Genomic DNA, 57,671 nt, shown 5'->3' on the forward strand with positions numbered 1-57,671 from the left:
CGCGAACGGCACGCCCGCCATACCCGTCACACCGCTCGACAAACGGGGTCCCTTTTGGACGCCGATAGGGGGTCCTTTTTGGACGCCGATTGACAGGCCGGTTCCCAGACCGCGTTGATCCCGAACGACGCGCAATGAGCGAAGAGAGCCGCCTGATCATCGGCGTTGAATGCGATGAGGACATCCCACAATTCGGCGGGCTGATCGGGGAGACGCTCGGACCAGCCTTCATGCCGCTCGTCGATCGCACGCGCCGGCGCGCCGTCGTTCAGCCCCGGCGCGTGGACCCCAAGACTGCCGCCCCGGACCGAAATGCCCACACAGCTTTCCGCCGAGGAATAGCTGTAGAAGGTCTCGAGCGTGAGCGCGTGCAGAACGGCGGCGAAGGCGACCTGCGGGCTGCGCGCCACCGCGTTGCGGAGCGCGAGCGTGCGATAGGTGGTCAGCTCGGTCACGAGGCGGTCGGCGAGCGGACGCAGCATGTCGTCCTGGTCATCCTCATCATCACCAGTTTCGGTGCTGACCGCGCCGCCGACCGAGACGACTGCGGCGCCCGAATTGCCGCCATCATCCCGCTGGGTCGGGTCGGTGAACGCATCTGTGCCCTCGTCGTCACTCCCGGTCGACTCCTCGACGGGTTCGTCCTCGGGCCGGACATAGCCGCGCTCGACATAGTGCGAGCCATCGACGTCGATGCTGACGAACACACCGGCGCGGGCCATCTCGGTCGGCTGATAGACCAGCGGGCGCGAGACGATCGCGCTGATCTCCTCGTCGATCGCGGTGACACGCGCATCGACCTCGTCCGGCACGTCCCCTGCGCCCGACCATTCTTCCTCGAGTGCCTCGGCCTCCTCGCGAAGCGACGTGAGCCTGGCCTCGTCGGCATCGGTCATCTCGGGCTGGTCGCCGTCGATGACGCGCATGCCGTCATCATAATCGTAGGGAAAGTCGACCGCGACCACGACCCATTTCCAGCCCTCTTCCCCGATGCGGGCGCCTTCGGCCTTCAACTTCTCGTCGACCATTCGATCGAGCAGGGTCACATCCTGCAGCCAGCCGCCCTGATCCTCCTCGAACAGGTCGCGCAGCACATAGCCGCCCGCGGCGACATAGGCGTCGAGCCCGACGAAGCGGACCCTCTTGTCCGTCGCGCGCACGGACTGCTCGGTGAGCTTGGAGCGGATCATGTAGGGCTGCTGGTTATAGCTGGACTGAAGCAACTCCCAGACCTGCTCCTGGCGCTCATGGTCTTCGGAGACCGAGAAGGCCATCAGCTGCTCGAGGGTCATGCCGTCCTCGGCATAGATCTCGTGCAGCTTCGGCGAGACGGACGCGAGGCGCAGCCGCTGCTTCACGACGGCGGGGGTCGTCATGAAGGTGGCGGCGACGGTCTCGATGTCGGTGCCCTGCGTCACGAGCTGCTGCATCGCGCGGAACTGGTCGAGCGGATGCAAGGCCTCGCGATGGACGTTCTCGGCGAGCGAATCCTCCTCGGCCGAGATTTGATCATCGTCGCGCACGATGCAGGGCACCGGCTCGGTCTTGGCCATCCGGCGCTGCTTCACCAGCTTTTCGAGCGCACGGAAGCGGCGCCCGCCAGCCGGCACCTCGAACAGGCCGGTCTCGGCGCCTTCCGCATCGCGCTGGGCGCGGACGGTGAGGCTCTGCAAGGGGCCGCGCCGGGCGATGTCGGCGGCAAGCGCGTCGATCGAGACGCCCGCCTTTACGCGGCGGACGTTGGCCTGGCTCAGCACCAGCTGATTGAACGGAATGTCCCGCGAACCGCTCAGGACGATCTTCACATGCTTGGTCATGGGTCTTCTCCATGACGGGCGGCCGGGAGACTCTCTCTCGACCCTCAACCCGTCATGGAGCCGGCGCAGCCCTCTCCCTCTAAGAGGGTGAGAGCCGCGCCGACAGGTGAGATCCGCGCCATCAGTCTCCCGGCAGTTCGCCAGGTGGTGACCGCCGGAACAGGGTCTCGGTCCAGAGGATCGAGCCTATTCGGCGGGACCATGTCGCCCAAACCGACAGAGGGACGTCCGACTTGAAAGCGGCCTCAATCTCGATACCCATGCCGAACGGCAGACGGATCGCAGACAGCTCGCTCAGCGACCAGGGGCCGATCTCCGGGCAACCAAAACCAAGGTCAGCCAATCCCCAGAGCACATCGCCATCCTCGGCGAGCTCGGTGGCGAGCCAGGTTTGGGCCCCCAGCGGATTGAAGAACTTGATCAGAGGTGCCGGGTCGGGCTCTGACATTTCGCGCTCGGCCGCCGCCCGGCGATTTATATGATTGGCCCGCAGCGCGTAGCGGACGATCGGTGGCAGAACGATCATGAGACCGCTCCTTTCGGTAGGGAGGTGGAGTTCGCCGATCAGGCTGCGGTGAGGAGCTTGGCGGCTTTGCCCTCAAGCTCGAGGCGGGTGTCCTGGTGCGGCTTGTCGCGCGCCACCGCGGTGATGCCCTGGACGAAGTCGAAGATCGACGCCGGGGGATGGCCTTCCTCGTCGAGCACCGTGGCGATGATCCGGTCGGTATCGCCTTTCGAGAAGCCGCGCTTGCGCAGGAAGGCTTGCCGATCCTCGTCGGTGCGGGCGACCAGCCGTTCGCGCGAGGCTTTGATGCCGGCCATGAACGGCAAGGGAGACGAGGTCGCGAAACTCTCCAGCGCAGGCGCCGCCTCATGCGCGAAGCGGTTGGCAGCGAACTTGCTGTGCCGGATGCTGATCTCCTCGAAGCCTTCGGCGCCCCAGATGTTGCGGTTCATGCAGACCGCCCGGAGATAGAAAGAGGCGATGCCGAGCGTTTTCGAGCCCACCTCGCTGTTCCACGCGTAAAAGCCGCGAAAGAACAGGTCAGGATCGCCGTTGGGCAGACGGCCCGCCTCGATCGGGTGCGCGTCGTCGACCAGGAAGAGGAAGACGTCGCGGTCGCTCGCATAGAGCGTCGTGGTATCCTTGGTCACCTCGACGAACGGGTTGTGGGTCATGGTGGACCAGTCGAGCAGCCCGGGCACCTTCCAGCGCGTGTCGCCGGTGCCGTCGCCCGCGATCTTCATGACCGCCGCGACCAGTTCATGATCCCAGATGCGGCCGTAGTCGGGACCGGTGACGGCGCGCAACTCGATGCGGCCATCATCGGTCTCGAGGGTCTTCATCAATTCGGCGCGGTGCGAGAGCAGACCATGTTGCATGTTGATGCCCGCGAGGGATGCGGGCAGCTGGCGGAGATAGCCCGCCGGAGCGCCCACAAGACTGCAGAGCTGCCCGAACGACCAGTGGGTCGGCATGACCGGCTCGTCGCGGCCGGGCACAAGCAGCGTCAAGCGCTCGGCATCGTCGCGGCTGGCTTCCACCTTAACGTCTCGGGTCTCGACGGTACGCGCCGTAGCGCGCTCGGCGCGGGATTTGACGGCGGCGTGGAGCGAGGAAAGCGAAAGGAAGCGCTCGTCGTCCGGCCGCGAGAACCATTCGGATGAAACGCGGCCGATGCGCTGGCCGCGCGAGATGTCGACCTTGTAACTTGCCGAGACCGGCCGGGACTTGTCGGATTGCGTGAGGATCGTCGCCATGGGAAATCTCCGCGACGGGCGCCGAGAGCCTCTCTCTCAGCCCTTACCCGTCACGGAATTTTCAGCTTTACTCTCACTCTCGGGGGGCGTTGCGGGGGGCTGAGCCACCCGCAGATGGGGTCCGACGCGACGTCGGCGCGGCGGCAGGGGAAGGCCTTCCCCTCTCGGCGACCTCCGAATTAGCGTCGTGGCGGTCCCTCGATAAGCTGCTCCAGGCTGCGATAGAGAATGAGACGGCGGCGGCCGATGCTGGTCGTCTCAAGTGTGCCGTCGGCGATCAGTTCGAAGAGTTTGGTCTTGCCAATGCCGGTCAGACGTGTGGCATCCGACACGCGCACTGCGAGTGGGCGCGGAGTTGGTGCCATTGGAGACGAGGACGTGGTCTGCATGCCGTTATAGTGTGCCCGTGCAGGGGCTCGAGCAAGGGATCGCCCGGAGCTTTCGCGCTCCCGGTTAGGTACGCTCCTGATTGACGCGCAATCGGATAGCAACGAGGGTATTTAGACCTGCCGACTGCGTCGAATTCGGTCTCCGCAGGGCCGACCCGCGTTGTGATTTCGAGAGGCTTATGATAGACTTCGTTCACGATGTCGGAGTAATCGAATGTCTCGACCAAACATCGTTCAATCGTTCGCGGTAGTTCGTAGCTAACCGCTGCGAAGATTGGGAACAGAATTGGGAATATGATAGCGCAATAGGGTCAAACGGCATGGAAACTGGACTGTTGGGCGGACTCCCGCTCCGCCATATTTTCGAATACATCTTTAAGCTTAGTGGCTTCGTCCAGGTCGGATGGGCAGCTCAACCTTAGAACCCACATACCATTCTCGGTTTTCGTGAAAGTCTAATGCCGGGCTTTGCGAATCTATCTGTCATCGCCCAGGCTCCCTTTTCCGGTCTGCAGGCCATAGGATGTGTCACTCACCGCGGTGGATCGCGGCGTGCGGGCGGGGTTGCGAGAGATGTGATGCAACATTGGGCATTTTCGCGCGGATTGGGCGGTATCCTGGTGCTGATCGATTTCGCGAGACGGCATGGCATGTCGCTGAGCGACACGCTGGCGGAGAGCGGGATCACGCAGGCGCAGCTTCGCCAGCCGAACGCGGACGTGGCGGCCACCCAGGAATTGCGCGTCATCGCCAATATCGTCCAGCGCCTCGGCGATCCCGTACGCCTGGGATTGGACATGGGGCTGAGCTTTCATTTCGCGACCTATGGCATCTGGGGGTTGGCCCTGATCAGCAGCGCGACCGGTCGGGACGCGATGCAATTCGCCTTGCGGTCGCTGCCGCTGACCCACGCCTTTACGACGATCGACTATGAGGAAACCGAGCACCACGCCGCATTGGTCTTCGGTGAGCCGGGCCTGCCGGCCGATCTGGAGGCCTTCCTGATCGCACGGGACATGGCCGCGGCCTCGCTTCTGCAGCGTGAGGTCATGGGGCCGGACTTTGTCCTCAGGCGCTTCACCCTCGCGATGTCGCGACCGTGCGAGGACACGGCAGCGCTGCCCGACATCCTGGGTGCCGAGGTGGAACTGGGCGCGGGGTGCAATCGGATCGTCTTCGACCGTGTGTTTCTGGAACGACCGCTGCCGCAAGCCAATGCCGCGACCGCCGCGATGTGCCAGACCCTGTGTCGGCATCAGCTGGACCGGCAGCCTGCCAGCCCGCCGATCGCCGGATTCGCATCCCACTATCGCAACGCTGCGCCAGCGAGCGCGCCGGTCCGGCTGACGGAACTCGCACGGATGACCAACGTCAGCGAGCGAACGCTCAAGCGCCGGCTAAAGGCGGAGGGCACGTCCTTCCGCGCCTTGTTCGCCGAAAGCCGGCGCGCACGGGCGGAAACCCTGTTGGCAGCCAATCGCCTGTCGATCGGCGACATTGCCGCGGAGCTGGGTTTCAGCGACCTGTCGAGCTTTTCGCAGGCGTTCAAGCGATGGACAGGCGTGGCGCCCAGCGCCTACCGTCGGCAGGCGTTGGGAGGAGAGACCTCAGGCGACTGACCGATGGTCCGCCGCATAGGCGTTCGAGCCGAGGATCAGGTCCGCCGCCTTTTCGCCGATCATCGCAGTCGGCGCCTGCGTATTGCCGCTGACGAGATGGGGCATGATCGAGGCGTCCGCGATGCGCAGCCCGGTGACGCCGCGAACGCGCAACTGCGGGTCGACGACGGAGGCGGCATCGCTGCCCATGCGGCACGTACCGACGGGGTGATAGATCGTGTCGGCATGGTCGCGGATGAGGTGGCGCAACGTGTCGTCGTCGTCCTGGCCGGTGCCATAGATCGGGCGTCCCTTCAGCCGCGCGAGCGCAGGGGCCGCGATGATCCTCTGCGAGATACGCGCGCCCGCCAGCAGCGTATCCATGTCGCGCGGATCGGACAGAAAGCGGGGATCGATGACCGGGGCATCGCGCATGTCGGCGCTGCGCAGCCGTAGCTCGCCGCGGCTGTAGGGGCGTAGCGCGCAGACATGGAGCGAATAGCCGCGACCGAGGTGGATCTTGCGATTGTGGTCGTCGACGACACCCAGGCAGAAATGAAGCTGAAGGTCGGGGCGGGACAGATTCGGATCGCTTTTCACGAATCCGCCCGCTTCGGCGACATTGGTGGTCAGCATGCCGCGGCCCTTGCGCATCCAGGGATACAGGTCGCGTATGCCGCCGATCGCGGTGGCACCGCTGACGCCGAACAGCCCGGATGCGGCCGAACGCGCGCTGATCGTATAATCGATATGATCCTGTAGATTCTGGCCGACCCCCAAGAGGTCGTGGACGACGGGAATGCCGTGGCGCGCCAGTTCGGCCGCGGGGCCGACGCCGGACGTCATCAACAGTTGCGGGGTGCCGAACGCCCCCGCGGCGAGAATGACCTCCTGCCGCGCGGCAAGTCGGTGCTCCGCGCCGCCGCGCCGATAGCGGACGCCGGCCGCGCGCAGGCCATCGAAGGTGATGCCGGTGCAGAGCGCATCGGCGATGACGACCAGGTTCTGGTGGCCGGCCACCATACCCAGATAGGCGGCGGCGGCGTTGAACCGGCGTCCGGCCTTCTGGAACACCTGATACGCGCCGATGCCTTCCTGCTCGGGGCCGTTGAAGTCGCCGTTATGCGAATAGCCGCATTGACGCGCGGCTTCGATGAAGGCCGCGGTCGCGGGATTGGGCTCGCGCAGATCCTCGACGCGCAGCGGCCCGCCCGTGCCGTGGAGCGCATCGGCGCCGCGGGCATTGTCTTCGGCGCGCCGGAAATAGGGGAGGACATCATGCCATCCCCATCCCGAACATCCCTCGGCGGCCCAGCCGTCGAAATCCTGCGGCTGTCCCCGGATGTAGATCATCGCATTGATGAGGCTCGACCCCCCAAGGCCGCGCCCGCGGGGCTGATAGCCACGCCGTCCGCCGAGCGCAGGCTGCGGTTCGGTCTGATAGGCATAATTGTGGCGGCCTCGAAAAGCGACGAGGCCGGCAATGCCAAGCGGGATATCGGAGAGTATGGACGCGCGTGCCGGTCCGGTTTCCAGCAGCGCGACCGTGCGGTCGGGACGGGCGGCGGCAAGGCGTGCGGCGACCGCGCAACCGCCGGGGCCTGCTCCCACCACGATATAGTCTGCCGTCTCGATCATCATCCTGCTCCTCTCGATGCCCGCTCTTGCGGCGGGGCCGTCCTGTCCTTCGTGGGATCGTCAGCTGGTCTGGCTCATCATCCTGCGGACGAGCCGGTCGGGCGCAAGGTCGACGAGCCGCCGCATCAGGCCCGTCATCCTGCCCACAGGCCAATGCACCTTGCCCGGATCGTTCCTCGCCGTGGCCGCCGCATGGACGGTGCGTGCGACGTCGGACGGTGTCAGCCTGGCGCCCATGCGGTCGAAGCTGCGCGCGGTCATCCCCTGAACCATGTCGGTGCGGACGAACAACGGCATGACATCGACGACGCGGATACCATCCGCTTGCCATTCGATGTTGAGGGCCTCGGTCAGCCCCCGGATCGCGAACTTGCTGGCCGAATAGGTGGCGAGTTCGGGCTGGCCGTAGATCGCCGATGCGGACGACATGTTGACGATGCAGGCTCCAGGCCGGCCCGCCAGATAGGGGCGGGCGCTATGGCACCCCAGGATCGTGCCGATGACGTTGATCCCGATCAGCGACAGGTGACGTTCGATGGGCTGATCCTGGAAGGGGCCCGAGATCAGGATACCGGCATTGTTCACGAGCAGGTCGAGGCCGCCGGCATGGGCCACGAAGCGACGGAGCGCCGCGATCCAGGCCGTCTGGTCGGCCACATCCAGATGAAGCGCGATCGCCCGCCCGCCCAGTGCCGCGGCCACGACGGCACATTCGGCGGCATCGATATCGGCAACGCCGACCGTCCAGCCTTGCCCGGCGAACAGCTCTGCGGTCGCGCGGCCGATGCCGCGCGCCGCGCCGGTGATGATGACGCCGCCACGGCTCATGATGCCCGCTCCTCGGCAAGAGCCCGGCGACAGACCGCGGAATCGGCCGTGTCGATGGTGGGCGTGACGCGTGCGCGTGCAAATTCCGCAACGGTGCGCAGCGCCCGGCGGGCGGATTGGAGATATGCCGCCTGAAGGTGGAAGACATGCCACCGCTGCGCATGGATTTCGAGCCGGGTCTCGACCCCGCAGCGGCGCGCATGGGCTGCCAGCCGGACGGCATCCGACAGCAGGATTTCCTGATCGCCCGCCTGGATCAGCATGGGGGGAAGACCCGTCAGCGGGGTCCGCAACGGTCGGGCGGTGGCATCGTTGGCGGGCAGGCGATACCAGCCCAGCGCCTGTCGCAGCCATCTGCGCCGGATCATCGGATCGGCGACGCCAGAGCCGTTGCCCGGCAAGGATCCCGACAGGCTCGGATCGGTCACCGGCGACAGCAGCGCTAGGCCGGCGGGAAGGTCGTCCCCGTCGTCGCGCAGCGACAGGGTAAGCGCCAATGCGAGTGCACCCCCCGCGGAATCGCCGGCAACGACGATCCGTTCGGCCGGGTAACCGGCATCCCGCATCGCCCGCCAGCAGGATCGCGCGTCCTGCAATCCGGCGGGATGGGGATGTTCCGGTGCAAGCCGATATTCGGGCACCCAGACCGGCAGTCCCGCCGCTGCCGCCAGTCGCGTCGTGACGGAGCGGTGCGACCGCGCGTTGCCGAGGCAGAAGGCGCCGCCGTGGAGGTACAGGATCGCACCCTCGTGCAGCACGCTCATTGTATCGCGCTCCGCTCGCGCGGTGCGATTACCTCGATCCGCAAACCGTTCACGTCCGCGCTGCGTCGCGTCACGCCCTTCACCCCCGGCATCAGGCCCGACAGCAGTGCCACGACGCCACGCTGGACCGCGATGGGGAAGGGCGGGCCGATCAGCGGCCGGAACGCAGCTCTCAAGAACAGACGGAGCGACTGCGCCGTCGTCCGCTCGACGATCCCCGACGGCGGCAACAGGGTCACCGCGCCCGACCGGGCCGACCGGTTCTGGAACGTATAGGCATCCAGGCTGCGGCGCCGCGTCAGCGCGCGATACGACAGGGTAAAGCCCGGCCAGTTGGTCGTGTTGCGCCCGCGCGCGTCGACGTACCAACTCTTGCACCCCGCCCAGACGGTGCGCGCGAGCCGATCCTGCACATGGCTGTCGTGGCGCCGGAACGCATCGCCCGCGACCTCGATCGTGTCGGCACCGGTGGCTTGCATGCGCGTGCGGCACCGCAGGACATGCGCGATCTGCGATTCGATCATGTAGACGATCGAGTTGTGGCCCAGATTGGTGTTGGGGCCGTAGAGCATGAAGAAGTTGGGGAAGCCGGGCACCGCCATGCCCAGATAGGCGCTGGCGCCGTCGCGCCAGGCATCGTTCAGCGCGATGCCTTGCCGGCCCCGGATCGTCATCGGCGACAGGAATTCGGTCGCGGCGAAGCCGGTGCCGTAGATCAGCACGTCGACATCGTGCGATCGTCCATCGACCGTCTCGACGCCGGTGGCGGTCAGGCGAGCGATGCGATCGGTGACCAGATCGACATTGGGTCGCGCCATCGTCGCGAGATAGTCGTCCGAGAGGAGCAGCCGCTTGCATCCCACCGGATAGTCGGGCCTCAGCTTGTCGCGCGTCAGCGGGTCCGCCACCTCCCGCGCGAGCATCCGGCGGAACGGCCGCGCGGCGGCGATCTCCATCAACCCCTTGAAGCGCGTGAACGCCAGCGCGCGCGATTCATAGCGCAGGTAGATGCCCAGCCGGTGCAGCCGCATCACCGACGGCACCGTGCGAAACCGGCGTTTCTCCCGCTCCGTGTACGGACGATCGGGTTTCGGCATGATGTAGGCGGCGGAGCGCTGGAAGACGCTGACCTTGCCCGCATCGGCGGCGATCTTCGGCACGAACTGGATGGCCGAGGCGCCGGTGCCGATCACTCCGATCCGTTTGCCCAGCAGCGGGATGGAGTGATCCCAATGCGCGGAATGGAAGGCGGGGATGCGCAGATCCTCCTGCCCCTTTAGCACGGGTATGGCGGGGCGGCTCAATTGCCCGACGGCGCTGATCAGCAGGTCGGCAGTGAAGACGCCGCCATCCGCGGTCCGGACGGTCCAGCACGCCTCGGCCGCATCGAAGTCCGCGCCCAGCACCTCCGTCCCGAACCGGACATGGCGGCGCACGTCCAGATCGTCGGCGCAGCGTTCGAGATAGGCGTGGATCTCGGCCTGGGTGGCAAAGGCCCGCGTCCAATCCGGATTGGGGGCGAAGGAAAAGGAATAGAGGTGCGACGGGACGTCGCAGGCCGCGCCGGGATAGGTGTTGTCGCGCCAGACGCCGCCCACGGTGTCGGCCTTTTCCAGCACGACGAAGTCCTCGACGCCCTGGCGCTTCAGCCCCGCCGCCATGCCGATGCCGGCAAAGCCCGTGCCGATGATGATGGCGGACCATCGGCGGCCGGCGCCACGCTGTTCCTCGCCTGCTGCCGGGCGCGCCTGCGGCGGTGGCCTGCGCACCATCGTGTCTGCCGTGTCGATCGACATGCACCTCTCCCGTTGCCGATCACGCCGGCTGTGCAGGACAGGGTGGAACCTTGCGCGTCAGCGGGGAAGAGCGGGGAAGGCCATCACTTTATCGAATGGGCCAAACATGGCGTCGCTCGGATGGGATCGCTTGATATGGCAAGCGCCCCAACCAGCGCTCGCGCTCAGCCGCCATAGCGGCGGCGCCATTTTGCATAGGCGGCGGCGACGTTCGCGCCGGTGGTGTTGAACCAGGCATAGCCGTTGCGGCGTTCCAGACTGATGGCGTTGACGTCGTCGTGGATCGACCGGTCGCGGTCGCCGAAGACCGGGCGTTCGGTGGCCGGGTCATAGAAGCGCGCCCATAACGTTTTCGCGCCGGGCTGGTCGATCAAACGCCTGCCACCCGGTGCGGTGGCGTCCGTCCATGCATGGTTTTCGATGCCATGGGCGGCGAACCAGGCGGCGCCGGCGGTGATCGCCGCGCGCATCGCCGGCGATGGGTCGGGTTCCGCCATCAGAAAGCGCAGGACCGCGGCGCTTTCGGCGGTGGCGAGCGCGATCGGTTCGAAATTGCGGGCGCCGACCGGGCGGAGCGTGAGCGGGTCATATTGCTGCGCCCAGATCGTGCGCCGGCCGTCCACGACCACCTGCGTCGCGAGCAGCGTCGCCAGCGCGCGCGCCGCAGCCTCTCGCGCGGCGGTGCGCAACGCGGGGGGCACGAAGCCATAGTCACTGGTCCCGGCGGCGACACGCTGGAGCAGCGCGGTCGCGCGGAGCATCGCATCGTCGTTCAGCGTCAGCGCATCGTGATAGCCGCCCTGCAACGGATAGACCTGCGGCCAGCCACCCGACGGCTGCTGCGCCTGCAACAGATAGCGGATGCCCTGGGCGAAGGCGGTGCGATAGCGCGCGCCGTCGGCGCCCGGCCGCCCCGCCTGCGCGCGCGCCAGAAAGGCGAGTTCGGTCGTCGTCGCATCGTTGTCGATCGTACCCACGAAGCCCCAGCCACCCGCGAGATCGGCGGCCGCATGCGCGCCGGCCTTCCTGTCGAAGGGGATGTACATCTGGCCACGGACGCGGGCCGGCGTGCTGCGATCCTGGTTCTTGCCCCAGCCGCCGGTGGGCGTCTGGAAGCTGATGATATTGTCCGCGATCGCGCGGGCGGCGTCGTCGGCATACCAGGCCGGGTCGCGATCGAGCGGCATCGTCTTGATCTTGCCTTCGGGCGGCGGCGCCGGAATCGTGGCGAGGCCCTGCCGTTCGGCGGCCAGCGCCGCCTTGTCGCGCGCCATCGCGGCGGTCGAGCGTGCGATATACTCTTCCCACGCAGTCCGCTGCGCCGGCGGCAAGTCAGCCAGTCGGTCGACGGTCAGGGACGGGGGCGGCGCCATATGCCCGATCACCGTGGCGGCTGCCGGGGCCAGGGATGTGGCCAATATACACGCCAGAACAAAGCGTTTCATCGCGTGATCCTCTCCACCGTTCGTGTCTGTGAAGACCATCGTGCCAGCCAATGACACCGGTGACAATAAACGCTTGCGACTTTCTTCGAATCGAATAGCTTTAAGGCTGCCATCAGAGTTCAACGGGACCGCTGGCAAGGAGGGGGCAATGACAGATAGTATGACGCATTTATAACGGCTTGAGTTGTCGCGCCCTTTCTGGCGCAGGCCCATAATTACCGCGGCGGTGGCACCGGTTTCTACACTGTCTGTAGCCTCCTTCAGCGCCCGAACAACTTGCTATGACACCGGTAACAAAGGGTTTTTTGCTGCGGTGAACCGGTCTGCCGCCTGTTTCGAACGGGTGCGAATCGCCACCGCGTCGCTGCCCGAACCGCGAGCCCCTCACGCAACGATCTGACCGGCGACGGGGCATAGACCCCGCGCGGCACGCACGTCGACAAGGCCGGGTCCCATGAGGTCACCGGCCATATCCTGGGAGAAGATGATGACCTGTTCGACCATGCCCTTCCTCAAGCTCGGGGCGTCGCTCGGCGCGCTGTCGCTCGCCAGCCTGTTCGCCGGATCGGCGCAGGGACAGGCCACCCCGATCGCTCCGGCGCAACAGGCCGGTCCGGTCGCGAGCAGCGGCACCCCCGCGCCGACCCACACCGACGGCAAGGCGTCAGGCGCTCACGACACCGCGGCGAAGGCCACGCACACGCCATCGATCGTCGATGGCCAGAAGGGCGCGCACGCCGACAATTTCGATCCGACCCAGGATATCGTCGTCACCGGCTTTCGCGGGTCGATCCAGAATTCGCTCAACCAGAAGCGTTATTCGGACGTGCAGATCGATGCGATAAACGCGCAGGACATCGCCGATTTTCCGGACGCCAATCTGGCGGAATCGCTCCAGCGCCTGCCCGGCGTGTCGATCGATCGCGACAATGGCGAAGGGCGCGGCATCACCGTTCGCGGCCTGGGCGGCGATTTCAACCGCACGCGCCTCAATGGGATCGAGGCGCTGTCCACGGCGGGATCGAACGATTCGGGCACCAGCCCCAATCGCAGCCGCAGCTTCGATTATTCGACCTTCGCCTCCGAACTGTTCAGCGCGCTGAAGGTGCAGAAAACCGCGTCGGCGGAAACCGACGAAGGCTCGCTCGGCGCGACGATCGATTTGGAGACGGGCAAACCCTTCGATTTCAAGGGAACGCGCATCGGCGGGTCGGCGACGGCCAGCTATAACGAGAACAGCAAGAAGGCCAATCCGCGCCTTGCCGGGCTCGCCTCCTTCCGCTTCGGGGCGGACAAGAGGATGGGGCTGCTCGTCTCGGGCGCGTACAATCGAACCGACAATATCATCGACCAGTATAACCGCGGCGTCGGCGCGTCGGACTATCTGTACCGCAGCAGCCAGTTCGTCGGCGAAGGCACGCCGCAACGCGCCGGCTTTTCGGCGCCGGTCGGCGCGATCAATTATGCCAATCCCGACGCGACGGCCTTCCAGACGGGATCGGACCCGACGGCCTATGCCAAGCTCTATCCGGGCGCGCCGTACAATACGCCGGGCCGGTTCGACGATTCGACGGTGCGGATTCCCGCTCTGCCGTCGCTGACGCATCAGGTCGTGCGCAACCAGCGCCTGGGCCTGACCGCGGCCTATCAATGGGACGTGACCGACAAGACGCGTATCTCGATCGACGGCCTCTATTCGCGCTTCCACAACAGCAGCGAAAACGACCAGCTCTCTCCGGTCGGGCTCAATCGCAACAATACCAGCGCCGCCTACAATACGGCGGCGGGGCGGCTGACGCCGGCGGCGGCACGCGCGGCCTATCCGGGGCTGTGCACGCCGGCGGCAGGCAGCGACATCGCCGTATCGCAGGATTGTGGCCAGTCGCTGTACGGGACGAAGCCGGCGTTCGCCACGGCGCTCAACGCGCAAGGGCAATTGGTATCCTCGGTCCTCGGCACCGCGGCGGTGGTGCCGGGTGCGACCAACCCGAGCAACGCCAATATCTTCTCGACCAACCCCTATAATCTCGACCCGTACGACTATTACAACAACCCCAATTCGGTCGGGTACATTCCGTCGAGCAACGGCCTGGCCTATCGCGGCCAGCTGATCGGTCGGCCGAGCGTCGATGTCCTCGACGCGAACGTGACGAACGGGCTGGCCGATTATCTGGTGCTGCGGAACGTCGACATGCGATCGGCGGTCGATTATTCGGAATATACGACCAAGTTCTGGCAGGGCACGTTCCGCCTGGATCAGGAATTCACCGACAATTTCAAGATGACCGCCATCTATGGCCGGTCGAAGTCGGTGAATTACAGCACCGGTTTGCTCGTCGAGTTCAACCGCATGGATTCGCCTCAGAATTTCGTCTACGATGATCGGGCCCACGGCGACATGCCGTTGCTCGACTTCGGGTTCGACGTCGCCAATCCGGCGAACTGGACGACGGTGAAGGGCTTTTCGGCGATCCGTCACTACGAACGCTACGTCAGCAACACCTATCAGGCGATGCGCGCCGATTTCGACTGGCGGATCAACGACCAGTTCAACATCGGCTTCGGCGGTACGCTGCGCCGCTTCGGCTTCGCGACGTCGCAGGGCGAGCGCAACCTGGATACGCTCAACCCGACGCTGCTGGAGGCGGGGTCGACCACCGCGGCGAACAGCAAGATCGTGTCGTTCGGCCAGGGGCTGCAGACGCCGGCCGGCACCGTGTCGCGCTTCCTCGTGCCCGACCTTGCCAAGTTCAACGACCTGCTCGGTTTCCAGTGCGACTGTATCAACAAATATGGTGACTGGCGTCTGACCACCAAGCGCAACGGCGGGTCGGCGAGCTATGGCGTCGACGAATATGACAAGGGGCTCTACCTCCAGTTCGACTTCAACACGGAGATTTTCGGCCGATCGCTGCGCGGCAATGCGGGCACGCGCGTTGCCTTCACCGATGTGACGTCGACCGGGACCTCGCAGGCCGGGCGTCCGATCATCGGGCGGAACAGCTATACCGACTGGCTGCCGTCGATGAACCTCAATTACGAGATCGTCCACAACCTCATCCTGCGGATCGGCGCGTCGAAGGTGATGGCGCGCCCGTTGCTGGGCAATCTGTCCCCCACGATCACCTCGATCTCGATCCCGAGCAACGGCGATAATCAGGGTGCGTCGTTCACCATCGGCAATCCCAAGCTCGCGCCGTTCCGGTCGACCAACATCGACCTCAGCGCCGAGTGGTATTTCACGCGCAGCAGCCTGTTCTCGGTCGCGGTGTTCAAGAAGGACGTCGAGAATTTCCCGCAGACGGTGCTGTTCGCCGCGCCACTGTCGCAATTTGTCGACGATGCGACGCGCGCCGCGATCCGCGCGCAATATACCAATGTCAATCAGCTCGCCTATCTCGACAACAACAATCCCTTCATCGCCCGTCAGTATCGCGATGCGCCGGGTGGTTACATCAAGGGGATCGAGATCAACTTCCAGCAGAACCTCACGTTCCTGCCGTGGGTATTCCGCAACTTCGGCGTGCTGTTCAACTACACGCATATCAAATCGGAGCTGAACTATATCCTCGATCCGGGCGCGTTGTCCGGGGCCGGCGTGACGATCCGGCCGCAACTGCTGGGGAAGGGACCGTTCCTGGGCGTATCGCCGGACGCGATCAACGCCACCCTGTTCTACGAAACCAAGGGGTTCCGCGCCCGCGTGTCGCTGGCGCAGCGGGCGGGCTACAGCACGACCTATCCGCTGGCGGCGGGATCGTGCAGCCCGGGCCTGATCACCGTCGGCGGTGGCAGCGTCGAAAGCGTCGGCTGCGACAGCCCGTTGATCAACGACTTCGCCTACAGCCGGGCGACGACCAACGTCGACGCCTCGCTCAACATCAACCTGATGAAGGGGCTGTCGATTTCGGCCGAGGGGCTGAACCTGACCAACCAGACCAGCAATCGCTACGCCTATTCCGGGCAGGAAGCGGTGTCGCAATATGGCAGCTCGGGCCGCGTCTATCGCCTGGGGGCGCGCTTCAGCTTCTGACGATCCCCCATCTTCCCGGGGGCGACTTCGGCTCCGTGTACCGGTAACGGTATGCGGAGTCGCTTTATTCGGAAAAAGGCGTGCCCATGCAACGGTATGACGTGTCGCTCCGCCGCCCGATCCGGGACGCTGCATGACCGAATATAGTCGGCGCGATGCGTTCGGCCTTGCCGCGCTGGCCGGCGGCGGCGCGCTGATCCCCGCCAATCCGGCCGCCGCAGCCGGTGCGGCCGCCAGGCCCTCGCCGTGGCGCCGCGGGTACGAAGGGCAGCGGATCGCCGACCTTGGCGATGGGCGCTTCCTCAATCCGCTGATCGGCGGCGACCGGCCCGATCCCGCGATCCTGAAGGATGGCGCGGAGTATTACATGACCTTTTCCAGCTTCGACAGCTATCCGGGGCTGACGATCTGGCACAGCCGCGATCTGGTGAACTGGCGCCCGCGGACGGCGGCGCTGACCCGCAACATCGGGTCGGTCTGGGCGGTCAGCCTCGACAAGCATGACGGCCGCTATCTCTTGTATATCCCGGTCAAGGCGCGCCCCCGGAACGACATCTACGTCATCCATGCCGATCATATCGATGGCCCCTGGTCCGACCCGATCAGCCTTGGCCTCCACGATCACATCGATCCCTGCCACGCCGTGGGCGAGGACGGTTCGCGCTGGCTGTTTCTGTCCTGCGGCGACCGGATCCGCCTGGCCGACGATGGCCTGTCGACGGTCGGACCGGTCGAGCATGTCTACGATCCCTGGCGTTATCCCGACGAGTGGGACGTCGAGGGCTTCAGCCCCGAAGGGCCCAAGATCCATCGCCACGGCGGCTGGTTCTATATGATCACCGCAGTCGGTGGCACCGCCGGGCCGCCGACGGGGCATATGGTGATCGTCGCGCGATCGCGGTCGATCCACGGCCCCTGGGTCAACGATCCGGGCAATCCCGTCGTCCGCACCGTCTCCAACGACGAGACATGGTGGTCCCGCGGCCATGCCAGCCTGGTCGAGGGGCCGGACGGCAGCTGGTGGTCGGTGTATCACGGCTATGAGAACGGGTATTGGACGCTGGGGCGGCAGGTGCTGCTCGATCCCGTCCGCTGGACCGCCGACGGCTGGTTCTGCATGACGGGCGGCGACCTGTCGACGCCGCTGCCCAAACCGAAAGGCGGCGAGGGCGGTCCGCACGGGCAGCCGCTGTCAGACGATTTCACCCGGCCGCTGGCGCTCGGCGCGCATTGGAATTTCTTCCGTCCCGGCCCCGAAGAACACGCACGGGTGCGCGTCGACGCGGGTACGCTGCATCTGACGGCACGCGGCACGACGCCGGCGAATTCCGCGCCGTTGCTATTGACCGCCGGCGATCAGGCCTACGAATTTCAGTGCGATGTGGAGATTGCGCCGGGCGGTACGGCGGGTCTGATCCTGTTCTACGACGACAAGCTCTATTGCGGGCTCGGCTTCGACGAAAAGCGCTTCGTCACCCATCAATATGGCAACGAACGCGGGCGCCCCGCCAATCCGCACGGACGCCGCATGCTGATCCGCATCGCCAACACACGGCATATCGTGGCGATCCACACCTCGGGCGACGGCGGCGCGACCTGGCAGCGGTTCGATCGGGGGATGGAGGTGTCGGGCTACCACCACAATGTCCGCGGCGGTTTCCTGATGCTGCGGCCGGGGCTGTATGCGGCCGGCGCGGGCGAGGCGCGCTTCCGCGATTTCCGGTTCCGCGCGCTGTAACGCGCGCGCTGCGGCGTTTATCCCGCGATCTGTTCGGTCCTGCGCCGACCGTAGGCAAGCAGGGGCGTATGGAATTGCGGCCAGCGCTGGCGCGCGCGCGGGCGTGCCGCGGTGATGCGAAGCGGCACCCACGCATCGGCGGCGCGCAGCCCCGGATCGCTGGCGATCCGTACCACGTCGCGGTCGATGGGGGCAAAATAGACGGACTCGCCAAGGCTTTCGCGGATCCGGGCCGCGACGCGGTCCGTGTCGATGCCCCGCACATGCAGGTCGATGTCGGCGAGGCCGCGGGTCACCCGGAACAGCATCCAGTGGATGTGGCCCAGCATGGTCGCCGGATCGCCGAACAGACCGGCATCGGCCATCAGCATTTCGGCATAGACGCCCCAGCCTTCGCTGAAGCCGGCGGCATAGCGGAGCCGCAGCGGGTGGGGGTGGGCGAGCGCCTCCAGCGGCATCTGCGCCATATGGCCGGGCAGAAGCTCATGCGCGACGACGCTGGGCAGCGAAAAGCGCGGGCGGCGGCGGATGTCCTTGAGGTCGACGACGTACAGGCCCTGCACGCCCGGGGCGGGTAGGATGCGGTAGCCGCCCTTGCCCGCGGCGATCTCGGCAGCGTCGAGCGGGCGGACGTCGACCGACAGGCAGGCGGCGGGCAGCGGGCCGATCAGGCGGGGCATTTGCGGGCGGATCGTCGCGAGCGTTGCGCGCATCGCCGCCACCGCCGCCTCGCGCCCGGCGGTATCGTCGGCGAACAGCCAGCGCGGGTCGCGCCACAGCGCCTCGAACCGGGCGCCCGTCGTGCCACCCGCGATGCCCAGCCGGTCGAACAGGCGCGTCGCGCGCGCGTCCAGCGTTGCTTTGGCGGCGGCGAGGTCGCGCGCGACGATATCCAGCCGCGCGTCGTTGCCCGCGACCCGCTGCGTCTGCAACGAAAAGCGTGTCGCTGCGTCGCTGGCGGTCGTCAGGGCGACGTCGATCGCAAGGCCGGCGCGGGCAGCCTGCAGGTCGAGGCGGCGGCCGGTGCTGGCGCCCGCCGCAGACAGCGGGGCAAGCAGGTCCAGCGCCTGGGCAGGAGGCAGCGTCGCCGCGGTGTCGAGCGCGGCGCCGATCGTCTGGTCGTCGTCCGTTCGGGCGAAGACCGGCGCGGCGAGGGCGGAGGCCGCCCCCGTGCCGAGCGCCACGAGGACCTGCCGCCGCCGCATCATCGCGCGGGCTCCAGCGCCACCCGGTTGTTCAGCCGCGTCACTTCGGGGGCGTCACCGGGCAAGGCGATCTCGACGCTCGTCGCCTTGGCCGGGGCGGCAATGCGGATCGTCGCGGTGCGGGGGCGCAGATCGGTCGGCGCGGCGAGCGGCGGGATCGCCGACGTCGCCAGCACCGCGCCGTCGGCGCCGCGCACGGTCAGCGTGCCCCCGGTCGTCGGCTGTGCGCCGAGACTATGGACGGTCACCGTCAGGCCGCGGCCGTTGCGCACCACATCGTCACGGCCGATGCCGATATCGGGACGCTGCTCGACGGGCGCGATCGGCTTGGCGAGCGTGACGTCATAGACGGTGGTGGTGTGCGGCGCGAAGGCGACGGTGGTGCCGAGGCTGCGTTCGAGCGGCAGCGTGGTCGCGCCGCCATCGGCCACCAGTGTCTTGCCGCCGTCGCTGCTCGTCGCGCGCTGCATCGTCCATTGGCCCGCGGTGACGTTCCACGTCGTCATCTCCGCCCGCTGCACGCGGTCGGTGCGATTGTAGGCGATGACGCGGAAGTGGTTCGGCGTCGCGTTCGGCATCAGGATCGCGACGTCGCCAGCGGCGTCTGGCTCGGCGAAGCGCCACGATACCGTATTGCCCGGCCACGTCTGGTTCCGGCGCAGCGCGATGCCGCCCAGTCGTTCGCGTTGCAGGATCTCATTGGGCTGTTCGACGCGGTCGGACCACCAATGGCCCTCGGTGTACATATATTCGTGCCGCGCCTTGTCGGCGATGGCGTCGGCATGCAGCCGTTCGAGCGCGGTGACGTCGCCCGTCGCATCCCAGCGTGTGTAGAGCGCGAACGGATCGTCCTTCGCCGCCGCCGCGATGGCGTCGCGATAGCGCGTGCCTTCGGGCAGGACGGCGAAGGCATTTTCGTTCATTTCGGCCAGCGCAGTCGGTCCCGATTTGGCAATGCGGCTGGTCAACGGGCGGAGGTATTTGGCATCGCCGGTGAAGCGCCACGCGCTCCACGCGCTCTGCAACGGCGTCGAGATGCCGCCGCCGTCGCCGGCCCGCTCGGCGTCGCTGTCCCAGTGGATTTCGTTGGGATAGGTCCAGACGCCCTTCGCATCCTGCTTGCCGTGCGCCATCCAGCCATCGATCACGCCGGTCACCAGCCCGCGCGCGGCGGGATTGCCGTTGTACAGGCCGATCAGGATCGGCGCGTGCATGACGGTGAAGGCATAGGGCTTCTGCCACGCCCAGGGTGCGTCGCGATACATCTTGCGCCCGCCGTACCAGCTGGAGGCGAAATGTAGGTGCCCAGCGGGGTTCTTCAGGATCACGCCCTGCAAGGCGCGCGTCGTCTCCATCAGCCGCTCGACCGCCTTGGGCTCGCCCCAGTTGAGGTAGAGGCGTTCGGCGTCGGAGTTCAGCCCCTCCTCATAGGCGTGCAGCTCGTCGGTGGTGATATAGCCCAGGCCGTTGACGCGCATGCCGTTGGTATAGACCGCATCGGACAGCGCGCGCAGCGAGGCGTTCACCTTGTCGGGCTCGACCCCCATCAGCGCCAGGCCCGGCCATTGCTGCGTCAGGTCGGTATCGTCCGAAATGCCGCCGCCGAAGTCGCCATAGGGAACCTGGCGGTGATCGATCCACCAGTCGACGAAGCGGCGGACGTATTTCAGGTCCTCGAGCTGGCGGAACGCCCATAATGGCTCGCCCCTGGTCGGGACGGGCTGGGTGAAGGGCGGCAGGTTTTCGGGGCGATAGTCGATATCCGCCCAATAGGCCTGCGCCTCCTTATGGTCCGGATCGACCCGCAGCAGATCGGTGATGTCGGCGAACAGGCGGCGATACAGCGCCATGCGCTTCGATGAAGTATGCTCCTCGACCAGGAAGGCCCAATTGTCCTTCACCTGATTGAAGCGATCCGCGACATGTTCGGTGATCGCCTGCGCGCGCGGCTTGAACACCAATCGGATGCGCGCGCCGTCGAGGCTCTTTGCGGAGAAAGCGGGGTCGGACGCGGCGATCGACAGATACAGGCTGTCGTTGGGCAGGATGCGATCGCGCAGGTCGAGCCACAGCGTGCGCTTCTGCCCCGGCGGCACGGTGACCGACAGGTCGATCATGTCACGCTCGGGCCAGATGGGGTCCTTGACGCGGATGTCGAGCGCGACCGGCTTGGTGCCGGGCAGCGCGGGCAGGTCGATCGCGATGCCGTCCAGCCCGTCGCGCAGATTCTGCCAGCCGTAATCGAAGGCACGGGCGACCGGCTGGTCGGGCAGCGCATCGCCCAAGGTTGCCGGGATCAGGATATGGACGATCGGCGCCATGCCGGCGGGGCGCGCCACGGTGCCGCCACCGCCCGCCGCGCCGGCGCCCACCGCCGCCTTTACACCCGCGGTCGGCATCGCGACGACCGTGGCGCGCTCGTCGGGAGCGTAGCGGCCGGCGATGAAGCCGTTGAGCGGTGCCAGCGCGGCGAGCGTCGGCGCCATGTCCGCCCGGATCGTATAGTCGAGCTTGAAACTGCCCGCCGGTTCGGTGCCGGCGCCGATGTCATAGGCCCACAGCTCCTGGATCGGCTGTTCCTGCATCACGTTGGTGAAGTGCAGCGTGCCGCCGGTACGGGGTGCGAACTGGTCGACGCTGCGCACAACGCCCTTCGGCCGGGTGGCGAGAATTGTGTCCTTGCCGTCACCCGTCCAGCTGAGGCTGCCATAGGCCGCGCCGCGCAGTTCGACGCGGTTGAAGCGTTCGCCCGCCGGCACGGTCAGGTCGTAGCGCTTGCCGCCTTCGACATAGACGTTCCAGTCGGGCAGCTCGAAATAATCGTCCCGACCGGGCAGGCGCGACCGGTTGTAGACGCCGGGCCAGGTCGTTTCGGCGATGCCGTCGACACCCTTCCACATCCATTCCTTCAGGTCCTTCGCATCCGCGAATTCGACCTTGCGCACGCGGGTGACCGGCGCATCGAGCAAAGGCGGCAAGCCTTTGTCCCAGCCGTAGCGGTGCAGCCATGCCTGCCGCTCTGCTTGCGGATCAGCAGCGGGTAGCGGACCCGGTTCCGTCTTCGCCGCCAGCGCGGCAACGTTGGCGGGGGAGAGCATCCGGTCATAGACGCGGATATCGTCGACGTCGGACCCACGCATGAAATTATAGCGGCTCTGCACCTGATGCGGCGCCAGCACGCGCCCCGCCAGGCCGAACTGGTCGAGGCCGGTGTCGAGGTCGGCGGTCTGATCCTTGTGCGCGACCTCCTTGCCGTCGACGTAGAGCGTCACGCCCTTCGTCTCGTCCCAGGCGAAGGCGATATGCTGCCACGCCTTCGCGTCGGGGATGGTCGGCATGCGCCACGACACGCGGATGCGCGACAGGTTCGTGTCGGTGACGAAGGCGTCGAAGCCGTGGCCGTTCCAGTCGATCCGCAGGAACGCCATGTCCCAGCTGGTATGATCGGCAAAGCCGGCGCGGAAGATGACGAACGGCGCCTCGCCCAGCGGTTCACGCGCGCGCCAGAAGAAGGAGAGGGTGCCGCGCGTGCCGCGCATATTGCCCGGCGCCCGCCACGCGACATAGCCGTCGTCCGCCCAATGCGCCGCACCGCCGATCGCACCGTCGGGCACGATGCGCACGTTGGCGCGGAAGTTCGGCACGGCCTCCCCGTGCGCGACCGTCGCGTCGAAGCCGGTGTCGAGCGGCGCGTGGAACAGCAGGCCGGGCGATGTCTCCTGCGCCTGCGCCGCCGCTGCCGTAAGGGCGGCGGTCGCCAGTGCGAGCGCGGAGGTCAGCGAGCGCCTGCCGCCCCTCACAACGCGTCGACCCGCGCGAGGCGTGGGCTGAGCAGATGGACGACGCCGACCGCGATCAGATAGACGCTGCCCGCCACCGCGAAGATGATCGTGTAGCTGCCCGTCGTCTGCAGGATATAGCCGGTGAACTTCGCCATCATCATGCCGCCGATTGCCCCGACCGTGCCCCCGATGCCAACCACCGATCCGACCGCCGCCCGCGGGAACATGTCCGACGGGATGGTGTAGAGGTTGGCCGAGAAGGCTTGGTGTGCCGCGGTGGCGAGGCCGACGATCGCGACCGCCAGCCACAGATGGTCGACATATTGCGCGAAGAAGATCGGCGTCACCAGCAGCGCGCAGGCGAACATCGTCCATTTGCGCGCCGCATTGGCGGTGAAGCCGCGCTTCATCAGCCGCGACGACGACCAGCCGCCCGCGATGCTGCCGAAGTCGGAAATCAGATAGATGACGACCAGCGGCGGCCCGAAGCTGACGAGATCGAGGTGATAGGTCTTGGCGAGGAAATCGGGCGTCCAGAACAGGAACAGCCACCAGATGGGATCGATCAGGAACTTGCCGAGCGCATAGGCCCAGGTCTCGCGATAGCCGAGCAGCTTCAGCCAGCCGATCTTCTGCACCGGGTCGGCGGGATCGCTCTCGATATAGGCGAGCTCGGCGGCGGACACTTTCGTGCTTTCGCGCGGGCGGCGGTACAGCGCGATCCAGGCGACCAGCCACAACAGGCTGACGGCGCCCGTCACGATGAACGCCATCCGCCAGCCGAAGGCGAGCGTGATGACCGGCACGATCAGCGGCGTCACCACTGCGCCGACATTGGCGCCGGCGTTGAAGATGCCGGTCGCGAGCGCGCGCTCCTTCGCCGGAAACCATTCGGTCACCGATTTGAGGCCCGCGGGGAAATTGCCGCTTTCGCCGATGCCCAGAATGAAGCGCGCGACCGAGAATTGGAACGCCGAGCCAACGAAGCCGCACAGCGTATGGCCGAGCGTCCAGATGACGAAGGCGATCGAATAGCCGATCCGCGCGCCGACGGCATCGACGATCCGCCCGAAGCTGAGATAGCCGATCGCATAAGCGGCCTGGAACCAGAAGATGACGTCGGCATAGGTCGTTTCCGACCAGCCGAGTTCGGCCGAGATCGTCGGCTTCAGCACCCCGATCATCTGGCGGTCGACATAGTTGATCGCGGTCGCCGCGAACAGCAAGCCGCAGATCACCCAGCGATAGCGGCCGACGCTGGCGGGTGCGGCCGTGACCTCCGGCGCTTCGATCGTTGCCATCGGTCTGTCTCTCCTGTGTCAGCGGCCTCTTGGCGGGCCGTTCGTCGTGGGATGGCGCGTTATTGCGCGGTGATCGTGCAGTGGATCGACAGGCGGCCGTCGAACCGCGCCTCCACCCGGTCGCCTACGGCGACCTGATGAACGCCGGTGACCGCACCGGTCGAAATCCACTGTCCCGCCGTAACCGGGATATTGCGTGCGGCGAGATGCTGGAACAGGAAGCGCGCCGCGCCGAAAGGGCCGTCGAGCATGTCGGCAGCGATGCCGGTGCCGATCTCCGCATCGTTGATGTAGATCGCGACCGGCCAGCAATTGAGGTCGGTATCCTGCCAGCCGTCGATCGCAGCGCCGATGACGAGGCCGTTGTTATTGCCGAAATCCGAAATGGTGACGGTCGGCCCGTTGGTGTTGATCCCGGGGAAGGGGGAGCTCGCGATCTCGATGCCGACATGCACCGCATCGATCAGCGCGCGCGCGTCCGCCATGGAAAAGTCTCGCTGCGCCGGATCGGGTGCACGGCCGATGCGCAACAGGAATTCCGCCTCCGCCGCGCCGAAGCCATCGGCGAAGATCGGCATCTCGCAATGTTCGGTGTCGGTGACCTGATCGGCGAAGATGGGGCCGGCAAGTCGGTCGAATCCTTCGGCGGGCGGGTTGATCCGGCCGACCTTCCAGCCGGCCACCGGACGATCGCTGAGCGCCAGCGCGGCATCCTGTACCGCATAGGCATTCGCCAGATCGTGCGGAATCGTACCCGGATAGTCCGGCAACGCCGTGGCGGTCCGTCGCGCCTCCACGAACGCCTGCGCAACCTGCGCGATATCGCTGTCCGGCTTCACCGCAGCCCCTCCCATGTCATTCGTCGTTATCGGATCGATATGGGAAACCGGTGTCATTGGCAAGCATCGCAAGCGGCATCACGCGAAAAATCGCGGCCAGTCCGCCGATCCAGCGGCCGTCGCGGCGGCGGCGATCTCTGTGCGCACCTCGGTGTCGGCAGCGATGGCGGACGGCACGAGGTGGCCGGCCGCGATCAGCGCGTCGACCACCGCCGCCACGTCCTGTTCCCGCGCGATCGACAGCAGCGTGTCGGCGGCCGGATCGACGATCGTCGTGTCCGTGCGTGCGCGCGCCATCAGGAATGCGACCCAACCGCCGAGCGCGCGGACCACATGGGCCGGCATGCGCCCCGCTTGCCGGTTGGCGACCAATGTGTCGCCAAGGCGATAGGGCAGCTTCTGCGAACCGTCCTGCGCGATCTGGTCTAGCCGGTGGACGATCGCGGGATTGCGGAACCGCGTCAGGATCGCCGCCGCATAGGCGTCGAGGTCGAAGCCCGGCACCGGGGTCAGCATTGGCGCGATATCCTGCTGGATCATCGCGGCGACGAATGCGGCAAGCGGGCCGTCCGCCATCGCTTCGGCCACGCTCATCGCGCCGCGCAGCAGGCCGATATAGGCGAGGGTCGAATGCGCGCCGTTAAGGATACGCAGCTTGGCCCGCTCATAGCTGGCGACATCCTGCGTCAGCGTCGCACCCACGCTGCCCAAGGCCGTGATGGCGTCCGCCCCGACGTCCTCGATCACCCATTGGACGAACGCCTCGCGCTGGACGGGGGCGTCGTCGTCCAAGCCGATCGCGTTGGCCACGTCGGTCAGCAACGTCGCATCGCTTGCCGGCGTGATCGAATCGACCATCGTGGAGGGGACGCGCACCGTCTCGGCGATCCATGCTGCCAGGTCCGCATCGCGGGCGGCGGCGAAGGCGACGAGCGCGGCGTGCAGCTTGCGCCCGTTGCTCGCCAGATTGTCGCACGGCATCGCCACGACCGGAGCGACGCCGGCAGCCCGGCGCGCGGCGAGCCCCGCCACCAGCCAGCCGACGATGCTGCGCGGCGGCTCGCCCGCCAGATCGTGGACGATATCGGCGTGGGTCATGTCCAGCGTGCCGTCGGCCTGCAGGCAATACCCCTTTTCAGTCACCGTCATCGTCACCAGCCGGACGTCGGGGTCGGCCAGCAGCGCCGCGACCTCCGCCTGATCGTCGGGCCCCAGGAAGCGTTTGTGCGCCCCGATGATGCGCATGGCCGGTTCGGCATCGCGCACCGCGAGCGTATACAGGCCGTCCTGCGCGGCCAAGGCTTCTACCGTGCCGGCGCTGCGCAGCGACACGGCTGCGATGCCCCAATCGGGGTCGCGTGCCAGCAGATCGTCGATATAGGTCGCCTGATGCGCGCGGTGGAAGGCGCCCGGGCCGAAATGAACGATGCCGATCTTGCCCTCCGGTCGCTCGCGCGGCGCCGCGATGGCGTCCGGCACCTGGGGCAGGGTGGCGCGGGATAGTCTCATAACGTGACGCCTCGTTTCCAGATCGCGATCTCACGCTCGCCATTGCGTTCGGCGGCGGTGGCCTCACCCGACGCGACCGCGACGATGCGCGCGAGCAAGGCCTCGGATGCGGCGTCGAACCCGGTGTCGAGCACCGCGCCCGCATCGAAATCGACCCAGCCGGGCTTGCGCGCGGCAAGGTCGCTGTTCGATGCGATCTTGATCGTCGGCACCGGGAAGCCCAGCGGCGTACCGCGCCCGGTGGTGAACAGGATCGCGGTCGCCCCCGCGGCGGCAAGGGCGGTGGAGGATACCGCATCGTTACCCGGCGCCTCCAGCAAGGTCAGGCCGGTCTGCGTCGCCTCCTCGCCGTAATCGATCACCGCGCCCACGCGGGCCCGCCCGGCTTTCTGTACGGCACCGAGCGATTTTTCCTCCAGCGTCGTGATCCCGCCGGCGACGTTGCCGGGGGAGGGGTTTTCCGACACCGGCTCGCCGTGATCGAGGAAATAGCGTTTGAAACCGTTCACCACGCCGACGATCCGGTCGAACACCTGCGACGCGGCGGCGCGATCCATCAGCGTCTGTTCGGCGCCGAAAATCTCGGGAATTTCGGTGAAGACGACGCGCCCGCCCGCCCCGACGACGCGGTCGCTCATCTGCCCGACCAGCGGGTTGGCCGTCAGGCCCGACAGCCCGTCCGATCCACCGCATTTCACGCCGAGGACGAGATCGCTCAGCGGGCACGGCGAGCGGTCCGCCCGTGCCGCCTCGGCAAGCGCGACGACCGCAGCGATGCCCTCTTCGACCTCGTCGGCGCTGAGCTGGGCGGTCAGCGTGCGGACCCGGCCGCGATGTGCCGCCGGAACCGCATCGAGCAACGCCGCGACCTGATTCTCTTCGCAGCCCAGCCCGACGATCAGGACGCCACCGGCATTGGGATGGCTCGCCAGTCCGGCCAGGATCGCGCGGGTGCCGCCCAGGTCATCGCCCAGCTGCGAACAGCCGTGCGGGTGGGTGAAGGCATGGACGCCATCCACCGCATCGCCGACCTGTGCCGCGGCGCCCGCCGCGATCCGCTGGGCCGTCCGCGCGACGCAACCGACCGTCGGCAGTACCCAGATCTCGTTGCGCGTCGCGACCCGCCCGTCCGCACGACGATAGCCCATGAAGGTTGGGGGCTCGGCCTGCGGCAGGGTCGCCGCGGGCGCCGGCGCGTAGCGATAGTCGAGCGTCGCATCGAGCGCGGTCGACAGATTGTGGCTGTGAACGTGCGCGCCGGGCCGGATGGCGGCGGTGGCATGGCCGATCGGAGAGCCGTATTTGAGGACGGGCGCTCCGATGCCCATCGGCAGCAGCGCGACCTTGTGACCCCGCGCGATATCGTCGGCGAGCGTGATCGCGCGGCCGATCGCGGCCCCGGCGGCCCCGTCGACCGTCAGCGTGTCGCCGGCGCGTGCATCGTCCAGCATCGTGGCGACCGTATCGGTCGGCGCCACCTTCCATACCCTCGCCATGCCATCCTCTCGACATTCGTTTCGGTAACCGGTGTCAGATGTGTCCTGTCCGGACGATCTTTGCAAGGGCGTGGGACTGGCGGGATCGTTTCGCCCGCTTTACACCCGGTGCCATGCAGAAGACCGGCCAGCCGACGATCAACGATGTGGCGCGCGTCGCCGGCGTATCGAAGAAGACCGTCAGCCGGGTCATCAATCGTTCGCCCTTGCTCAACGAAGAGACGCGCAAACGTGTCGAAGAGGTGATCGCGGATCTCAGCTATATCCCGAACCCGCAGGCACGGGCGCTGGCGCTGCGCCGCAATTTCCTGATCGGCCTCGTCCACGACAATCCCAATGCGCAGACGGTGATGAACGTCCAGCAGGGCATGCTGGAAGCGCTGCACGATACCGAATTCGAAATGGTGGTGCGTCCGCTCGATCGCGGCTCGGCGACGATGCTGGAGGATCTGCGCCACTTCCTCGAACGCCAGCGCCTGTTCGGCGTCTTGCTGATGCCGCCGATCAGCGAGAATGATTCGGTGGCGAAGCTGTGCGACGATATCGGCTGCCGTTACGTGCGCATGGGGTCGGCGGTGCTGGATGCGGCCGACCATATGGTCGCCTCCAACGACCGCGAGGCGGTGCAGGGCGCGGTCGCCTATCTGATCGAACAGGGGCATCGGCGCATCGGCCTGGTCGCGGGGCCGCACGGCTTCCGCTCGGCGCGCGAGCGGCGGCAGGGCTTCGAGGATGCGCTGGCGGAGGCGGGGATCGCGCTGCCGCGATCGATGATCGCCGACGGCAATTATACCTTCGATTCGGGGCTGGTCGCGGCGGAGCGGTTGCTCGATGTCGTGCCGCGCCCGACCGCGATCTTCTCCTCGAACGACGAGATGGCGGCGGGCGTGATCCATGCCGCCCGGCAGCGCGGCCTGGAGATTCCGCGTGACCTGTCGATCATCGGCTTCGACGACACGCCGATCGCCGCGCATGTCTGGCCACCGCTGACGACGGTGCGCTGGCCGATCGCCTCCATGGCCCGATCGGCGGCACTCAAGCTGATTGCGGGCGGCATGGAGCAGGAACCGGACGTGGAAGAACCTTCGCTTTTTCTGTCGACGCTGATCCGCCGTGCGTCGGTCGCCGCACCGCGCGAATGAGGCTGGGGGTTGCGTCACGATTTGACACCGGTTACCAAGCTGCCAGCCGCCTGACGAAGGGCGCTTCGAGAGGATAGAGATGGCCCGGGCTTTGCGCCTCGACCCCGACCGCCTGTTTCCGGCTGATCCGACGACACGCAGCATCGCGCGCACGCTCTATGCCGGTGTCGCAGGCCTGCCGATCGTCAGCCCGCACGGCCACACCGATCCGCGCTGGTTCGCCGAGAATGCGAACTGGACCGACGCGACCTCGCTGTTGCTGGCGCCCGATCATTATCTGTATCGCATGCTCTACAGCCAGGGCATCGCGCTCGACGGGCTGGCGATTCCGCACAAGGGCGACGTGCCTGCCACCGATCCGCGCGCGGCATGGCGCCTGTTCGCGGACCATTATCACCTGTTCCGCGGGACGCCCTCGCGCCTGTGGCTCGATCACGTCTTCGCCGAGGTGTTCGGGATCGAGGTGGCGCTGGAGGCGGAGACGGCCGACCTTTATTTCGACGCGATCGGAGAGGCGCTCGCCACCGAGGCATTTCGGCCGCGCGCGCTCTTCGATCGCTTCCGCATCGATTTTCTGGCGACGACCGAGGGCGCGCAGGACAGCCTTGATGCACATCACGCGATCCATGCATCGGGCTGGGGCGGGCGCGTCGTCACCACCTATCGCCCCGATGGCGTGATCGACGTCGAACATGAGGCGTTCGTGCCGGCAATGGCGCGCTTTGCCGAATTGACCGGCGAGGACGTCTATGGCTGGCGGGGCTATCTCGCCGCCCACCGCAAGCGCCGCACCCACTTCCGGGCGGCGGGCGCGACAGCGACCGATCACGGCCATCCGACGGCAGCGACCGCCAATCTGACGCCGCAGGAGTGCGAAGCGCTGTTCGCGCGCATCGTCGGCGGCGATTGGACCCCGGCGGACGCCGAGCTGTTCCGCGCGCAGATGCTGACCGAAATGGCGGCGATGAGCGTCGAGGATGGCATGGTCATGCAGATCCATCCCGGTAGTTTCCGCAACCACAATGCCGGTCTGTTCGCCAGTCACGGTCGCGACAAGGGTGCGGACATTCCGACGCGCACCGATTACGTCCGCGCGCTCAAGCCGCTGCTCGACCGGTTCGGCACCTCGACCGATCTGTCGATCATTCTCTTCACGCTGGACGAGAGCGCCTATGCGCGCGAACTCGCGCCGCTCGCCGGCCATTATCCGTGCCTGAAGCTGGGCCCGTCCTGGTGGTTCCACGACAGTCCCGAAGGCATGCGCCGCTTCCGCGAGATGACGACCGAGACCGCCGGATTTTATAACACCGTCGGCTTCAACGACGACACGCGCGCCTTCCTGTCGATCCCCGCGCGGCACGATGTCGCGCGCCGCGTCGACTGTGCCTTCTTGGCGCGGCTCGTCGCCGAACATCGCATCGCGGACTGGGAGGCGGCGGACCTCGCGCAGGAACTGACCGCCGGCCTCGTCCGCCGCGCCTATCGTATCGACCAGAGCACGGCCGCCGCGCGCGGCCCGAAGGAGTGACCATGTACGACCGGACCTATTACGCGACGCATCCGGACATGATGGAGTGCGTGTCGAACGACGAACTGCGCGATCGGTATCTGATCCAGGGGCTGTTCCGCGACGGCGAATGCGTGCTGAACTACACGCACGCCGAACGCTTCGTGATCGGCGGCGTCGCGGTGGCGAGCGGCAGCGTCAAGCTGCCCGACCAGACCGAGCCGGCGTCGGCGGCGGGCCATCCCTTCCTCGAACGCCGCGAGATGGCGATCGTCAACGTCGGCAAGGTCGACGGCATTGTGACGGTCGATGGCGAGACGTTCGAGCTCGGCAACAAGGACTGCCTGTACGTCACGATGGGGGCGAAGGACGTCCAGTTTTCGGGTGACGGTGCGCGTTTCTACCTCGCCTCATGCCCGGCGCATCAGGCATACACGACGCGGAAACTCGGGATCGCCGACGCCAATGCGCTCGAGCGCGGCAGCCTGGCGGAATCGAACGAGCGCACGATCTTCCAGCTCGTCATCCCCGGCATCTGCGACAGCGCGCAGCTGGTGATGGGCCTCACCGTCCTGAAGCCGGGCAGCGTGTGGAACACGATGCCGCCGCACATCCACGATCGGCGCAGCGAAATCTATTTCTACTTCGAGCTCGACAATCTCGACACCGACCGCGTCATGCACTTCATGGGCGAAGGTGAAGCGACGCGCCACATCGTGATGCAGAACGAGGAAGCGGTGATCAGCCCGCCCTGGTCGATCCATATGGGCGCCGGCACCAAGGCCTATGCCTTCATCTGGGCGATGGCGGGCGAGAACCAGGATTATACCGACATGAACGTGCTGGACATCTGCCAGCTGGCGTAAGCCGATCCTCCCTCCCCTGACAGGGGAGGGTCGGGGAGGGGTGGCGTGCTCGCGGTACGGACGGGCGAGCACTGCCGGCCACCGTATCCCCGGACCCCACCCACCCCCGGCCCCTCCCTTCCAGGGAGGGGAGGAGCCAAGCAATGAACCCCTTCGATCTTTCGGGCCGCGTGGCGGTCGTGACCGGCGCGAACACCGGCATCGGGCAGGCGATCGCGATCGCGCTGGCGCAGGCCGGCGCGGACGTCGCACTCGTTGGCCGCACGCCGGCCGAGGACACGGCGGCCGCGATCCGCGACCTCGGCCGCCGCGCGCTGATCGTGTCGGCGGACCTGTCGAGCATCGAGCCGGTACAGCGCATCGTCGACGAGACGGTGGCGGGGCTCGGCGGGCTCGACATTCTGGTCAACAATGCCGGCATCATCCGCCGCGCCGATGCGGTCGACTTCACCGAAGCGGATTGGGATGCGGTGGTCGACACCAATTTGAAGTCGGTGTTCTTCCTCTGCCAGGCGGCCGGGCGCCACATGATCGCGCAGGGCAGGGGGCGGATCATCAACATCGCCTCGATGCTGACCTTCCAGGGCGGCATCCGCGTGCCGAGCTATACCGCATCGAAGTCGGGGATCGGTGGCCTCACCAAGCTGCTCGCCAACGAATGGGCGAAGCATGGGCTGAGCGTGAACGCGATCGCGCCGGGGTACATCGCGACCAACAACACCGCCGCGCTGCAAGCCGACGAAGCGCGCAACGCCGCGATCCTCGATCGCATCCCGGCGGGACGCTGGGGCGATGCCGCGGACCTTGGCGGCGCGGCGGTGTTCCTCGCCAGTGACGCCGCGGCCTATGTCCAGGGCCATATCCTTGCCGTCGACGGCGGGTGGCTGGCGCGATGAGCCGGCTGCTCGCCTTCGGGGAGATCATGCTGCGCCTGTCGCCACCGGGGCGCGAGCTGCTGATGCAGACGCCGCGGCTCGACGTCTGGGTCGCGGGAGCGGAGGCCAATGTCGCGACGCAGCTCGCGCGGCTGGGGCACGACGTGCGGTTCGCCAGCCGGGTGCCGGACAACGATCTGGGGCGCGCCGCAATCGCCACCCTGCGCGGCCATGGTGTCGACACGTCCGGCATCGCCTGCGGCGGCGACCGGATGGGGCTGTATTTCGTCACGTCGGGCGCGGGCCTGCGGGCGACCGAAGTGCTGTACGACCGCGCCGGCTCTGCCTTTGCCGAGGCGTCGGCGACGGATTGGGACTGGGACATGCTGCTCGCCGGCGTCACCCGGCTGCATCTGTCCGGCATCACCCCTGCGCTCGGCCCGGTCCCGGCGCAGAGCGCGCTTGCCGCGGTCGAGGCGGCGTCGGCGCGCGGCATCGCGATTTCGTTCGACGGCAATTGGCGCGGCAAATTGTGGGCGCGCTGGGACGGCGATCCGCGCGCGATCCTGTCGGGCATCGTCGCGCACGCCGACCTGATGTTCGGCAACCATCGCGACATCGCGCTGCTGCTGGGCCGGGACGATTTTGCGGGCCAGGGCGAAGATCGTCGCCGGGCTGCAAGCGAGGCCGCCTTTGCCGCCTTCCCGCGCCTGCAGACGATCGCGTCGACCGCGCGCGAGGTCGAGCATGTCGACCTGCACCACCTGTCGGCGCGGATCGACACGCGCGACGACACGGCGCAGACCGAGACGGTGGTGCTTGCCGGCATCGTGGACCGGATCGGCGGCGGCGACGCCTTTGCCGCCGGCGTGCTGCACGCGTTGGAAACGGGCGCGGGGATCGCCGACGCCGCACGCACCGGACTGGCGCTCGCCGCGCTCAAACATTCGCTGCCCGGGGACGCCGCGCTGTTCCGCCAAGCCGATCTCAATGCCTATCTGGCCGGCGGGCTCGATGTCCGGCGCTGAGGGCTGGACGCGGCGCGCGGCGATCGGCGGGGGCGCCGCTTTGCTCGCGAGCGCGGCGACCGGGGCCGCGCCGCCGGGCGCGGTTCGCACGCGCGCCGGCAATTTCATCGGCACGCGCGACGGCGGGGTGCGCGCCTTTCGCGGTATCCGCTATGGCACCGCGCCGCGGTTTCGCGCGCCGGTCGCCTTCGCGGCGCCCGGCCGGACCCTTGCGGCGGACGCCTTCGGGCCCGTCTGTCCGCAGCGCGGCCCCTATGGTCCGCAGGATGAAGACTGCCTGTACCTCAACATCTGGACGGCGGAGGCCGATCCCCGCGCGCGCAAGCCGGTGATGCTCTACATCCACGGCGGGGCCTATTCGAACGGCAGCGTCACCGATCCGCTCAACGACGGGCAGGCGCTGGCGGCGCGCGGCGATGTGGTGGTCGTGACCGTCAACCACCGGCTCAACGCGTTGGGCTATCTCTACCTCGCGCGGTTCGACCCGCGCTTTGCCGATAGCGGCAATGTCGGGCAGCTCGACCTGATCCTGGCACTGCAATGGGTGCGCGACAATATCGCCGCCTTCGGGGGCGATCCGGGGCGGGTGATGGTCTTCGGCCAGTCGGGTGGCGGCGCGAAGATCGCGACGCTGATGGGCATGCCCGCCGCGAGCGGCCTGTTCCATCGCGCCGCGACGATGAGCGGCCAGCAGGTGACCGCCTCGGGGCCGCTGCATGCGACCGAGCGCGCCCGCGCCTATCTGGCCGCGCTGCGCGTGCCCGAACGCGATCTGTCGGCGGTGCTGGCGGTGCCGACGCAGCGGCTGGTGGAGGCGCTCGACACGCGCGATCCTATCCTGGGCGGCGGGCTCTATTTCGGACCGGTGCTCGACATGCACTGGCTGACCCGCCACCCGTTCTGGCCCGACGCCAATCCGATCGGCAACATCATCCCGATGATGCTCGGCAACGTCCATGACGAAACGCGCGGCTTCCTGTCGCCCGACTCACCGACGGTACGCGGGCTGAGCTGGGACAATCTCGCCGACCGGATGGCGCCCGAACTCAAGATCGACATCCTGCCCGAATGGGTCGTCGCGCAATATCGCGCGCACTTCCCGACCTGGTCGCCGACGCAGGTCTTCTACGATGCGACGACCGCGGGGCGGAGCTGGCGCGGGCAGGTGATCGAGGCGGAGGCGCGGGCGGCGGCGGGGGTGCCCGGGTTCGTGTATCAGGTCGATTTCACCTCGCGGACCGATCCGCGTCGCGGTGCTTTCCACACGATGGACATCCCGCTGGTGTTCGGCACGCTGGGGGCGACCGGATCGCAGACGGGGCTGGCCGCCGACGCCCGTGCGGCGAGTGCGGCGATGCAGGAGCGCTTCGTCACCTTCGCGCGGACCGGCACGCCCAATCGCGCCGGCCTTGCGCCTTGGCCGGCCTATGATTTGAGCCGCCGCGCGACGTTGATCTTCGATGCCGAATCGCGCGTCGAGACCGATCCCCGCCGCTGGCAGCGCGAGCTGTTCGCGCGCGTACCCTACATCCAGCCCGGCACCTGAGGCGACCACGCCACATCGGCGCAAGACTAACAGGCATCAGCCAAAAAGGCTGTTGACACCGGTTACCACAGGACGCACACACGACGTGGATCAGCAGGCGAAGACCTGCGATGTCCGGGGAGGATCGAGACGGCGCGCGGAAAATCCGCGGCAAAAGGCCCTCCTCATCATGAATTCGGTTCCGGTCGCACCGTTCGTGTCCGTAACCGGTGTCAGTGCGGTTTCGCCGCAGGGGAGAGCAAGATGGCGAACGGTGTTGCGATACGGAAGACGGTGCGCGCAGGGCAGCTGCGCGGGATTTCGGCGGGCGCGCTGATCCTGGCGCTGGCGATGCCGGGTGCAGCGCTGGCGCAGGCAGCGCAGATCCCGGCCACCGCGTCACCGGGAACGCCGACCCACACCGATCCGTCCCCCGCCCAGACCGCCGTCGTGCCGACGACCACGGAAGCGACGCCGCAGGCCGCGGACGGCGCGGCGGTGACCGCACCGCAGCAGGATGGCGACGGCGCCGCGCCCGATATCGTCGTCACCGGTTTCCGCCGCAGCCTCGACGCCGCGCTCAACGTGAAGCGCGAATCGGTGTCTTCGGTCGATGCGATCGTCGCGGAGGATATCGCGAAGTTCCCAGACCAGAACCTCGCGGAATCGCTGCAGCGCATCCCCGGCATCTCGATCCAACGCGACGCCGGCGAAGGCCGCGCGATCACCGTCCGCGGTCTTGGCGCGCAGTTCACCCGCGTGCGCGTGAACGGCCTGGAGACGGTGGCGACCTCGACCGACGGCGCCTCATCGAACCGTGATCGTGCCTTCGACTTCAACGTCTTCGCCTCCGAGCTGTTTAACTCGATCGTCGTCCACAAGACCGCCGAGGCGAGCCTCGACGAAGGTTCGCTCGGTGCGGTCGTCGACCTCAACACCGGCAACCCGCTGGGCGGCAAGACGGGCTTCACTGGCGTGCTGTCGGCGCAGGCGAGCTACAACGATCTCAGCAAGAACACGCGGCCGCGCCTTGCCGGGCTGCTGTCGTACAAATCGCCCGACGGCACGTTCGGCGCGTCGGTATCGGCGGCGTATCAGAAGACCGACAATCTCGAACTCGGCAACAACACGGTGCGCTGGGCGCAGGCACGGTTCGATTCGGTCAACGGCACGCCGTGCTTCTACAACAGCAACACCGGCACGACCCCTGTCGCCAATGCGGGCGGCTTCTACCGATCCAGCGCAGCGTGCGACCAGGCGGCGCTCGCCTTCCACCCGCGCATCCCGCGCTATGGCGAAGTATTCCACGGCCGCGAGCGTCTGGGGGTCACCGGCAGCGTCCAATGGGCGCCGTCGGAGGCAACCAAGGTCTCGATCGATGGCCTTTATTCGCGCTTTAAGGAAACGCGCGAGGAGAAATGGGCGGAGGTGCTGCTGCGTTCCAACGAGCGTTCGATCGACCTCATCAACCCCGTGTACGATTCGAAGAACAACCTCATCTCCGGCACGCTCAATGACGCGTGGGTGCGGACCGAGCATTACAAGCGTAAATCGGAAACGGAATTCTACCAGCTCGGTGGCAGCTGGGATCAGGATGTGACGGACACGTTCCGCTTCACGGTGCTCGGCGGCTTCTCGAAGTCGACCGCCGGCATTCCGGTGGAAACCACCGTCGTGTTCGACGATCGCGACGCGCAGGGCTACAAGTTCGATTACACCAACAGCCGCACGCCGCTGCTCAGCTTCGGCACGAGCGTCACCGATCCGGCGAACTTCCAGCTCGCCGAAATCCGCGATCGCCCGTCCACCGTGACCAATAAGTTCCGCACCGCGCAGCTGCGGACCGAATGGGACGTCGCCGAAGGCTATACGCTGAAGCTCGGCGGCATGTACCGTCGTTTCGATTTCGACAGCGTCTCGTTCCAGCGCGACACGGCGATCTGCGGCAATGGCGGAACGGACCTGGTGCTGGGCACCATCACCTGTTCGCCGACCAGCGCGTTCGGTCCCAACGCCGTCTACGGCTATCAGGTGACGCCCGCACTCAGCGAGTTGTTCACGCTCGGCAATGCGGGTCAGCCGTCGGGCACGACGACGCAATGGTTGGTTCCCAACCTCGATGCCGCCACCGCCTACACCAAGCTCTACAGTCGTACGCCGACGCTGGTCGTCGGCGATAACCGCAGCGTGACCGAAGAGGTGAGCGGAGGCTATTTCCAGGTCGATGCGAAGGGTGAACTCGCCGGCCTCCGCTACGCGCTCAACGCGGGCATTCGCTACGCGCACACCGCCCAGGGATCGACGGGCATCAACTCGGGTGCGGTCGTGACGGTGAAGCGCGACTATGACGACTGGCTGCCGGCGGTGAACCTCGCGCTGTTCCCGACCGAAAAGCTGATCCTGCGCGCCTCCGCCGCCAAGGTGATGACGCGCCCGACGCTCGGCAACCTGACGCCCGGCGGTTCGGCCGACGGCTTCAACTATCGCGTGTCGTTCGGCAATCCGCAGCTCAATCCGTTCCGTGCCACCGCCTACGACCTCGCAGCGGAGTGGTATTTCGCGCCGCAGTCGATCCTGTCGGTGGCGCTGTTCAAAAAGAACGTCGAAAGCTTCCCGGTCTCGCAGTCGATCACCAACGCGACCTTCACCTCGACCGGCCTGCCGGCCTCGGTGCTCGCGGCGTCTTCGCCCGCGGCGCTCAACCCGGCGCAGCAGGCGCAGCCGATCTGGACGATCACCACCGCGGTGAACGGCACGGGCGCCTCGCTGAAGGGCGCGGAGATCGCGCTGCAGGCGACGTTCAAGTTCCTGCCGGGCTTCCTCAAGAATTTCGGCGTGCTCGCCAACGCGACCTTCGTCGATTCGAACGCGAACTATCTGGTACAGGGTCCGGCGGTGTCGGCCTGCGTGCCGGGAGCCACGCCGGCGGCGGCCTGCTCGTTCGGGCCGCTCGTCAGCTCGACGCGCAACGCGACCCTGTTCGGTCTTTCGAAGCGGCAGTATAACGGCACGCTCTACTATGAGGACGCCAAGTTCTCGGCGCGCGGGTCGATCAGCTATCGCGGGCCGTATATCGATGCCAACAGCGGCACCGGCAACATCTTCGAAGGCTATAATTCGACAATCAACGTCGATGCCTCGGTCCGCTACAAGCTGACGCCGAACGTCGAACTTTCGCTCGAGGGCACCAACCTGACCGACGAGTATCGCGATCGCTACACCGACCTCGATGCCAACCGGAACTACGAATACAATCACTTCGGTCGAACGGTGCTGGTCGGCGCGCGCTTCAAGATGTGAATGCGCGGGTGCGTCGGTCGTGAAGGCCGGCGCACGCCTTTTTTGGAGGATATGCGGGTGGCTGGCATCGATCGTCGTCAGGCATTGCTCGGAACGCTTGCGGCGGCTGGCATGGCGGCATCGACGCGCGCGCGCAGCCCTGTGGCGGGGGCGGTCCCCGCCGATCCGTCCGAAACCATCCTGTTATGGCCGGGCGGCGCCCCCGGTATGCCCGCGACGCCGCCCAAAGAGGTGATCGACGAGCGCAGCACGGACCCGGCGGTCCGCGACCGCGCGATGTACGGCATCACCCGGCCGCGGCTCGTCGTCTTCCGGCCCCGCGTGCCGAATGGCAGCGCGGTGCTGGTGATGCCCGGCGGCGGCTATCGCTGGGTCGTCGTCGACAAGGAGGGCTATGAGATCGGCCGCTGGCTGGCGGAGCGAGGCTATACGGTCTTCGTCCTGTTCTATCGCCTGCCGGGCGAGGGGTGGGCGGCAGGACCCGATGTCGCGCTGTCCGATGCGCAGCGCGCGATGCGCCTGATCCGCGCGCGGGCCGATTCCTATGGCATCCGCCCGGATCGCGTAGCGGCGATGGGCTTTTCGGCGGGGGGGCACGTGTGCGGCGACCTAGCGACGCGCTTCGCCCGGTCGACCTATGCGCCGGTCGATGCGGCCGACCGGCTGTCCGCACGGCCCGACCTCGCCGCGCTCCTCTATGCTGTCCAGTCGATGACGCCGCCGCTGGCGCATGCAGGGTCGCGGGCGCGCCTGCTCGGGCCCGATCCCTCGCCCGCACTCGAGACGGCGCACAGTCCGGCCGCGAACGTCCGTCGCGATACGCCGCCCTGTTTCCTGGTCCATGCCGAAGACGACGACGCGGTGGCCGTCGACAACACGCTGGCGATGCGCGCGGCGCTGAAGGCGGCGGGTGTCTCCGTGGAAACCCATTTGTTTGCGAAAGGCGGCCACGGCTTCGGCCTGCGCCGCGCGGCCGGCAAGCCGGCGGCGGCGTGGCCGGAGCTGTTCCGGCAATGGGCGATGTCGCAGGGACTGGGCTGACGGACGCCGTCAGCCCGGTGCCGGATGATCAGGCCGACACTTCCGCGCGGACGATCGCGGCGCCTGCCGCCAGCGCGTGCAGCTTGCCCTGGGCGACGCCGCGCGACAGGGGGGCCATGCCGCAATTGGTGGCGGGGTAGAGCTTGTCCGCATCGACGAAGCGCAGCGCGTTGCGCAGCGTGTCCGCGACCTCTTCGGGCGTTTCCACGCGATCCGTCGCGACGTCGATCGCGCCGACCATCACCGTCTTGCCGCGGATGAGTTCGATCAGGTCCATCGGCACGCGCGAATTCTGGCATTCCAATGAGACGATATCGATCGTCGAGGCCTGCAGATTGGGGAAGGTCTGCTCATATTGCCGCCATGCGGACCCGAGCGTCTTCTTCCAGTCGGTGTTCGCCTTGATGCCATAGCCGTAGCAGATGTGGACTGCGGTTTTCGCCTTCAGCCCCTGTGCGGCGCGTTCCAGCGTGGCGATGCCCCAGTCGTTCGCTTCGTCAAAGAAGACGTTGAAGGCAGGCTCGTCGAACTGGATGATATCGACGCCGACTGCTTCCAGCTCGCGGGCTTCCTCATTGAGGATGCAGGCAAATTCCCAGGCCAGCTTTTCGCGGCTGCGATAATGCGCGTCGTAGAGCGTATCGATCATGGTCATCGGCCCGGGCAGCGTCCATTTGATCGGCTGGCGGGTCTGCGCGCGCAGGAAGCGCGCATCGTCGACGAAGACCGGCGCGGGGCGCGACACCGCACCCACGACGGTCGGTACGCTGGCGTCGTAGCGGTTGCGGATGCGCACCGTCTCGCGCTGTTCGAAATCGACGCCGTCCAGATGTTCGATGAACGTGGTGACGAAATGCTGGCGCGTCTGTTCGCCGTCGCCGACGATGTCGATCCCCGCCTGCCGCTGGTCGTCGACCGCGAGGCGCAGCGCGTCCTGCTTGCCCGTGATCAGGTCATCGCCCTCCAGCCGCCACGGCGACCAGAGCGTTTCGGGTTGGGCAAGCCAGGCGGGTTTGGGCAGGCTGCCCGCGGTGGTCGTCGGCAGAAGTGTCGTCATGATCAGGATACCTTCGCGTTCGGGGCGATTACAGGCCGCAGGTCGCGGACCAGCGCTGCAGCGCGGGGCCATGCGGTTTGATGAGATGGGCTTCGGCAAATCGGCCCTGCTCGACGGCGAGGCGGCTGCGCTCTTCGCGATCGTAGACGATGCGGGTCAGCGAATAATCCTGCTCGTCCAGGCTGGGCTGATAGCGGGCCGCGGCCGCCGAATTGGCGTTGTAGATTTCGGGGCGATAGATTTTCTGGAAGGTCTCCATCACGCTGATCGTGCTGGCGAGTTCGAGGTTGGTGTAGCCGTCGACCAGATCGCCGATATGGTAGAAGGCGAGCGGCGCGACGCTGTGCGGCGGCATGAAGTAGCGCGCGGTCATCCCCATCTTCGCAAAATACAGGTCGGTGGGCGAACGCGTGTCGGCCGCATATTCCACCCCCAGGATGGGGTGGACATTGGTCGTCCGGTGATAAACCTGCTTGCTGGACACGCTGAGGCAGATGACGGGCGGCTTGTCGAACTGCTCACGATAGGCGTCCGACGACAGGAAATGCTTGAACAGATTGCCGTGCAGGTCGCCGAACTGGGCGGGCGCACCGGTGTTTCCCGACTGGCGCAGGTGATCGGGCAGCACGACGCTGAAGTCGTAATCGCGGATGTAGGACGAGAAATTGTTGCCCACCATGCCGGCGATGCACGCGCCGCTGCGCGTGTCGGTGACGCGCGTGTGCAGGATTTCAATCAGCGGAAACGCCTCGTCGTGCGCGTCGGGGCCGATGCGCAGCGCGGCCGACACGATGTCGAGCGCCACGGTGTAGCGGTCACCCGTCGGATTGTCCCAATGCATCAGCGAATTGAAGCGCCGGTCGATCATCACCAGCGTGTTGCGCAGATTGTCCCGGCGGCTCTCCCCGCGTGCCAGGTTGGCGAAATTGGTGGTGATGCGCGTGGTGTCGGCGGGGCGATAGTCCTCGTCGAACGGGATGCTGCTTATGGTGAACGTAAAGCCGCTATTCGTCATGACTCACCTGCTGTTGACGAACAGGGGCATGGAAGAGCGCGCATGGCGTGAGCGAGGCCCGAATGGCGTGCGCCGTGGACCGTCCGCGTCAAGCGCGATCCACCGGAGGAACCCCCGTCCGAGGAACGTTATGGCGTCGGAGGCAGGTCTCCTGGCTCACGGGTCAACGCGGTGGTTCCGGCCTTCCCGGGCGCGGGTGCAGCGCCCAGTGACACGAAATGGAACCGCCGCTCGCCGCTTACAGTTGCGGGGGCAGCGCCGGATTTTGCCCGCAAGGGGCATCACCGGCTTCCCGTCTTAGCCCCATCGCCATGCCTGGGATGGGGAACCTCGACATGCGTCTTGGACAGGATCGAGCGGCATTTGTCAAGCGAGATATAAAGATATCTTTATATCGTTATGTTGGGTCGGCGGGGCATGCCACCCATAGAAAAGCAGCGCCGATGGGGGACATCGGCGCTGCTGAGAACGGCGTGATTTTGGCTGGCGGGCGGCCTCAATAGGCGGCCGACAGCGTCAGGAACCACTGGCGCGGCGGGATCGGGAAGCCCGAGTAATTGTTCGTCGCCGATCCGACGCCGAGGGTCGAAATGCCCTTCTTGTCGAACAGGTTGGTGACATTGAGCGCCAGTTCCGCCTTGCGCAGCGGGATGACGCCCTCCGGCACCCGCGCCGCGACGCGCAGCGAGGTAAGGAAGTAGGAGGGCACCTTCGCATCGTTGCTGAACGTCGCGTAGCGCGCGCCGACATAATCGCCGATAACTTGCACCTCGATCGGGTCGAGCGAGAGGGTCGCGACCGACTTGTTCATCCATTTGGGGATGCCGGGCAGCTGCTTGCCGCAGGTCGGCACGATGCCGCCGGCGACCAGATAGCCGCCGATGCAGGTGTCCGTTGCCGCGCCGATGCCGCTGGCGGTCGAGGTATAGTCGCGCTTGTACTTCGACAGATTGTACGACGCGGCATTGTACAGTGACAGGATGCGGCCGAAGCGCAGCGTGAAGGCGGCGTCGACACCGTCGGTCTTTACGTTACCGACGTTGACCAGGATCGAGGTGCCGCCGGTGATCGCACCGCCGGCGATGCCGCCCGGATTGGTCGAGATCGCCAGCAGCCGGTCCTGGAAGTCGACGTGATAGTAATTGACCTGCGCGCTGAAGCCGATGCCGCCGCCGAAGCTGCGGTTGCTGCGCAGGCCGGCTTCATAGGTCCAGCTGCTTTCCGGCCGGCCGCTCTGCGCGAAGGCGTCGAACGCCGCCTGGCTGCCCGTGAACCACGGGCCGCCGCCGCCCGCCAGATAGGCCTGATATTGCCGCAGGTTCTTCTGCGCGTTGGCATAGAGCTGTTCGTGGCCGTTGACGTCATAGGTCGCGCCGACCGCGGGCAGGAACCAGCGCAGCGTATTGATTCGCCCCTGCGGCAGGTTGCCGGTCAGGCCGGACAGCGAACCGACCACCGGCTGCACCGGGAAGCGGCCGGTCGCCCATTGCGCACTGGTCTTGAAGCCCGCCTGGATCAGCAGACGGTCGAACGCCTGCCAGCTGTCCTGCAGGTGCAGCTGCAGCTGTTCGATCTTCGCATCGCCCTGATATTGCGTGAACAGCGGCTGCGCGACCGAGAGCGGGCGGATGTAGGGCGTGCTGTTGCCCGGCGTGTTGACGTCGACGCCATACCAGCGGCGCCACTGCGTCGTGCTGTTATGTTCGAACCAGCCGCCCAGTTCCACCTTATGTGCGCCGAGATCGAGGTCGAGCGCGGAGATGATGCCCCAGCGGTCGATGCGATATTCGGTGGTGCGGGTGATCAGGCCCGACCCGCCCGTCGCGGCGACCAGCGCGGCCCCGGCCGCGGCCGCCTGCGCATCGGTGCGCGCGGTGCAGCTCGTCGGGCGGATGCCGTTGGTGTTGGCGGTGAAGCGGCAGTTGCTGGGCAAGGTCGCATACGCCGGATCGAGATAGGCCTGCGCGGTCGTGATCGACTGGCCGAGCGGCCCGGCGACGACGCCGACGCCGTCATTGTGATGGTAATAGGCCGTGTTGGTCAGCGTGATATTTTTGGCGAGGCGTGCCTCGTACCGGCCATAGGCGAGGTAATCGGTGCGCTGCGCATCCGAGTAATAATTACGGTAATTGCCGCCTTCCGCCGCGGGCGAGTTGCCGAGCGCGCTGAGGTAATTGGTGCGATAGCCGTTGAAGTCCGGGTAGAAGAACGGCTTCGTGTACGGCGTGTAGAGCTGCGTCGCGCTGGCGGTGTTGCCGGCCGAGGGCTTGAAGAAGACCGTCGAATCCTCGTTCGGCTGCGTCATGTCGTTATAGTCGAAGTACAGCGTCAGCTTGCCGAGGCTGTCATCGTGAACGAACTTGGCGTTCGCCTGCCAGCCGCCCTGAATGCCGTTGAAGTCCCACGCGCGGGCCCGCTGGCGGACGCCCGACACATAGGCGCTGTTGGTGCCGCCGCCGAAGGTGCCGGTGTCGATCCGCACGAAGGTGCGCGACGTGTCATAGCTGCCGACGGTCTGCGCGGCCTGAATGCCGAGCGTCGGCAGTGGGCTGGACGAATAGGTCTCGACCGTGCCGCCCAAATTGCTGTTCGACGCGGTGGCCAGGTCGCCCGCGCCGGTCGCGACGACGACGCGGCCGACGTTTTCCGAAATCACCGCGCGCTGCGGCGACAGGCCGTTGTAATTGCCGTAGCTCTGGTCGCCGAGTGGGATGCCGTCCATCGTATAGCCGAGCTGGTTGCCGGCAAAGCCATGGATGAAGATCTGGGCGTTCTGTTCGTTGTTCCCCCACGGATCGGCGGTGACGTACAGCACGCCGGGCAGCGTCTGGATTGCTTTGAGCGGGCTGACGCCGGGCAGAATCTTCTGCATCTCGGTGCCGGGCAGTTCCACCGCGGTGCGCGTGCGGCCACCGGTGACGACGATGGCGGCGGGCTCCCCGGCGGCATCCGTTGTATCGTCCGCAGGGGCGGGGGCCGTCTGCGCCTGCTGCGCACGGACGGCGACGGGACTGACGGATGCAACGGCTACGGCCAGTAGCGACACGGACGGACGGATCATGTTCGGCTTTTCCCCCACAACCGCAAAGACGTATGCGGCTCGGCGGCGCGGTAGAGCGCTTTCGCGGCAGATTTGCTGCACCGCGGCAACAGATCGGTGACAGGTCTGCGGCGGTTCGATGACGCCGCGGCGCAAGGCCCGAACAAGGGTGGGGGGGTGTCACGAAACTGTCTTTGACGCGTCATGACGGGCATGCCGAATTGTAGCACGGCCGTAACGATCGCCGCCCAATGCCGCCCCGACAGGCCGAATGGGCCAAAGGGGACCTACATCATGATCGCTTGCAAATGGCTTCTGTGTGCCGCGCCGATGGCGCTCGTCGCGGGCAATGCCGCGGCGCAGACCGTGTCGGCGGATGCCGCCGCGACGGCGCAGGTCGAAACGCCCGCCGCCACGGATGCCGCCGACGCCCCGTCGGGCGACATCGTCGTGCTCGGCTTCGGCCGGACGCGTCAGGTGCAGACCGTGTCGGCGATCGAGATGGAGCGCCTAACCCCCGGCACGTCGCCGCTGAAGGCGATCGCCAAGCTGCCCGGCGTGAACTTCCAGTCGGCCGATGCTTTCGGGGCCTATGAATGGTCGACGCGCATATCGCTGCGCGGCTTCAACCAGAACCAGCTGGGCTTCACGCTCGACGGCGTGCCGCTGGGCGACATGAGCTACGGCAACGTCAACGGCCTGCACGTCAGCCGTGCGATCATCTCCGAAAACCTCGCGAGCACCACCGTGGCGCAGGGCGCGGGTGCGCTCGGCACCGCCTCGACCAGCAACCTGGGCGGTACGATCGAATTCGTCAGCCGCAAGCCGTCGGACACGTTCGACCTGGTCGGCTCCGGCACCTATGGCAGCAACAATACGTGGCGCGGCTTCGCGCGGCTCGACACGGGCGATCTCGGCGGCGGGCTGAAGGGCTATATCAGCTACGGTTATCTCACCACCGACAAGTGGAAGGGCTTCGGTTCGCAGCGCCAGCATCAGGTCAATGCGAAGCTGATGGAGGATCTGGGGTCGCGTGGCAGCATCACCGCCTTCGTCGATTATTCGGATCGTCGCGAAAACGACTATCAGGACCTCAGCCTCGACATCATCCGTCGCCGCGGGCTGAACAACGATAATATCTCGGACAACTACCCGCTCGCGCTGCAGATCGCGCGCGTCTACCAGAATCAGGCGACGCTGGCGGCCTATCAGGCGGCGAACAACGGATCGTCGGTGGGGTATGTCGCGCCCTGGACCGGCGCGGGCTTCACCCTGCCGAGCGGATTCGGCACGGCCGACGATGCCTATTACGATGCGGCGGGCCTGCGGCGCGACTGGCTGGCGGGTGTCACGTTCGACGGCAAGCTGACCGACGCGCTGTCGATCGTCTCGACGACCTATTACCACCACAACAAGGGGCAGGGATCGTGGATCACGCCCTATTCGCCGACGCCGGCCGGCGCGCTCGGCGGCAATGGCCAGCCGCTGCCGCTCGCATCGACCGCGGCCTATAACCTCGCCTCGCCGCTCGGCTTCCGCACCACCGAATATGGCATCGATCGCGGCGGCAACATTACCCGCCTGACGCTGGAGACGGGCGCGAATCGGCTGGAGTTCGGCGGCTGGTACGAAAGCAACAGCTTCACCCAGGCGCGGCGTTTCTATGGGATGAGCAACACGACGCCCGATCGCAACGCCCGCGATTTCCAGTCGAACGCCTATCGTACGCAGTGGAACGGCAAGTACGACACTGAGACGCTGCAATATTTCGTGGCGGATACGCTGACGCTCGGCGACCTGACGCTGAACGGCGGCTGGAAGGGCATGCGCGTCAAGAACCAGGCGAACCTGCTGGTCGGCACGCTCGTCAACGGCAAGATCAAGGCGGAGGACTGGTTCCTGCCGCAGGTCGGCGCGGTCTATCGCCTGGGTGGCGGCGCGGAGCTGTTCGCCAGCTATACCGAAAACATGCGCGCCTTCGTCTCGTCGGCGACGACCGGTCCGTTCGCGACGACGCAGGATGGCTTCAACGGCATCCGCAACACGCTGAAGCCCGAAACGTCGAAGACGGTCGAGGGCGGCGCGCGTGTGCGCAGCGGCGGTTTGCAGCTGTCGGCGGCGGGCTATTTCATCGACTTCTCGAACCGCCTGCTCACCTTCTCGAACGGCGCGGGGATCATCGGCAACCCGCCGACGCTGAACAATGCGGGCAGCGTCCACAGCTATGGCGCCGAAGTGTCGGCCTATTACCGCGTCGTCCAGCCACTCTCGCTGTTCGCCAGCTATTCGTACAACCACGCGACCTATCAGAACGACGTGCGCAATGCCGCGGGCACCGTGCTGACCGCGACCGCGGGCAAGACGGTGGTGGATACGCCGGAGCATATGGTGAAGGGCGAGATCGTCTATGACGACGGCAGCGTCTTCGCTCGCGCCGGCGCGGACTATATGTCGAAGCGCTACTTCACCTATCTGAACGACCAGTCGGTGCCCGGCCGCGTGCTGGTGGATGCCAGCATCGGCTATCGCTTCGGCGAGGGCACGGGTATGTTCCATGGCTTCGCGATCGAGGGCAGCGTGACCAACCTGACCGACAAGAAGTACATCTCGACGATCGGGTCGAACGGCTTCATCGCGAGCGGGGACAATCAGACGCTGCTCGCGGGCGCGCCGCGCCAGTTCTTCGTCACGCTGCGTCGGGGCTTCTGATGCGGCGGCTCGCGACCCTCATCGCGCTGCTGCTGGCAAGCCCGGCAGCGGCATCGCCGGTGCTGCTGATCTCGCTCGACGGCCTGCGCCCCGGCGATATCAGCGACGCGAAGGTACGGGGCATGACCCTCCCTGTGCTCAGCGGCCTGCGGGCGGAGGGCGCGAGCGCACAAGGGGTGGTGGGCGTCCTGCCGACGCTCACCTACCCCAGCCACACCACGCTGGTGACGGGCGTGTCGCCCGGCCGGCATGGCGTGGTGAACAACCTGACGTTTGATCCCGAACAGAAGAACCAGGGCGGCTGGTATTGGTATACGTCGGACGTGAAGGTGCCGACCCTGTGGCAGGCGGCGCATGCCGCGGGCCTATCGACCGCCAACGTCCACTGGCCGGTGACCGTCGGCGCGACCGGGATCGATGAGAATTTGCCGCAGATCTGGCGGGCCGGCACCGAGGACGATCGCAAGCTGCTGACCGCGCTGGCCACGCCCGGCCTCGTCGCGCGGCTGGAACGCCGCGTCGGTGCCCGCTATCCGCAGGGGATCGACGAGACGGTGGAGGGCGATGCGCAGCGCGTCGCCTTTGCCGAGGCGCTGCTGGCCGACAAGCCGCAATTCACGACGGTGTACCTCGCCGGTATCGATCATACCGAACATCACGACGGCCCGGACTCGGCGGCGGCGAAGGCTGCGATCGAGGCGACCGATGCGCTGGTCGGGCGGCTGGTGCGCGCGGCCCGCGCGGCGATGCCGGACGTGACGGTGGTCGTCGTGTCCGACCATGGCTTCCTGCCGGTGAGCACGGACATCAATCTGTTCAAGCCGTTCATCGATGCGGGGCTCATCACGCTCGATGCCAAGGGGCAGGTGACGGGCTGGCAGGCGATGCCGTGGATTGCGGGCGGCACGGCGGCGATCCGCCTCGCCCGGCCCGACGATGCCGCGCTGCTCGCCAAGGTGCGCGGCGTGCTCGCGGCGATGGCCGCGGATCCAGCGTATAAGATCGCCAGCGTTCTCGACCGCAGCGCGATCGCCAAGGCGGGCGGGGATGGCGAGGCGAGCTTCCTCGTCGCGATGCAGCCGGGCACGGAGACGGGGCGCGATCCGGCGGCGCCGATCGCGAAGCCGTCCGTCTATAAGGGCATGCACGGCTACGTCCCCTGGGACCCGGCGATGCGATCGACGCTGATCGTCGCCGGGCCGGGGATCGCCAAAGGCAAGGACCTGGGCGTCGTCGACATGCGCGCGATCGCGCCGTCGATCGCGCGGCGGCTGGGCGCGAGCCTGCCGTCGGCGGAGATGCCGGCGGTCTTCTGACGATCCGGGGCACCGTTCGACCGTATTGGCGCTGATATAGTGTAACATTCGGCTTGTGCCGGATGCCGCGATCGACCAAAGGGCATCGGTCGTTGCGCCGCATCGTCGTGGTCGTGCGCACCGAGCGAACCCACGGAGACTGGCGACGATGACGGCTGCTTTGCCCGCCACGGCGACGATGGTGGCGGACACGGGGGAGCGGCGCGCCGCTCGTCCCGCGGCGCGCCTGCGATTGCAGGGGATCGACGCGCTGCGCGGCTTCGTCATGCTGGTGATGCTGCTCGATCACTTACGCGAAACATGGTTCCTGCACGTTCCCGTGCCCGATCCGGTCGATGCGCGGGTGATGCTGCCCGCTTTGTATCTGGGTCGGCTGGCGGCGAGCCTGTGCGCGCCGGTGTTCGTCGTACTGACCGGCCTGTCGGCCTATCTGTTCTCTACGCGGCATACGTTGGCGGAGACGCGCGCGTTTCTGGTCAAGCGCGGGCTGGTGCTGATGGCGCTCGACGTCTTCTACCTGTCCGAATTGTATTGGGGCGTCGCGAGTCCGACGATCTGGCTGCAGGTGATGTGATGCATCGGTGTGTGCATGATCGTGCTCGCAGCGCTGATCGGTCTGCCGCGCCGGGTGTTGCTGGCGGTGGGGCTCGGAATTGTGTGCGGGCACAATCTGCTCGATCCCATTCATCTGCGTGCCGGCGATCCGCTGTTCCCGCTGTGGGCGATGCTGCACCAGCGTGACGTGATCGCGCTGCCGTTCGGACTGGTCGCCAAGACGACCTATCCGGTGCTGCCGTGGATCGGCGTCATCCTGCTCGGATGGTCGATCGGGCCGTGGTTCGGCGGCGACGTACCCGCGGCCGCCCGTCGCCGGCGGCTGGTCATGACCGGCGGCGGCATGCTGCTGCTGTTCGCGGCGCTGCGGCTGGCGAACGTCTATGGCGATGCGCCGTGGTTCGTCGTTGAGGGCGATGCGATGCGGACGTGGATGAGCGTCTTCGCGCTCACCAAATATCCACCCTCGCTGTTGTTCCTGCTGCTGACGCTCGGCTGCGGCGCGCTGCTGCTCGCGGCATTCGACCGGCTGGACGGCACCAGGCTGGTTGCGGCACTCGCGGTATTCGGGGCGGCGCCGATGTTCTTCTACCTGCTACACCTCACCGTCCTGCGCCTGCTCTATCACAGCGCCTTCGCGATCTGGGGGGCGACGCATGGCGCGACGTTCGGCGTGGATGATTACGGCTGGGTGCTGTTGTGGTATGTCGCGCTGATCGTGCCGCTCTACCTGCCGACGGCCTGGTTCGCGCGGTTCAAGGCGCGGCGGCGGGACATCGCCTGGCTGAAATATCTGTAGCGGCCGCTATCGCCCCGCCGGCATCACGCGCTTCAGGAACGCGGAGACCGGCCGTTCCCACACCGACGGATCGGCCTTGGCGAAGGTCTTGTGGCCATCGTCGCCGAAGGACGGCAGGCCGACGAAGGTGACCGGCGGCGTCGAAGCACTGGCATAGGCCGCGTACATGCGGTGGGCGAGATCGCGGCGGAAGAAATGGTCGTTGGCGGCGTAGAGCCACACTTGCGGCACGCGATTGCCCGCGCCGAAATGGCCTTCGGCGGCGATCAGCCGGTCTTCGCCGCCGCATATATGCTCCTTGCCGTCGCCGCCGCGCCCGCCGGCAAAGCTGATGACGCCGACGACACCCGGCGGCGGCGTGTCGGCGAGCGCGACCGCGCCGAAGCCACCGGCGGACTGGCCGACCACGACGATCCGCGTGGGGTCGGCACCCGGCAGCGTTGCGGCGGCAGAGACGATGGCGCGCTCGACCGCGGCGGTCTTCTCTCCCGCGGCGACGTAATTCTCGTCCTGGCATCGCCCGGCGGCCTCGAGATACGATCCGCTCGACGTGCCGAAACCGGGGCGGAGCGCGGTGACGACCATATAGCCATGGTCGACGAACCACGCGGCGGCGCGGACGAAGCCGAGCTCGACGCCGGGGAACTTGCTCTTGTCGGGCGGCGTGCCGTGATTGATCACGACCAGCGGGAAGGGCCCCGACCCCGCCGGTCGGTACACGCGCGCGGCGAGTTGATAGCCGGTGCCGTCGATCGTGATGGGCAGCGTGCCGTCGGCCACCGTCGCGCGGGGCGCCGCCATCGCGGGCGACGCGATGGCCATGCCGTATGTCGTCAGTGCCGTGATCAGGACCTTGCGCATTCGAACTGTCCTCCAGCGTCGTATACGGCGCAGGATGCGGCGCGGCGCGGGGCCGAGGCAAGTGAACTCGACGACAGGTTTCCGATATGTCCGGCGGCAATTGCGACAGGCCATCGACGGAAAGTGCGCGCTGCTGCATCTAGGGGTGTCGGGGAGAAGCCGTGCATTCGGATCAGCTAGTTGCCTGGGTCGGTCGTCACATCCTGCCGCATGAGCGGCGGTTGCGCGTCTGGCTGCGTGCGGCCTTCCCGACGGTGGACGTGGACGATGTGGTGCAGGAAACCTATTGCCGGATCAGCGGGCTGGACCGGTTCGATCATATCGACGATCCGCTGCGCTACGTCTTCCGCACCGCGCGCAACGTGGTGCTGGAACAGATCCGGCGCGAACGCGTGGTGAGCATCGAGGCGGCGAGCGGGCTGGCCGAGCTGGAACTGGTGCCCGAACCCGCCGGATCGCCCGAGGAGATCGTCGCCGGCCGTCATGCGCTGGCGCGGATCGAGCGACTGATCGATGCGCTGCCCGATCGCGCGCGCACCATCTTCCGCCTGCGCAAGATCGAAGGCATCGGCCAACGCGATATCGCCGCACGGCTGCGGATATCGGAAACGGTGGTCGAGAATGACGTGGCGCGGGGCTTGCGCCGCATCCTCGAACAGCTGACCGAGGAAGAGAAAGCGGAACTGCCGATCCGTCGCCGCCGACCGGCGGCCGTGCCGCGGGCGCGCGGCCGCGACGGGGAGACGCGGCGATGATCGCGGAAACCGCCAGCCGCTGGGCGGCCGCGCTGGATCGCGGGCTCGATGCGCCGGAGCAGGCCCAGTTGGCCGCCTGGTTGCAGGACGATCCGCGCCACCGCGGCGCGCTGCTTCGCGCGCAGGCGGCGCTGAGCCTGCTCGACCGTGGTCGCGCGCTGTCCGGCATCGAGCAGGAGGCGCAGGACGAGGCACCCCTGCCATCGCGCAGGCGGTGGTGGCGCCTGGGCGGTGCGGCGGTTGCGGCGGCGCTGGTCGCCGGTGTCGGCATCGGTCTATGGCCCGATCGGGCGGCGCGGATCGACACGGCGCTCGGCGAGATCCGGCGCATGCCGCTGGCCGACGGATCGGTCGCGGTGGTCAACAGCGGCACGGCGCTGCGCGTCGCCTTCACGCCCGCGCGCCGCAATGTCGAACTGGCGAGCGGCGAGGCGTGGTTCCAGGTCGCGCACAATCCGAAGCGGCCCTTCGTAGTGGCGAGCGGTCCGGTGCGGGTGCAGGCGGTCGGCACCGCCTTCGACGTCCGGCGGCAGGGGGATGCGGCGCGGGTCGTGGTGACCAAGGGCATCGTGCGCATCTGGACCGAGGGAAGCGGTGTCGCACCGATCGACGTCAGCGCCGGCCATGCCGCGACGATCGACGCCAGCGAGCGGATCGCGGTGCGCACGGTGTCCCCCCAGACGTCGGACCAGCAATTGGCGTGGCGCGACGGGCGCATCGTGCTCGACGACATGACGCTGCGCGACGCCGTCGCGGAGTTCAACCGCTACAATAGCGATCGGCTGGAGGTGGCGCCGGCGCTGGCCGGCCGGCGCGTGGTCGGCTGGTTCCGCACCTACGACATGGAAGGGTTCGCCAACGCCAGCGCGGCGATGGTCGGCGGCCGCGTCGAACGGCACACCCTGTCCGGCGGCGGTGAGGTAACGCGGATCGTCCCCGCAAAATAATTCGTCCACCACTGACGGAAATAGGGCCGCAATACATCCTTGAGGGCACGCGCCATGCGAAGCGCGGACACAGTTTCAGGGAGGGGTTCCATGCGCACCGGTCATATCTTCAGTCTGCCTCTGGTTTCGGTCGCGGCGATCGCCGCGGGGATTGCGACGCCTGCCGTCGCCGCCCAGCCCGCGGTCCGCACGTTCAACGTGCCGCGCCAGCCCGCCGCCACGGGCCTCGTCCGCTTCGCGCAGCAGGCCGGCATCCAGATCCTCGCGCCCAGCGACGTCACCCGCGGCCAGACGGTCGAGGCGGTGAAGGGCCAGCTCAGCATCCAGGAAGGCCTGCGTCGCCTGATTGCGACCAGCCGCCTGCGCCTCGTCTCGTTCGACGGCCGTACCGCGGTGATCGCCGCGGGCGCGCAGGGGGCCGCCCCGCGCACCGTCAGCTATGGCGTGCCGCAGGAGACGACCGCCGCGCCGACCGGCGCCGACCCCACGCAGGTCGCCGACACCGCCGCCGCGGACGACAACCCGCAGAACGACATCATCGTCACCGGCAACACTTCCGACAAGCGGACGCTGTTCAACTCGTCGTCGAACGTGACGCTGGTCAATGCCGCCGACCTGCTGCGCAAGGCGCCGCGCTCCACCGCCGACACGCTCGAACTGGTGCCGGGCGTGTTCGTCGAAGGCACGGCGGGTCCGATCTCGAACAATTATTCGGTGCGCGGCCTGCGCGGTGGCGGCCAGAGCTTCATCACGCTGGAAGAGGACGGCATGCCGATCCTGTACGGCGGTGGCGGTGCCGACTTCTACTTCCAGAACGACATCACGATCGCGCGCATGGAAGCGGTGCAGGGCGGCACGTCGGGGGTGCTGGCGCCGAACGGCGCGGGTGCGACGATCAACTTCATCTCGATGAAGCCCGATCACGACAAGGCGACCGCGATGGTCCGCTACACCGGCACCACTTATGGCGACCTGCGCGCCGACGGCTATTTCTCCGCGCCGATCGCGGATGGCTGGGCGTTCAACGTCGGCGGCTATGTCACGTCGCAGCGCGGCGTGCGGCGCACGCCGTTCACCTTCAACGCCTATGACGTGAAGGCGATGCTGGAGAAGCAGTTCGCCGGTGGCGGCTTCGTGCGCTTCACCGTCAAGCATGGTGACAAGCACTTCCCCTATTATGCCGACATGCCGTTCCGCGTCGCGACCGACGGCACGATCAGCAGCGTGCCCAGCCTGGACCTGAAGCGCGACGACGTCGGCGGGCGCGGCTTCACCCAGTTCCTCGTGCCCAATGCGCCCGCGACGGGCCAGAGCCTGCGCCGCTTCAGCTCGGCCGATGGCGTCCACGTCAAGTCGACGACCTATCGCATGGATGTCGAGGTGCCGGTTACCCCAAGCCTGCGCCTGTTCGGTCGCGCGCGCTATCTGGACGGATCGTACGATTTCAACGGCATCTTCCCGGGCAGCGGATCGGGCACGGCGGGCCTGACCTCGGCGGTCAACTACCTCAATCCGGCCGTCTCGCCGCTCGCCGGGCTGACGCCGCTCAATGGCTCGACGCTCACCTATTTCCAGGTGGCGGCGGCGCGCTTCCCCAACACCGCGCAATATGGCCTGCGCAACATCCGCACCGGCCAGGTGATCGCGGCGTCGGATACGGCGACGCTGAACGCGCTGAACGGCAACGGCCTGCTCCAGCAGACGGTGCTCAACCACCAGACGCTCGCGACCAAGGACTTCGGCAGCGACTTCGGCGTGAAGTGGGATGCGGGCGGCAGCAATATCGACAATTCGCTGACCGTCGGCGGCATGGTGTACAACGTACGCCGTCGCAACAACCAGTCGGCGGTCGCGACGGTGCTGAACGACGTGCGCAACGATTCCAACGTCTATGACATGGTGGCGCTGAACGCCGGGGGCGGCGTGATCGGATCGCTGACCAACAACGGCATGGTCAATTACGGCAATTGGGGCCAGGGTCTGTTCAACGACGAGGTCACGTCGCTCTCGGCCTATTTCAACGACGAACTGACGATCGGCGACAAGCTGCACATCGACTTCGGTGCGCGCTATGAGCACCAGCACGTCCGCGTCGATATCGGCAATACCGCCGGGACCAACGCGCTCGTCCCGGCCGGCACGCCGGGTATCTACGACAATGTCGGCAGCACGTTCAATGGCACCTACACACGCCAGACAGCGAATTACTCCGACTGGGCCTATACCGCGGGCATCAACTATGAGCTGACCGACCATGTCGCGCTGTACGTGCGCGGTGCGCATGGCTTCCAGACCAACGGCGGCGACACGGGCGGTACGCACGCACCGACCGGGCTGACGCTGTATGAAGGCGGTGTGCGGTTCAATGCCCGGGGCTTCAACGCCTCGGTCATCGGCTTCCGCACCGAATTCCGCGATCAGAACTACCAGTTCATCAACCCGGCCAACCCGGCACAGGCGAGCAATGCGCTGGCGGACAATTTCACCAATGGCGTACAGGTCAATGCGACGCTGCGTCCGGTGCAGTTCTTCAGCGTCGATGTGCAGGGCGTTTATCAGGACCCCAAGCTCAGCAACCTGCGCTTCAACGGCGTTGCGCAGCCGCAATATAACGGCAACACGCCGGAGCGGACGCCCAAGAAGCTGCTGACGGTGACGCCGTCGTTCATCCTGCCGGGCGGGCTGGGCGAGATCTATGGTCGCTGGAAGTATATCGGCAAGATCTTCGCCGACAGCGGCAACGGCATCGCGCTGCCCGACTATAGCGTCTTCTCGGTCGGTGCGAGCATCGACGCGACGCCGCGGCTCAACCTGTCGGTCAGCGTCGACAACCTGACCGATACGAAGGGCTTCACCGAAGGCAACCCGCGGCAGGGCCAGACGCAGACGATCGTCAACGGCTATTTCTACGGTCGTGCGATCGTCGGTCGCAACGCGCTGTTCAGCGCGACGCTGAAGCTGTGAGGGTGAAGGCGGGGTTGCGGCTGTCGCTCGGTCTGGCGATGGCCCTGGTGTTGACCGGGGCGGGCGCCGCGCCTGCTCAGGTCGAGCATTATGCGGTGCGTGAGGGGCTGAACGTCAACAGCTTCACGCGCGCCGGCCCGGTCGCGGCGCATGTCGTGCTGCGATCGGGCAAGCAACCCCGCCTGCTCGTCGCCTTTCCGGCGGGCAATAGCGGCACCGCTCTCTGGTTCGAACCGCTGGCCAAGGACGCCGAATGGCGGCTGGAGGGCGAACCGCAACCGGTGACGGTGCGCGACGCCAAGGGGCGCCCGCTGCATGGCGTACGCTTCGTGGCGACGATCGCGGCGGACCGGCTGGTGCCGCGCCAGGCCGTGCTTTCCAGCATCCGTGTGCTGCGCGACTATCAGGCGCTGGGCAAGGCACCCGCCGAAGTGCTGACGCCGGCACGGATGACCGGTGACACGATCCGCTGGTCGCGCGATCGGCTCGACGGGGCGGCGGGGTACGACCTAGCGATGCGGGTGACCGGCGGTGCGATCAAGGATGGCGCCATCCTTGCCGGCAAGGACGGAACGATCCGCTTCGCCGTCACCGCGCTGACCGGCGAGACGCCGCTGCCCCCGCGTGGCGGCGCGGACCTGCTCAATACCAAGGCCCAGCCCGATCCGGGTGCGCGCAACGCGCTGACCTTCCTCAGCTATGCCGAGAAATATCTGGCGGGGTCGTGGCGCTTCGACACCTATTTCGGGCGCGACACGCTGATGTCCGTCCGGCTGCTGATGCCCGCGCTGCAACCCGCAGCGGTGGAAACGGGGCTGGCCTCGGTTCTCGCCCGCCTGTCGCCGCAGGGCGAGGTGGCGCATGAGGAGGATATCGGCGAGTTCGCGATCCTCGATCATCAAAAGGCGGACGGCAGCCTGTCCGACGCGCCGGTCTACAATTACAACATGGTCGACAGCGACTATATGCTCGCCCCGGTCGCGCGGGCGTGGCTGCTCGATGATGCCCGTGGGCGGACGCGGGCGGCGGCGTTTCTGGCGCAGCGCGTCGGGGCTGAGACGATGGGCGCGCGTATGGTGCGCAACCTGCGCTTCGTGCTGCAGCAGGCGGCGCCCTTCGCCAGCGATCCCGTCGCCGGCAAACTGATCGCGTTGAAGCCCGGCATGGATGCCGGCGAATGGCGCGACAGCAACGACGGGCTGGCGGGCGGGCGCATCCCCTATGACGTCAACGCGGTGCTGGTCCCCGCCGCGCTGGATTCCGCCGCGGCGTTGCAGGCGAGCGGGCTGCTCCGTCCCTATCGGGCTGCCAGCGACGCGCCGGCGTTCGCGGGCGCCCGTGCGGTCGCCGATGTGTGGCGTGCCAAGGCCCCGCCGCTGTTCGACGTAACGCTGCCCGCCGCCGCGGCACGGCAGGCGGTGAGCCGCTACGCTGGCACGATCGGCGTGGCCGCGGCGCCCGCGCTTGCGGCAATCGGCAATGCGCCGGTCCGCTTCCCGGCGATCGCGCTCGACGCGCAGGGGCGTCCGATTCCGGTGCAGAACAGCGATCCGGGCTTTGCCCTGTTGTTCGAAACGCCGTCGGCCGACGCGCTGCGCGTCATGGCGAGCGGCTTCATCGATGCGTTCCCGGCGGGGCTGCGTACCGGAGCGGGCATGCTCGTCGCCAATCCCGCCTTTGCCGATGCGGCGATCCAGCGGAAATTTTCGCCCAACGCCTATCACGGCACGGTGGTGTGGAGCTGGCAGCAGGCGCTGGTCGCGGCCGGGCTGGCGCGGCAGCTCGAACGGCGCGATCTGCCGGCCGACGTCCGCGCACAGCTGACCCGCGCGCAATCCTGCCTCTGGGACGGGATCGATGCGACGAAGAGCGTCCAGAGTTCGGAGCTGTGGTCGTGGCGCTACGCCGATGGCCGCTACAGTGTCGTGCCGTTCGGCGCGGCGGGCGCGGATGTCGATGAATCCAACGCGGCGCAATTGTGGAGCACGGTCTATCTCGCGCGGCGCCGACCGACCGGAACAGCGGTGGCCTGCACGGGGAGATGACGCTCGCCGACACAATCCCGATCGGATAGGCTCGGCGGCATGAGCGACACACGCATTCGTCGGATCGTGATCCTGGGCGGGGGCACGGCGGGCTGGATGACCGCCGCGGCGTTGTCGCGCGCGCTGGCGGGGCAGGGGGTCGCCATCACCCTGGTCGAATCCGATGCGATCGGGACGATCGGGGTCGGCGAGGCGACGATCCCTACCATCCACTGGTTCAACCAGATCATCGGCCTGGACGAGCGGCAGTTCATGGCCGAGACCAAGGCGACGGTGAAGCTCGGCATCGAGTTCGTCGGCTGGAACGGCGAGGGCAGCCGCTACTTCCACCCCTTCGGCACGTTCGGGCCGCCGGGCGACGGCGCGATGTTCCTCCACCGCCTCA

Annotated in this window: 37 protein-coding genes, 1 pseudogene and 1 riboswitch (1 of these 39 running past the window's edge); of the genes and pseudogenes, 19 read left to right on the forward strand and 19 right to left on the reverse strand. The window is 67.1% G+C overall.

What is annotated here, in order from left to right; translation table 11 throughout:
* Positions 1 to 26 precede the first annotated feature (26 nt).
* The 4 genes from GGR47_RS08790 to GGR47_RS08805 form a co-directional block, all read right to left on the reverse strand.
* Positions 27 to 1,817: a ParB/RepB/Spo0J family partition protein gene (locus GGR47_RS08790; protein ID WP_183949508.1), complete on the reverse strand. Its 1,791-nt coding sequence runs from the start codon at positions 1,815 to 1,817 to the stop codon at positions 27 to 29.
* 121 nt (positions 1,818 to 1,938) lie between these two features.
* Positions 1,939 to 2,343, reverse strand: coding sequence for a DUF2958 domain-containing protein (locus tag GGR47_RS08795; protein WP_147036570.1), 405 nt, complete (start codon positions 2,341 to 2,343; stop codon positions 1,939 to 1,941).
* A gap of 38 nt (positions 2,344 to 2,381) precedes the next feature.
* Positions 2,382 to 3,578: a DUF932 domain-containing protein gene (locus GGR47_RS08800; protein ID WP_147036571.1), complete on the reverse strand. Its 1,197-nt coding sequence runs from the start codon at positions 3,576 to 3,578 to the stop codon at positions 2,382 to 2,384.
* 179 nt (positions 3,579 to 3,757) lie between these two features.
* Positions 3,758 to 3,967 (reverse strand): helix-turn-helix domain-containing protein, encoded by a 210-nt coding sequence (locus GGR47_RS08805; protein ID WP_147036572.1) that lies wholly within the window; start codon positions 3,965 to 3,967, stop codon positions 3,758 to 3,760.
* Positions 3,968 to 4,545: 578 nt separating this feature from the next.
* Between GGR47_RS08805 and GGR47_RS08810 the strand changes: the two genes are divergently transcribed.
* Positions 4,546 to 5,586: an AraC family transcriptional regulator gene (locus GGR47_RS08810; RefSeq protein ID WP_147036573.1), complete on the forward strand. Its 1,041-nt coding sequence runs from the start codon at positions 4,546 to 4,548 to the stop codon at positions 5,584 to 5,586.
* Here GGR47_RS08810 and GGR47_RS08815 read toward each other — a convergent pair.
* From GGR47_RS08815 to pelA, 5 genes are all read right to left on the reverse strand, one after another.
* Complete coding sequence (locus GGR47_RS08815) at positions 5,575 to 7,206, reverse strand: GMC family oxidoreductase (protein WP_147036574.1); 1,632 nt, start codon at positions 7,204 to 7,206, stop codon at positions 5,575 to 5,577. The genes GGR47_RS08810 and GGR47_RS08815 overlap by 12 nt on opposite strands.
* Before the next feature lie 57 nt (positions 7,207 to 7,263).
* On the reverse strand, positions 7,264 to 8,031 hold the full coding sequence (locus tag GGR47_RS08820; protein ID WP_147036575.1) for an SDR family oxidoreductase: 768 nt from the start codon (positions 8,029 to 8,031) through the stop codon (positions 7,264 to 7,266).
* Positions 8,028 to 8,795 carry an alpha/beta hydrolase fold domain-containing protein gene (locus GGR47_RS19025; protein ID WP_208663164.1) on the reverse strand — a complete coding sequence of 256 codons (768 nt, stop codon included), beginning with the start codon at positions 8,793 to 8,795 and terminating at the stop codon, positions 8,028 to 8,030. The genes GGR47_RS08820 and GGR47_RS19025 overlap by 4 nt, the downstream gene beginning before the upstream one ends.
* A complete protein-coding gene (locus GGR47_RS08825) occupies positions 8,792 to 10,591 on the reverse strand; it encodes a flavin-containing monooxygenase (protein WP_208663165.1) in 1,800 nt (599 codons plus the stop codon). The genes GGR47_RS19025 and GGR47_RS08825 overlap by 4 nt, the downstream gene beginning before the upstream one ends.
* Positions 10,592 to 10,755: 164 nt before the next feature.
* On the reverse strand, positions 10,756 to 12,036 hold the full coding sequence (pelA, locus tag GGR47_RS08830; protein WP_244305121.1) for a pectate lyase: 1,281 nt from the start codon (positions 12,034 to 12,036) through the stop codon (positions 10,756 to 10,758).
* Between the two features lie 454 nt (positions 12,037 to 12,490).
* On the opposite strand from pelA, the gene GGR47_RS08835 reads away from it, so the two are divergent.
* Complete coding sequence (locus GGR47_RS08835; RefSeq protein WP_244305123.1) at positions 12,491 to 16,069, forward strand: TonB-dependent receptor domain-containing protein; 3,579 nt, start codon at positions 12,491 to 12,493, stop codon at positions 16,067 to 16,069.
* A gap of 133 nt (positions 16,070 to 16,202) precedes the next feature.
* Entirely contained in the window at positions 16,203 to 17,807 is a 1,605-nt protein-coding gene (locus GGR47_RS08840) for a family 43 glycosylhydrolase (RefSeq protein ID WP_147036577.1), read from the forward strand.
* Between the two features lie 17 nt (positions 17,808 to 17,824).
* Here GGR47_RS08840 and GGR47_RS08845 read toward each other — a convergent pair whose 3' ends face one another.
* The 6 genes from GGR47_RS08845 to GGR47_RS08870 all read right to left on the reverse strand — a co-directional run bounded on the left by GGR47_RS08845 (position 17,825) and on the right by GGR47_RS08870 (position 27,939).
* On the reverse strand, positions 17,825 to 19,015 hold the full coding sequence (locus tag GGR47_RS08845; RefSeq protein ID WP_147036578.1) for a DUF885 family protein: 1,191 nt from the start codon (positions 19,013 to 19,015) through the stop codon (positions 17,825 to 17,827).
* The gene (locus GGR47_RS08850; RefSeq protein WP_183949509.1) at positions 19,012 to 22,812 is read right to left on the reverse strand and encodes a LamG-like jellyroll fold domain-containing protein; all 3,801 of its coding nucleotides are present in this window, start codon (positions 22,810 to 22,812) and stop codon (positions 19,012 to 19,014) included. Before GGR47_RS08850 ends, GGR47_RS08845 begins: the two co-directional genes overlap by 4 nt.
* Complete coding sequence (locus GGR47_RS08855; RefSeq protein ID WP_017979823.1) at positions 22,809 to 24,095, reverse strand: MFS transporter; 1,287 nt, start codon at positions 24,093 to 24,095, stop codon at positions 22,809 to 22,811. The genes GGR47_RS08850 and GGR47_RS08855 overlap by 4 nt, the downstream gene beginning before the upstream one ends.
* 59 nt (positions 24,096 to 24,154) lie before the next feature.
* Positions 24,155 to 24,949 carry a 2-keto-4-pentenoate hydratase gene (locus GGR47_RS08860; RefSeq protein ID WP_221204717.1) on the reverse strand — a complete coding sequence of 265 codons (795 nt, stop codon included), beginning with the start codon at positions 24,947 to 24,949 and terminating at the stop codon, positions 24,155 to 24,157.
* Positions 24,950 to 25,012: 63 nt separating this feature from the next.
* Positions 25,013 to 26,443: a mannitol dehydrogenase family protein gene (locus GGR47_RS08865; protein ID WP_147037162.1), complete on the reverse strand. Its 1,431-nt coding sequence runs from the start codon at positions 26,441 to 26,443 to the stop codon at positions 25,013 to 25,015.
* Entirely contained in the window at positions 26,440 to 27,939 is a 1,500-nt protein-coding gene (locus tag GGR47_RS08870; protein ID WP_147037163.1) for a UxaA family hydrolase, read from the reverse strand. Before GGR47_RS08870 ends, GGR47_RS08865 begins: the two co-directional genes overlap by 4 nt.
* Before the next feature lie 113 nt (positions 27,940 to 28,052).
* On the opposite strand from GGR47_RS08870, the gene GGR47_RS08875 reads away from it, so the two are divergent.
* The 8 genes from GGR47_RS08875 to GGR47_RS08910 all read left to right on the forward strand — a co-directional run bounded on the left by GGR47_RS08875 (position 28,053) and on the right by GGR47_RS08910 (position 39,223).
* Positions 28,053 to 29,081, forward strand: coding sequence for a LacI family DNA-binding transcriptional regulator (locus GGR47_RS08875; RefSeq protein ID WP_147037164.1), 1,029 nt, complete (start codon positions 28,053 to 28,055; stop codon positions 29,079 to 29,081).
* Positions 29,082 to 29,160: 79 nt separating this feature from the next.
* Positions 29,161 to 30,609: a glucuronate isomerase gene (gene uxaC / locus GGR47_RS08880; protein WP_147037165.1), complete on the forward strand. Its 1,449-nt coding sequence runs from the start codon at positions 29,161 to 29,163 to the stop codon at positions 30,607 to 30,609.
* Between the two features lie 2 nt (positions 30,610 to 30,611).
* Positions 30,612 to 31,454, forward strand: coding sequence for a 5-dehydro-4-deoxy-D-glucuronate isomerase (gene kduI / locus GGR47_RS08885; protein ID WP_183949510.1), 843 nt, complete (start codon positions 30,612 to 30,614; stop codon positions 31,452 to 31,454).
* A gap of 143 nt (positions 31,455 to 31,597) precedes the next feature.
* Positions 31,598 to 32,350 carry a 2-dehydro-3-deoxy-D-gluconate 5-dehydrogenase KduD gene (gene kduD / locus GGR47_RS08890; protein ID WP_063688181.1) on the forward strand — a complete coding sequence of 251 codons (753 nt, stop codon included), beginning with the start codon at positions 31,598 to 31,600 and terminating at the stop codon, positions 32,348 to 32,350.
* Positions 32,347 to 33,357, forward strand: coding sequence for a sugar kinase (locus tag GGR47_RS08895; protein WP_147037476.1), 1,011 nt, complete (start codon positions 32,347 to 32,349; stop codon positions 33,355 to 33,357). The genes kduD and GGR47_RS08895 overlap by 4 nt, the downstream gene beginning before the upstream one ends.
* Positions 33,344 to 34,903, forward strand: coding sequence for a carboxylesterase/lipase family protein (locus tag GGR47_RS08900; RefSeq protein ID WP_183949511.1), 1,560 nt, complete (start codon positions 33,344 to 33,346; stop codon positions 34,901 to 34,903). Before GGR47_RS08895 ends, GGR47_RS08900 begins: the two co-directional genes overlap by 14 nt.
* A 243-nt stretch (positions 34,904 to 35,146) precedes the next feature.
* On the forward strand, positions 35,147 to 38,182 hold the full coding sequence (locus tag GGR47_RS08905) for a TonB-dependent receptor (protein ID WP_147037372.1): 3,036 nt from the start codon (positions 35,147 to 35,149) through the stop codon (positions 38,180 to 38,182).
* Between the two features lie 51 nt (positions 38,183 to 38,233).
* Complete coding sequence (locus GGR47_RS08910) at positions 38,234 to 39,223, forward strand: alpha/beta hydrolase (RefSeq protein WP_183949512.1); 990 nt, start codon at positions 38,234 to 38,236, stop codon at positions 39,221 to 39,223.
* Positions 39,224 to 39,251: 28 nt separating this feature from the next.
* On the opposite strand, the gene GGR47_RS08915 is transcribed toward GGR47_RS08910, so the two are convergent.
* From GGR47_RS08915 to GGR47_RS08925, 3 genes are all read right to left on the reverse strand, one after another.
* Positions 39,252 to 40,280: a methionine synthase gene (locus GGR47_RS08915; RefSeq protein ID WP_183949513.1), complete on the reverse strand. Its 1,029-nt coding sequence runs from the start codon at positions 40,278 to 40,280 to the stop codon at positions 39,252 to 39,254.
* A gap of 28 nt (positions 40,281 to 40,308) precedes the next feature.
* Positions 40,309 to 41,295, reverse strand: coding sequence for a putative oxygenase MesX (locus tag GGR47_RS08920; RefSeq protein ID WP_147036639.1), 987 nt, complete (start codon positions 41,293 to 41,295; stop codon positions 40,309 to 40,311).
* Positions 41,296 to 41,419: 124 nt separating this feature from the next.
* Positions 41,420 to 41,643: riboswitch (cobalamin riboswitch) on the reverse strand.
* A gap of 148 nt (positions 41,644 to 41,791) precedes the next feature.
* Positions 41,792 to 44,356 (reverse strand): TonB-dependent receptor, encoded by a 2,565-nt coding sequence (locus GGR47_RS08925; RefSeq protein ID WP_147036640.1) that lies wholly within the window; start codon positions 44,354 to 44,356, stop codon positions 41,792 to 41,794.
* A 273-nt stretch (positions 44,357 to 44,629) separates the two neighbouring features.
* Here GGR47_RS08925 and GGR47_RS08930 point away from each other — a divergent pair, with 273 nt between their 5' ends.
* The 3 genes and pseudogenes from GGR47_RS08930 (at position 44,630) to GGR47_RS08940 (ending at position 49,714) form a co-directional block, all read left to right on the forward strand.
* Positions 44,630 to 47,044 carry a TonB-dependent receptor gene (locus tag GGR47_RS08930; RefSeq protein ID WP_147036641.1) on the forward strand — a complete coding sequence of 805 codons (2,415 nt, stop codon included), beginning with the start codon at positions 44,630 to 44,632 and terminating at the stop codon, positions 47,042 to 47,044.
* Positions 47,044 to 48,360, forward strand: a complete 1,317-nt coding sequence (locus GGR47_RS08935) for an alkaline phosphatase family protein (RefSeq protein WP_147036642.1) — start codon at positions 47,044 to 47,046, stop codon at positions 48,358 to 48,360. Before GGR47_RS08930 ends, GGR47_RS08935 begins: the two co-directional genes overlap by 1 nt.
* 160 nt (positions 48,361 to 48,520) lie before the next feature.
* A pseudogene (locus GGR47_RS08940) lies at positions 48,521 to 49,714 on the forward strand (acetyltransferase domain-containing protein).
* 6 nt (positions 49,715 to 49,720) lie between these two features.
* Here GGR47_RS08940 and GGR47_RS08945 read toward each other — a convergent pair.
* On the reverse strand, positions 49,721 to 50,575 hold the full coding sequence (locus GGR47_RS08945; RefSeq protein ID WP_147036643.1) for an alpha/beta hydrolase family protein: 855 nt from the start codon (positions 50,573 to 50,575) through the stop codon (positions 49,721 to 49,723).
* A gap of 161 nt (positions 50,576 to 50,736) precedes the next feature.
* Between GGR47_RS08945 and GGR47_RS08950 the strand changes: the two genes are divergently transcribed.
* The 5 genes from GGR47_RS08950 to GGR47_RS08970 form a co-directional block, all read left to right on the forward strand.
* A complete protein-coding gene (locus GGR47_RS08950; RefSeq protein ID WP_226341845.1) occupies positions 50,737 to 51,330 on the forward strand; it encodes an RNA polymerase sigma factor in 594 nt (197 codons plus the stop codon).
* The gene (locus GGR47_RS08955) at positions 51,327 to 52,277 is read left to right on the forward strand and encodes a FecR family protein (protein ID WP_147036644.1); all 951 of its coding nucleotides are present in this window, start codon (positions 51,327 to 51,329) and stop codon (positions 52,275 to 52,277) included. Before GGR47_RS08950 ends, GGR47_RS08955 begins: the two co-directional genes overlap by 4 nt.
* Before the next feature lie 90 nt (positions 52,278 to 52,367).
* Positions 52,368 to 55,241 (forward strand): TonB-dependent receptor, encoded by a 2,874-nt coding sequence (locus GGR47_RS08960; RefSeq protein ID WP_147036645.1) that lies wholly within the window; start codon positions 52,368 to 52,370, stop codon positions 55,239 to 55,241.
* Entirely contained in the window at positions 55,238 to 57,286 is a 2,049-nt protein-coding gene (locus GGR47_RS08965) for a glucosidase family protein (protein ID WP_147036646.1), read from the forward strand. Before GGR47_RS08960 ends, GGR47_RS08965 begins: the two co-directional genes overlap by 4 nt.
* Positions 57,287 to 57,325: 39 nt before the next feature.
* Positions 57,326 to 57,671, forward strand: the start of a protein-coding gene (locus tag GGR47_RS08970) for a tryptophan halogenase family protein (protein ID WP_183949514.1). Its footprint extends 1,133 nt past the window's final position; the window shows 346 of its 1,479 coding nt (coding positions 1-346); it begins with the start codon at positions 57,326 to 57,328; its stop codon lies off the right edge, out of view.

This window comes from Sphingomonas aquatilis (assembly GCF_014196115.1).
In the GTDB taxonomy this organism is placed as follows: Bacteria; Pseudomonadota; Alphaproteobacteria; order Sphingomonadales; family Sphingomonadaceae; genus Sphingomonas; species Sphingomonas aquatilis.

What these genes read in the sequence shown, in the direction of transcription:
- GGR47_RS08915 (WP_183949513.1), bottom strand. Translation starts at nt 40,280, where the DNA reads ATGACGACACTTCTGCCGACGACCACCGCGGGCAGCCTGCCCAAACCC.
- GGR47_RS08920 (WP_147036639.1), bottom strand. Translation starts at nt 41,295, where the DNA reads ATGACGAATAGCGGCTTTACGTTCACCATAAGCAGCATCCCGTTCGAC.
- GGR47_RS08800 (WP_147036571.1), bottom strand. Translation starts at nt 3,578, where the DNA reads ATGGCGACGATCCTCACGCAATCCGACAAGTCCCGGCCGGTCTCGGCA.
- GGR47_RS08945 (WP_147036643.1), bottom strand. Translation starts at nt 50,575, where the DNA reads ATGCGCAAGGTCCTGATCACGGCACTGACGACATACGGCATGGCCATC.
- GGR47_RS08865 (WP_147037162.1), bottom strand. Translation starts at nt 26,443, where the DNA reads ATGAGACTATCCCGCGCCACCCTGCCCCAGGTGCCGGACGCCATCGCG.
- GGR47_RS08815 (WP_147036574.1), bottom strand. Translation starts at nt 7,206, where the DNA reads ATGATGATCGAGACGGCAGACTATATCGTGGTGGGAGCAGGCCCCGGC.
- GGR47_RS08835 (WP_244305123.1), top strand. Translation starts at nt 12,491, where the DNA reads ATGAGGTCACCGGCCATATCCTGGGAGAAGATGATGACCTGTTCGACC.
- GGR47_RS08790 (WP_183949508.1), bottom strand. Translation starts at nt 1,817, where the DNA reads ATGACCAAGCATGTGAAGATCGTCCTGAGCGGTTCGCGGGACATTCCG.
- GGR47_RS08855 (WP_017979823.1), bottom strand. Translation starts at nt 24,095, where the DNA reads ATGGCAACGATCGAAGCGCCGGAGGTCACGGCCGCACCCGCCAGCGTC.
- GGR47_RS08910 (WP_183949512.1), top strand. Translation starts at nt 38,234, where the DNA reads ATGCGGGTGGCTGGCATCGATCGTCGTCAGGCATTGCTCGGAACGCTT.
- GGR47_RS08875 (WP_147037164.1), top strand. Translation starts at nt 28,053, where the DNA reads ATGCAGAAGACCGGCCAGCCGACGATCAACGATGTGGCGCGCGTCGCC.
- kduD (WP_063688181.1), top strand. Translation starts at nt 31,598, where the DNA reads ATGAACCCCTTCGATCTTTCGGGCCGCGTGGCGGTCGTGACCGGCGCG.
- GGR47_RS08825 (WP_208663165.1), bottom strand. Translation starts at nt 10,591, where the DNA reads ATGTCGATCGACACGGCAGACACGATGGTGCGCAGGCCACCGCCGCAG.
- GGR47_RS08870 (WP_147037163.1), bottom strand. Translation starts at nt 27,939, where the DNA reads ATGGCGAGGGTATGGAAGGTGGCGCCGACCGATACGGTCGCCACGATG.
- pelA (WP_244305121.1), bottom strand. Translation starts at nt 12,036, where the DNA reads ATGAAACGCTTTGTTCTGGCGTGTATATTGGCCACATCCCTGGCCCCG.
- GGR47_RS08925 (WP_147036640.1), bottom strand. Translation starts at nt 44,356, where the DNA reads ATGATCCGTCCGTCCGTGTCGCTACTGGCCGTAGCCGTTGCATCCGTC.
- uxaC (WP_147037165.1), top strand. Translation starts at nt 29,161, where the DNA reads ATGGCCCGGGCTTTGCGCCTCGACCCCGACCGCCTGTTTCCGGCTGAT.
- GGR47_RS08935 (WP_147036642.1), top strand. Translation starts at nt 47,044, where the DNA reads ATGCGGCGGCTCGCGACCCTCATCGCGCTGCTGCTGGCAAGCCCGGCA.
- GGR47_RS08895 (WP_147037476.1), top strand. Translation starts at nt 32,347, where the DNA reads ATGAGCCGGCTGCTCGCCTTCGGGGAGATCATGCTGCGCCTGTCGCCA.
- kduI (WP_183949510.1), top strand. Translation starts at nt 30,612, where the DNA reads ATGTACGACCGGACCTATTACGCGACGCATCCGGACATGATGGAGTGC.
- GGR47_RS08805 (WP_147036572.1), bottom strand. Translation starts at nt 3,967, where the DNA reads ATGCAGACCACGTCCTCGTCTCCAATGGCACCAACTCCGCGCCCACTC.
- GGR47_RS08900 (WP_183949511.1), top strand. Translation starts at nt 33,344, where the DNA reads ATGTCCGGCGCTGAGGGCTGGACGCGGCGCGCGGCGATCGGCGGGGGC.
- GGR47_RS08860 (WP_221204717.1), bottom strand. Translation starts at nt 24,949, where the DNA reads ATGGGAGGGGCTGCGGTGAAGCCGGACAGCGATATCGCGCAGGTTGCG.
- GGR47_RS08820 (WP_147036575.1), bottom strand. Translation starts at nt 8,031, where the DNA reads ATGAGCCGTGGCGGCGTCATCATCACCGGCGCGGCGCGCGGCATCGGC.
- GGR47_RS08795 (WP_147036570.1), bottom strand. Translation starts at nt 2,343, where the DNA reads ATGATCGTTCTGCCACCGATCGTCCGCTACGCGCTGCGGGCCAATCAT.
- GGR47_RS08845 (WP_147036578.1), bottom strand. Translation starts at nt 19,015, where the DNA reads ATGATGCGGCGGCGGCAGGTCCTCGTGGCGCTCGGCACGGGGGCGGCC.
- GGR47_RS08955 (WP_147036644.1), top strand. Translation starts at nt 51,327, where the DNA reads ATGATCGCGGAAACCGCCAGCCGCTGGGCGGCCGCGCTGGATCGCGGG.
- GGR47_RS08960 (WP_147036645.1), top strand. Translation starts at nt 52,368, where the DNA reads ATGCGCACCGGTCATATCTTCAGTCTGCCTCTGGTTTCGGTCGCGGCG.
- GGR47_RS08930 (WP_147036641.1), top strand. Translation starts at nt 44,630, where the DNA reads ATGATCGCTTGCAAATGGCTTCTGTGTGCCGCGCCGATGGCGCTCGTC.
- GGR47_RS08905 (WP_147037372.1), top strand. Translation starts at nt 35,147, where the DNA reads ATGGCGAACGGTGTTGCGATACGGAAGACGGTGCGCGCAGGGCAGCTG.
- GGR47_RS08840 (WP_147036577.1), top strand. Translation starts at nt 16,203, where the DNA reads ATGACCGAATATAGTCGGCGCGATGCGTTCGGCCTTGCCGCGCTGGCC.
- GGR47_RS08810 (WP_147036573.1), top strand. Translation starts at nt 4,546, where the DNA reads ATGCAACATTGGGCATTTTCGCGCGGATTGGGCGGTATCCTGGTGCTG.
- GGR47_RS19025 (WP_208663164.1), bottom strand. Translation starts at nt 8,795, where the DNA reads ATGAGCGTGCTGCACGAGGGTGCGATCCTGTACCTCCACGGCGGCGCC.